General features: G+C 72.6%; 50 protein-coding genes, 2 pseudogenes and 2 riboswitches (1 of these 54 only partly in view). Of the genes and pseudogenes, 36 read left to right on the top strand and 16 right to left on the bottom strand.

The features are described 5' to 3' along the window. The 4 genes from ACIQ5Y_RS26895 to ACIQ5Y_RS26880 all read left to right on the top strand — a co-directional run. Positions 1 to 373, top strand: the 3' portion of a protein-coding gene (locus tag ACIQ5Y_RS26895; RefSeq protein ID WP_403885544.1) for a hypothetical protein. It extends 461 nt beyond the left edge of the window; 373 of the gene's 834 nt are visible here — the last part of the coding sequence; its start codon lies beyond the left edge, outside the window; the stop codon is at positions 371 to 373. Between the two features lie 88 nt (positions 374 to 461). After that, positions 462 to 1238: a class I SAM-dependent methyltransferase gene (locus ACIQ5Y_RS26890; RefSeq protein WP_403885541.1), complete on the top strand. Its 777-nt coding sequence runs from the start codon at positions 462 to 464 to the stop codon at positions 1236 to 1238. 70 nt (positions 1239 to 1308) lie between these two features. Further along, the gene (locus ACIQ5Y_RS26885; protein WP_403885538.1) at positions 1309 to 1692 is read left to right on the top strand and encodes a hypothetical protein; all 384 of its coding nucleotides are present in this window, start codon (positions 1309 to 1311) and stop codon (positions 1690 to 1692) included. After that, positions 1689 to 3818 carry a caspase family protein gene (locus ACIQ5Y_RS26880; protein WP_403885535.1) on the top strand — a complete coding sequence of 710 codons (2130 nt, stop codon included), beginning with the start codon at positions 1689 to 1691 and terminating at the stop codon, positions 3816 to 3818. Before ACIQ5Y_RS26885 ends, ACIQ5Y_RS26880 begins: the two co-directional genes overlap by 4 nt. Before the next feature lie 51 nt (positions 3819 to 3869). Here ACIQ5Y_RS26880 and ACIQ5Y_RS26875 read toward each other — a convergent pair whose 3' ends face one another. Further along, a complete protein-coding gene (locus ACIQ5Y_RS26875) occupies positions 3870 to 4775 on the bottom strand; it encodes a LysR family transcriptional regulator (RefSeq protein WP_403885532.1) in 906 nt (301 codons plus the stop codon). 158 nt (positions 4776 to 4933) lie between these two features. On the opposite strand from ACIQ5Y_RS26875, the gene ACIQ5Y_RS26870 reads away from it, so the two are divergent. From ACIQ5Y_RS26870 to ACIQ5Y_RS26860, 3 genes are all read left to right on the top strand, one after another. Further along, positions 4934 to 5755: an inositol monophosphatase family protein gene (locus ACIQ5Y_RS26870; protein ID WP_403885529.1), complete on the top strand. Its 822-nt coding sequence runs from the start codon at positions 4934 to 4936 to the stop codon at positions 5753 to 5755. A gap of 60 nt (positions 5756 to 5815) precedes the next feature. After that, complete coding sequence (locus ACIQ5Y_RS26865; RefSeq protein WP_403885686.1) at positions 5816 to 6412, top strand: NADPH-dependent F420 reductase; 597 nt, start codon at positions 5816 to 5818, stop codon at positions 6410 to 6412. A 318-nt stretch (positions 6413 to 6730) separates the two neighbouring features. Next, positions 6731 to 7189: an SRPBCC family protein gene (locus ACIQ5Y_RS26860; RefSeq protein WP_403885526.1), complete on the top strand. Its 459-nt coding sequence runs from the start codon at positions 6731 to 6733 to the stop codon at positions 7187 to 7189. A gap of 137 nt (positions 7190 to 7326) precedes the next feature. Here the strand turns inward: ACIQ5Y_RS26860 and ACIQ5Y_RS26855 are convergent, their stop codons facing one another. The 3 genes from ACIQ5Y_RS26855 to aceA form a co-directional block, all read right to left on the bottom strand. Beyond that, positions 7327 to 8196: a 3-hydroxybutyryl-CoA dehydrogenase gene (locus ACIQ5Y_RS26855; protein WP_403885523.1), complete on the bottom strand. Its 870-nt coding sequence runs from the start codon at positions 8194 to 8196 to the stop codon at positions 7327 to 7329. Then, positions 8193 to 9785 (bottom strand): malate synthase A, encoded by a 1593-nt coding sequence (aceB, locus tag ACIQ5Y_RS26850; protein ID WP_403885520.1) that lies wholly within the window; start codon positions 9783 to 9785, stop codon positions 8193 to 8195. Before aceB ends, ACIQ5Y_RS26855 begins: the two co-directional genes overlap by 4 nt. Before the next feature lie 90 nt (positions 9786 to 9875). Further along, entirely contained in the window at positions 9876 to 11162 is a 1287-nt protein-coding gene (gene aceA, locus ACIQ5Y_RS26845; protein WP_403885517.1) for an isocitrate lyase, read from the bottom strand. Positions 11163 to 11534: 372 nt separating this feature from the next. Here aceA and ACIQ5Y_RS26840 point away from each other — a divergent pair, with 372 nt between their 5' ends. From ACIQ5Y_RS26840 to ACIQ5Y_RS26815, 6 genes and pseudogenes are all read left to right on the top strand, one after another. Then, positions 11535 to 12938, top strand: coding sequence for a short-chain fatty acyl-CoA regulator family protein (locus ACIQ5Y_RS26840; RefSeq protein WP_403885683.1), 1404 nt, complete (start codon positions 11535 to 11537; stop codon positions 12936 to 12938). 127 nt (positions 12939 to 13065) lie between these two features. Beyond that, positions 13066 to 13215, top strand: a pseudogene (locus tag ACIQ5Y_RS26835) (NAD-binding protein); the annotation flags it as partial. 177 nt (positions 13216 to 13392) lie between these two features. Continuing rightward, entirely contained in the window at positions 13393 to 13998 is a 606-nt protein-coding gene (locus ACIQ5Y_RS26830) for a cadmium resistance transporter (protein ID WP_403885680.1), read from the top strand. 152 nt (positions 13999 to 14150) lie between these two features. Next, positions 14151 to 14236: riboswitch (cobalamin riboswitch) on the top strand. A 60-nt stretch (positions 14237 to 14296) separates the two neighbouring features. Next, a complete protein-coding gene (locus tag ACIQ5Y_RS26825; RefSeq protein ID WP_401197331.1) occupies positions 14297 to 14524 on the top strand; it encodes a CbtB-domain containing protein in 228 nt (75 codons plus the stop codon). A gap of 13 nt (positions 14525 to 14537) precedes the next feature. Further along, entirely contained in the window at positions 14538 to 15368 is an 831-nt protein-coding gene (locus tag ACIQ5Y_RS26820) for a CbtA family protein (RefSeq protein ID WP_403885513.1), read from the top strand. Positions 15369 to 15510: 142 nt separating this feature from the next. Then, positions 15511 to 15628, bottom strand: a riboswitch (cobalamin riboswitch). Between the two features lie 153 nt (positions 15629 to 15781). Next, positions 15782 to 16078, top strand: a complete 297-nt coding sequence (locus tag ACIQ5Y_RS26815) for a hypothetical protein (protein WP_403885510.1) — start codon at positions 15782 to 15784, stop codon at positions 16076 to 16078. A gap of 330 nt (positions 16079 to 16408) precedes the next feature. On the opposite strand, the gene ACIQ5Y_RS26810 is transcribed toward ACIQ5Y_RS26815, so the two are convergent. Continuing rightward, a complete protein-coding gene (locus ACIQ5Y_RS26810) occupies positions 16409 to 17374 on the bottom strand; it encodes a pirin family protein (protein ID WP_403885507.1) in 966 nt (321 codons plus the stop codon). A gap of 123 nt (positions 17375 to 17497) precedes the next feature. Between ACIQ5Y_RS26810 and ACIQ5Y_RS26805 the strand changes: the two genes are divergently transcribed. From ACIQ5Y_RS26805 to ACIQ5Y_RS26780, 6 genes are all read left to right on the top strand, one after another. Beyond that, positions 17498 to 17890 carry a tetratricopeptide repeat protein gene (locus ACIQ5Y_RS26805; protein ID WP_403885677.1) on the top strand — a complete coding sequence of 131 codons (393 nt, stop codon included), beginning with the start codon at positions 17498 to 17500 and terminating at the stop codon, positions 17888 to 17890. 94 nt (positions 17891 to 17984) lie between these two features. Next, positions 17985 to 19181, top strand: coding sequence for a methyltransferase (locus ACIQ5Y_RS26800; RefSeq protein WP_403885674.1), 1197 nt, complete (start codon positions 17985 to 17987; stop codon positions 19179 to 19181). A gap of 28 nt (positions 19182 to 19209) precedes the next feature. Then, a complete protein-coding gene (locus ACIQ5Y_RS26795; RefSeq protein WP_403885504.1) occupies positions 19210 to 19968 on the top strand; it encodes a MerR family transcriptional regulator in 759 nt (252 codons plus the stop codon). A 107-nt stretch (positions 19969 to 20075) separates the two neighbouring features. Further along, positions 20076 to 20738 carry a DUF6230 family protein gene (locus tag ACIQ5Y_RS26790; protein ID WP_403885501.1) on the top strand — a complete coding sequence of 221 codons (663 nt, stop codon included), beginning with the start codon at positions 20076 to 20078 and terminating at the stop codon, positions 20736 to 20738. Further along, positions 20729 to 21187, top strand: coding sequence for a DUF6114 domain-containing protein (locus ACIQ5Y_RS26785; RefSeq protein WP_403885498.1), 459 nt, complete (start codon positions 20729 to 20731; stop codon positions 21185 to 21187). Before ACIQ5Y_RS26790 ends, ACIQ5Y_RS26785 begins: the two co-directional genes overlap by 10 nt. Beyond that, entirely contained in the window at positions 21184 to 21855 is a 672-nt protein-coding gene (locus ACIQ5Y_RS26780) for a hypothetical protein (RefSeq protein ID WP_403885496.1), read from the top strand. The genes ACIQ5Y_RS26785 and ACIQ5Y_RS26780 overlap by 4 nt, the downstream gene beginning before the upstream one ends. Here ACIQ5Y_RS26780 and ACIQ5Y_RS26775 read toward each other — a convergent pair. Then, the gene (locus tag ACIQ5Y_RS26775; protein ID WP_403885493.1) at positions 21839 to 22603 is read right to left on the bottom strand and encodes a metallophosphoesterase; all 765 of its coding nucleotides are present in this window, start codon (positions 22601 to 22603) and stop codon (positions 21839 to 21841) included. The genes ACIQ5Y_RS26780 and ACIQ5Y_RS26775 overlap by 17 nt on opposite strands. A gap of 176 nt (positions 22604 to 22779) precedes the next feature. Here ACIQ5Y_RS26775 and ACIQ5Y_RS26770 point away from each other — a divergent pair, with 176 nt between their 5' ends. The 6 genes from ACIQ5Y_RS26770 to ACIQ5Y_RS26745 all read left to right on the top strand — a co-directional run bounded on the left by ACIQ5Y_RS26770 (position 22780) and on the right by ACIQ5Y_RS26745 (position 34053). After that, a complete protein-coding gene (locus ACIQ5Y_RS26770; RefSeq protein WP_403885490.1) occupies positions 22780 to 26379 on the top strand; it encodes a DUF4132 domain-containing protein in 3600 nt (1199 codons plus the stop codon). Continuing rightward, positions 26376 to 27479 (top strand): AAA family ATPase, encoded by a 1104-nt coding sequence (locus ACIQ5Y_RS26765; RefSeq protein ID WP_403885486.1) that lies wholly within the window; start codon positions 26376 to 26378, stop codon positions 27477 to 27479. The genes ACIQ5Y_RS26770 and ACIQ5Y_RS26765 overlap by 4 nt, the downstream gene beginning before the upstream one ends. Before the next feature lie 7 nt (positions 27480 to 27486). Continuing rightward, on the top strand, positions 27487 to 30021 hold the full coding sequence (locus ACIQ5Y_RS26760) for a DUF5682 family protein (RefSeq protein ID WP_403885483.1): 2535 nt from the start codon (positions 27487 to 27489) through the stop codon (positions 30019 to 30021). Beyond that, on the top strand, positions 30018 to 31154 hold the full coding sequence (locus ACIQ5Y_RS26755) for a VWA domain-containing protein (protein WP_403885480.1): 1137 nt from the start codon (positions 30018 to 30020) through the stop codon (positions 31152 to 31154). Before ACIQ5Y_RS26760 ends, ACIQ5Y_RS26755 begins: the two co-directional genes overlap by 4 nt. Then, the gene (locus tag ACIQ5Y_RS26750) at positions 31151 to 33229 is read left to right on the top strand and encodes a hypothetical protein (RefSeq protein ID WP_403885477.1); all 2079 of its coding nucleotides are present in this window, start codon (positions 31151 to 31153) and stop codon (positions 33227 to 33229) included. The genes ACIQ5Y_RS26755 and ACIQ5Y_RS26750 overlap by 4 nt, the downstream gene beginning before the upstream one ends. 71 nt (positions 33230 to 33300) lie before the next feature. After that, a complete protein-coding gene (locus ACIQ5Y_RS26745; protein ID WP_403885474.1) occupies positions 33301 to 34053 on the top strand; it encodes an SDR family NAD(P)-dependent oxidoreductase in 753 nt (250 codons plus the stop codon). Positions 34054 to 34065: 12 nt separating this feature from the next. Here ACIQ5Y_RS26745 and ACIQ5Y_RS26740 read toward each other — a convergent pair whose 3' ends face one another. The 5 genes from ACIQ5Y_RS26740 to ACIQ5Y_RS26720 form a co-directional block, all read right to left on the bottom strand. Next, positions 34066 to 35505, bottom strand: coding sequence for a dihydrolipoyl dehydrogenase family protein (locus ACIQ5Y_RS26740; RefSeq protein WP_403885471.1), 1440 nt, complete (start codon positions 35503 to 35505; stop codon positions 34066 to 34068). A gap of 41 nt (positions 35506 to 35546) precedes the next feature. Further along, positions 35547 to 35972 (bottom strand): thioredoxin family protein, encoded by a 426-nt coding sequence (locus ACIQ5Y_RS26735; protein WP_403885671.1) that lies wholly within the window; start codon positions 35970 to 35972, stop codon positions 35547 to 35549. 42 nt (positions 35973 to 36014) lie between these two features. Next, positions 36015 to 37454: an aldehyde dehydrogenase family protein gene (locus ACIQ5Y_RS26730; RefSeq protein ID WP_403885468.1), complete on the bottom strand. Its 1440-nt coding sequence runs from the start codon at positions 37452 to 37454 to the stop codon at positions 36015 to 36017. 167 nt (positions 37455 to 37621) lie between these two features. Beyond that, entirely contained in the window at positions 37622 to 38821 is a 1200-nt protein-coding gene (locus tag ACIQ5Y_RS26725; protein ID WP_403885465.1) for a thiolase family protein, read from the bottom strand. Positions 38822 to 39210: 389 nt separating this feature from the next. Continuing rightward, on the bottom strand, positions 39211 to 40266 hold the full coding sequence (locus tag ACIQ5Y_RS26720; protein ID WP_403885462.1) for a LacI family DNA-binding transcriptional regulator: 1056 nt from the start codon (positions 40264 to 40266) through the stop codon (positions 39211 to 39213). Between the two features lie 288 nt (positions 40267 to 40554). Here ACIQ5Y_RS26720 and ACIQ5Y_RS26715 point away from each other — a divergent pair, with 288 nt between their 5' ends. From ACIQ5Y_RS26715 to ACIQ5Y_RS26690, 6 genes are all read left to right on the top strand, one after another. Continuing rightward, positions 40555 to 41826 (top strand): MFS transporter, encoded by a 1272-nt coding sequence (locus tag ACIQ5Y_RS26715; RefSeq protein ID WP_403885459.1) that lies wholly within the window; start codon positions 40555 to 40557, stop codon positions 41824 to 41826. Between the two features lie 82 nt (positions 41827 to 41908). Continuing rightward, the gene (locus tag ACIQ5Y_RS26710; protein ID WP_403885456.1) at positions 41909 to 42604 is read left to right on the top strand and encodes an alpha/beta fold hydrolase; all 696 of its coding nucleotides are present in this window, start codon (positions 41909 to 41911) and stop codon (positions 42602 to 42604) included. A gap of 101 nt (positions 42605 to 42705) precedes the next feature. Further along, positions 42706 to 43929, top strand: a complete 1224-nt coding sequence (locus ACIQ5Y_RS26705; RefSeq protein WP_403885453.1) for a serine hydrolase domain-containing protein — start codon at positions 42706 to 42708, stop codon at positions 43927 to 43929. Between the two features lie 130 nt (positions 43930 to 44059). Beyond that, positions 44060 to 45037: a helix-turn-helix transcriptional regulator gene (locus ACIQ5Y_RS26700; protein ID WP_403885450.1), complete on the top strand. Its 978-nt coding sequence runs from the start codon at positions 44060 to 44062 to the stop codon at positions 45035 to 45037. Next, complete coding sequence (locus ACIQ5Y_RS26695) at positions 45034 to 45783, top strand: SDR family oxidoreductase (RefSeq protein ID WP_403885447.1); 750 nt, start codon at positions 45034 to 45036, stop codon at positions 45781 to 45783. The genes ACIQ5Y_RS26700 and ACIQ5Y_RS26695 overlap by 4 nt, the downstream gene beginning before the upstream one ends. 19 nt (positions 45784 to 45802) lie before the next feature. Next, entirely contained in the window at positions 45803 to 46267 is a 465-nt protein-coding gene (locus ACIQ5Y_RS26690; RefSeq protein ID WP_403885444.1) for a type II toxin-antitoxin system PemK/MazF family toxin, read from the top strand. 230 nt (positions 46268 to 46497) lie between these two features. Here the strand turns inward: ACIQ5Y_RS26690 and ACIQ5Y_RS26685 are convergent, their stop codons facing one another. Further along, positions 46498 to 47355 (bottom strand): TIGR02452 family protein, encoded by an 858-nt coding sequence (locus ACIQ5Y_RS26685; protein WP_403885441.1) that lies wholly within the window; start codon positions 47353 to 47355, stop codon positions 46498 to 46500. Between the two features lie 122 nt (positions 47356 to 47477). Here ACIQ5Y_RS26685 and egtA point away from each other — a divergent pair, with 122 nt between their 5' ends. From egtA to egtD, 4 genes are read left to right on the top strand one after another with little or no spacing between them, the layout of a single operon-like run. Further along, positions 47478 to 48770 (top strand): ergothioneine biosynthesis glutamate--cysteine ligase EgtA, encoded by a 1293-nt coding sequence (gene egtA, locus ACIQ5Y_RS26680; protein ID WP_403885438.1) that lies wholly within the window; start codon positions 47478 to 47480, stop codon positions 48768 to 48770. Beyond that, positions 48767 to 50164 carry an ergothioneine biosynthesis protein EgtB gene (gene egtB / locus ACIQ5Y_RS26675; RefSeq protein WP_403885435.1) on the top strand — a complete coding sequence of 466 codons (1398 nt, stop codon included), beginning with the start codon at positions 48767 to 48769 and terminating at the stop codon, positions 50162 to 50164. The genes egtA and egtB overlap by 4 nt, the downstream gene beginning before the upstream one ends. After that, positions 50164 to 50922 (top strand): ergothioneine biosynthesis protein EgtC, encoded by a 759-nt coding sequence (egtC, locus tag ACIQ5Y_RS26670; RefSeq protein WP_403885432.1) that lies wholly within the window; start codon positions 50164 to 50166, stop codon positions 50920 to 50922. Before egtB ends, egtC begins: the two co-directional genes overlap by 1 nt. After that, positions 50919 to 51908 carry an L-histidine N(alpha)-methyltransferase gene (egtD, locus tag ACIQ5Y_RS26665; RefSeq protein ID WP_403885429.1) on the top strand — a complete coding sequence of 330 codons (990 nt, stop codon included), beginning with the start codon at positions 50919 to 50921 and terminating at the stop codon, positions 51906 to 51908. The genes egtC and egtD overlap by 4 nt, the downstream gene beginning before the upstream one ends. Positions 51909 to 52198: 290 nt before the next feature. Here the strand turns inward: egtD and ACIQ5Y_RS26660 are convergent. From ACIQ5Y_RS26660 to ACIQ5Y_RS26650, 3 genes and pseudogenes are all read right to left on the bottom strand, one after another. After that, positions 52199 to 52729 (bottom strand): annotated as a pseudogene (locus ACIQ5Y_RS26660) (lysophospholipid acyltransferase family protein); the annotation flags it as partial. Next, positions 52726 to 53565: a GNAT family N-acetyltransferase gene (locus tag ACIQ5Y_RS26655; protein WP_403885426.1), complete on the bottom strand. Its 840-nt coding sequence runs from the start codon at positions 53563 to 53565 to the stop codon at positions 52726 to 52728. The pseudogene ACIQ5Y_RS26660 and the gene ACIQ5Y_RS26655, both read right to left, overlap by 4 nt. A gap of 167 nt (positions 53566 to 53732) precedes the next feature. Next, positions 53733 to 54995: an extracellular solute-binding protein gene (locus ACIQ5Y_RS26650; protein WP_403885423.1), complete on the bottom strand. Its 1263-nt coding sequence runs from the start codon at positions 54993 to 54995 to the stop codon at positions 53733 to 53735. A 167-nt stretch (positions 54996 to 55162) separates the two neighbouring features. On the opposite strand from ACIQ5Y_RS26650, the gene ACIQ5Y_RS26645 reads away from it, so the two are divergent. Continuing rightward, on the top strand, positions 55163 to 55378 hold the full coding sequence (locus ACIQ5Y_RS26645; RefSeq protein WP_365176828.1) for a dodecin: 216 nt from the start codon (positions 55163 to 55165) through the stop codon (positions 55376 to 55378). 53 nt (positions 55379 to 55431) lie between these two features. Here the strand turns inward: ACIQ5Y_RS26645 and ACIQ5Y_RS26640 are convergent, their stop codons facing one another. Next, complete coding sequence (locus ACIQ5Y_RS26640) at positions 55432 to 55923, bottom strand: hypothetical protein (RefSeq protein WP_403885418.1); 492 nt, start codon at positions 55921 to 55923, stop codon at positions 55432 to 55434. Positions 55924 to 56034 lie beyond the last annotated feature (111 nt).

Raw genomic sequence — 56034 nt, 5'->3', positions numbered from 1 at the left:
GGACCTCCTGTCCATCACCTCGGTGAACCGCTCCCGCCACCGGACCGGAGTGAACCACGAACCCGCCCACTGGCAGGCCTCGGGCCTGATCGCCGACTTCGGCCACGAGCCCGGCGTCACCACCCTGATCCACGAGGACGAGGCCGCGGCACGCCGCCGGCACCCCCATCACGAGCCGATGTCGACCACGGTGCTGTCCTTCCACCGCGCGACCGGACACGAGCGCTCGGCCCTGCCCGCCCTGACCCTCGAACGGCACGGCTCGCTCTCCGCGGACCACACCCGCGCCATCGCCGCCAATCACGGCTTCGCCCTCGCCATCGCCCCTCGGGCCGAGCGCAGACTCACCGCGCGCACGTACGCCGACCGATGAGCGGCGCAGGGCCCGCGCGACCCGCGCCGCCCTCCGTAACCCATCCGGCTCCCATACCCTGTCGGCACGACCGAGGTGAGGAGCTCCCATGACCGCACGCACCCAGGACGGCAGCGCCGGCGACGTCGACTACGGCACGATCGGCGCCGGATACTCTTCCCATCGACGCCCGGACCGGCGCATCGCCCAATTCATCGCCGAGGCTCTGGGCGACGCGGACTCCGTGCTCAACGTCGGCGCCGGGGCCGGTTCGTACGAGGACGCGGCGCGCGGCGTGACGGCGGTCGAGCCTTCGGAGTCGATGCGCGCCCAGCGTCCGGCGCACCTCGGCCCCGCGGTGGACGCCGTGGCCGAGGACCTGCCCTTCGCGGACGGGCAGTTCGACGCGGCGATGACGCTGTTCAGCGTGCACCAGTGGTCCGACGTACGGGCCGGACTGCGCGAGATGCGGCGGGTGACCCGCGGACCGGTGGTCATCCTGACCTGCGACCCCGCACTGGTCCGGGACTTCTGGCTGTACCGGTACGCCCCGGAGGTCCTCGACACCGAGGCCCGGCGCTACCCGGCCGTCGAGGAGCTGGGAGCCGCCCTGGGCGGCACCTGCACGGTGCGGAGCGTGCCGATTCCGCTGGACTGCACCGACGGGTTCAACGAGGCCTACTACGGCCGGCCGGAGGTACTGCTCGAACCGGCGGCCCGCCAGGCGTGCTCGGCGTGGAGCTTCGTCGACGACGGCGTTCGCGAGCGCTTCGACAAGTCCCTGCGCCACGACCTGCGATCCGGAGCCTGGGACGAGGAGTTCGGGCACCTGCGCAGCCGGCCCTCGTACGAAGGATCACTCGTCATCGTGCGCGCGACCCCCTGAGGAGGACACACCGCGCCGCGACATGCAAGTACCCTTGAATTCGGCATGGTTGGTGACGGGGGAGGCTGATGTGGAGCTCGAGCTGCGATTGTCGCCCGGGTGGGACGAAGCGGATCCGGATGCACTCGGGTCGCTCTACCTGTGGCTGCTGGAGGACCGCGAGGTGTCCCAGCATGCCTCGGTCTCCCTCGCCTCGGGGCCGCCCTCGCCCGGTGTCCAGGGCGGCGGCGCCTACGAATGGGTGCAGTTGGCCACCGAGACCGGCCTGCAACTCGGCGTGCTGGCGTTGTCCTACCTGAGCTGGCGGCGCACGCGGCCCGGCGGGTCCTCTCCGGCCGCGACCGCCACTCTCACCCGCGGCCGGACGACCGTCGAGCTGTCCTCCGACGACCCGGAGGTCCTCGCGCGCCTCGTCGCCTCCCTCGAGCCCGGCGATGCGGGGCCGGTCGAGTGACATCCCCGCCCGGGCTCCCCGACCCGGGCAGTTCCCGAGTCGTGCTCGTCGGGGTCAGCGACTACGAGCACCTGGAACCGCTCCCGGCCGTCGCCCACAGCCTGCTGGACCTCACCGAGGCCCTGCGCTCGCCGCGCCTGTGGGGAGTCCCGGCCCACCACAGCGCCATGCTGCACAACCCCGCCGGGCCGGAGGAGGTGCTCGACGCCGTGCGGGCGGCCGCCGCCGACGCGCGTGACACGTTGCTCCTCTACTACGCCGGCCACGGGCTGCCCGACCCGTTCTCCGGGGAACTGAACCTGACGCTCCCCGGCTCCGCGCCCGAGAAGCAGGAGACGCTCCTGGCCTACGAATGGCTCCGTCGGCCCCTGATGGCCAGCCGGGCCCGGCGTCGGATCGTCATCCTGGACTCCTGCTACAGCGGCCGCATCCTGCCGAGGACCCTCACGGACCAGCGGCTCGCCGACAAGGCCGGCATCGAGGGTGTGTTCCTGATGACGGCGAGCGCCTCCCACCGAGAGGCGCTGTCGCCCCCGGGCCTGCGGCACACCGCGTTCTCCGGGGAACTCCTGAGCATCCTGCGCTCGGGCATCCCGGATGCGGGGCCGACCCTGGACCTGCGGACCATCTTCGCCGAACTGGACCACCGGCTCACCCGGAGTTCGCTGCCCCGTCCGCAGAGCAACAACCGCAACACCGCTTCCTCGTTGGGGCTCGTGTGGAACCTCCACGGTTTCACCGCAGCGCAGGACGCCGCCGCCGGCCACGACGGGGTGGTCGGCCCGTCGGCTGCGGGAGGACGGCACGGGGGCCTGTTCATCGACGGCTACGAGATCGTTGAACGCGCCGGCGAGGGGGAGGACACCGAGACCTGGCTCGCCCTGGACCGCCACACCGGGGCACGGGTCGCCGTCACCGCGCTCCGCGAGGAGCTCGTGGGCGACCCGGTGGCCGTGGCCCGGTTCCACGCCTGGCAGGAGTCACTGCACTCGGGGGATCCGCATCCCGCGATCGCCCGCGTCCATGCCCAGGACGTGACACGGCACTGGAGGGGGCCACGCCCCTACGTCGTCCTGGAGTACCTGCCCGGGACCGTGAGGGAGTTGCTCGCCACCGGACCGCTCCCCCTCGCGCGCGCCCTGTCCGTGACCCGCGGCGTCCTGGAGGGGCTCCGGCACGACCGGGCCGCGGGCGACGGACACGCCGTCCTCTCCCCTGACGCCCTGCGCACCGATCCCGAAGGCCGCGTCATGATCGTGCGGTTCCGCCGACCGGTTCACGGCGACCCCACTCCCGATGCCTGGGGACCGGCCTTCCCCACGGCCCCAGGACCGGTGCACCACGTCTCCCCGGAGGAGTTGATGCGCCGGCCTACGGACGGGCGCTCCGACGTGTACGCGGTCGGCTGCCTCCTGCACGAACTGCTCTGCGGATCGCCACCCTTCGATGCCGAGCACGCGGTCACCATCGCCCACGGCCACATGACCGGGGAGCCGCCCCGGCTCTCGGCGAAGCTGGGAGCAGCGGCACCCGCGCCGCGCTGGGACACGTTCCTGAGCAAGGCGCTGGCCAAGGACCCGCAGGCCCGGTACCGCGACGCCGATGACATGCTCCGGTCGATCACCGCATGCGAAGAGGCGCCGCTGTCCCTCGCCGAAGCGCTCTCCGAAGCCTTCCGGCAGCCCGAGCTCGATTTCGACGCCTCGGTCGTCGGCGCGCGGTGGGTCCTGCGGGCCCTTCACAGTGCCGCCGCTGAGGCAGCCGCCGGAGCACCCCTGCCCCGACGGCTGCACTTGCGGCTGCTGCTCCCGGCGTACGACTCCGGGCCCCTGCTCGCCTCACAACGCACCCTCCTGCGCCGGGAGAACGAGACAGCGGTGCGGTCGCTGCTCGCCCTGCTGGACTCACTCGCCGCGCCCGGAAGGGACTCCTCCGTACGGGCCGAGGTCCGACGGACGTCCGCGGTGGCCCCCTTGTTCCTACTGAACGACGCGGCATTCACCACCCTGACCGAGTCACAGCCGCTGCGGCGGTGGGACCCACGTGCCGACCCGGCCGCGGCGGACACCGCGCGAACGCTCCGACGGCAATTCGACGCCGCCTGGCGCACTGCGCTCCCGAGCTGACCACTTGGATCCGCGACGGCGGCCGGCCACCTGGTGGACCCGGAGGAGGTGTCATGCCGGTCCAAGCGAGGCCAACGCGTTTCGAGCCAGCCCGCGCAGCCAGGCGTGAGCACTGTCGGTGTCGTAGCGCTGATGCCATGACAGGTATACCGGCGCCGACGGCAGTTCCAGCGGCAGCGGGAGTACGACCAGGCCGAGGTCGGCGACCGCGGAGCGCGTGGTGGCTTCGGGGACGCTGAGCACCAGGTCGGAGTCACGCGCGAACGCGACCGCGGCCGCTTCCGTGGGCACGGTCGCCACCACGCGTCGTCTCAGGTCCAGCCGGGCGAGGGCTTCGTCCAAGGCATTGTCGAGGTTCCCACGTCGCGAGACGGTGACGTGCTCGGCCGCGGCGTACCGCTGCACGGTGAGGGTCCTGGCGCGGGTGAGGGGGTGCCCCCGCCTTACGACGGTGACCAGAGGGGTCTCGCCCACGTTCTCGGTACGGATGTCCGGCGCGCTCGAGCGGTTGGCGTTCGCCTCCAAGTCGACCTCCCCACGCCTCAACTCGTGCGTGTCGATGCTCGGTTCCCCGATGAACCGCAAGCGCACGCCGGGAGCCTGACCCCGCACGGCCGCGAGCAGCGCAGGTCCGCTCAGGGCGACCAGGGACTCGTGCCAGCGCAGTGTGAACGTGCGCTCCAACGTCGCCAGATCGAGTTCACGGCTCGGCGCCAATACCCCCTGGACCTGGTGCACCAACTCGTGCACCTGCGCCCGGACGGCGATCGCGTACGGCGTCGGGGTCATCGTGCGGCCGGTGCGCACCAGAATCTGGTCCCCGGTCGTGCGCCGGATCCGGCCCAGGCTCCGGCTCATCGCGGGCGCGGTGACATGCAGGCGCGCGGCCGCCCCGGCCACACTCCCTTCCTCCAGCAGCGCGTCGAGCGCCGTGAGCAGGTTCAAATCCAATTGCATGGGAGTCATCCTAGGCATGCCTGACATGCAGTTGAAGTTAACTCCGGGGGTCCATACCGTTGAGGCACAAGCGCACGACGCAACGCCCTGCCCGGCCCGGCCCGGCCGATACGGCGTCACCCGTCGCACCCCTCCCCTCCTCCGTCAGGAGCTCCGCCATGTCCGAAACGCTTCAGACCACCTCCGCCGACACCGTCTCCGACGCCGACCTGCTCGCCCAGACCGTGATCGTCGTGCGTACGGCCGGTTCGGCGCTGCGCGAGCGCTTCGGCGAGGTGGTCCGCCACGAGACCCGCGAAGACCTGGTGCACGCGCTCGCCGACAACGACGACACGGCCCTCGCCATCCTGCGCCCCCGCCTCACAGAACTGCGTCCGGACGCCGGATGGGTGGAGGACGAACTCGACGGCGGGGCACTGCCGCCCGGCGAATGGTGGGTCGTCGATCCGGCCGAAGGCAACGTCAACCACCTGCACGCCCTGCCGGAATGGGCGGTCACCGCCACCCTGGTGCGCGAGAACCAGCCCGTCCTCGCCGTGGTCCACCTGCCCTTGACCGGCGAGACCTACACCGCGCTCGCCGGAGCAGGCGCCCACCTCGATGGCCGGCCCCTGCACGTTGCGCAGACCGCGAACCTCGACCTGAGCATCGTCGCCACCAGCCAGGCCCGGCCGGACGAAGACGAGGAAGTCGTACGCCGCGTCGGCGCTTCGATCACCGCCATGCTCTTCGACGCCCTCGTCGTACGCACCTCTGTGCCCGCCACCCTGCACCTGGCAAACGTGGCCGCCGGCAGGACCGACGTCTTCTGGCAGTTCGCCGGAGCCCGAGCCGACCTGCTCCCCGGGGCGCTGCTCGTCCGGGAAGCAGGTGGACGGATCTCCGACGCCGAAGGCCGCCCCTGGACCCCGCAGAGCGACAGCTTCCTGGCCGCCGCACCCGGCGTCCACGCCCAAGCCGCATCGACACTCTCCCGCTGACCCCGACGAAGAGCACAGCGGAAAACACAAGAGGGACGAATCGACATGAACGAGACCGCAATGCACGAGATCGCCATTCTCGGGAACGGCCGCGTCGGCGGCAGCCTCGCCGCCGCCCTCACCCGAGCAGGGCATCAGGTCACCGTCGCGGACCGCACACCAGGCTCCGCCGCCGACGCCGCCCGCACCGCCCGGATCGTCATCAACGCCACACCCGGCGCCGGCTCACTGGAACGCCTCGCCGCCCTGCGCGAGGAACTACGGGGCAAGATCCTCGTCGACGTCTCCAACGCCACCTCCGACGGCCCGGACGGCCTGCCCGCCGACCTGCTCTACCCCGGCTCCAGCCTCGCCGAGCGGCTCCAGGAAGCGCTCCCCGAAACCCGCGTCGTCAAGACCCTCAACACCATGCTCTTCTCGGTGATGACCGCACCGGCCAGCCTCACCCAGCCGCCCACCGCGTTCCTCTCCGGCGAGGACCCCCAAGCCAAGCAGACCGTCCACGACCTGCTCACCGACCTCGGCTGGCGGAAGGAGTGGATCACCGACCTGGGCGGGATCCAGACCGCCCGCGCCGCGGAGGCCGCGATCCTGTTCGTACCGCACGTGATCCGCTCCAGCGGATTCACGCCCTTCGCGCTCTCCATCGCCCGCTGACCCCGCAACGGGGTGCTGCATCGACGTGGCGAGGATGGCCGCGCAACCGCCCAATCGGCGCATGGCCCTCTCATGGGGCCGCGTAACGGCCTTTCTCACCCACCCGCCTTACCACTCGGCGGTAGACCATCCGGGGGATCGGCAGGCTCACCGCCTCGGCGGCTTGACGAGGACGCCTCCCCTCCAGGCTCCCCGGACCGCGAGCTCCCCACGGTCCGGCCGGCAGCGTCCGGCGCGCGTGTCGGCGCGCGCTCACATAGGTTCGCCCTGCCGGTACGACACACGGGGAGACCCGACGCGCACCTACCTGGAGCGGCGATGTCAGGACAGTTCGAAGCAACGGTCGTGGTCGACCGTCCCATCGACGAGGTGTTCGTCTTTCTCGCCGACGGACGCAACGACCCGGAGTTCAGCCCACGGGTCCTCAGGATCGAACGGGATCCCGACACCGCGACCGCGGTGGGCACCATCTTCCGGAGCACCGTCAAGGACGCCGGGATGAAGACCTCCAGGGAGTTCCGCATCACCGACCTCGAAGCCCCGGTCAAGCTCCGGTGGGCAGAGATTTCGAAGAACAGCGTGACGGCGCGGGAAGGCGGCTACGACCTGGAGGCGCTGCCCGGTGGCGGGACCCGTGTCCGCATCTTCAATGTGCTCGAAGGCCACGGGCTGGGCAAGCTCCTGGTCGGCCTGGCACTTGCGGCCGCGCGCAAGGACGCAGACGACTTCGGCGCCAGGATCAAGGCCGCCGCGGAGGCCGGGATCGCGCCGCCCTGACAACGGCGACAAGCCTGACACGGTGGCAGACGTCGTCGGCTGGACAGCGCAGCGGGGTGCGGCGGACACCACTCCGCCGCACCCCCTACCACCACGCTGCCGGGCCCCTCAGCCCGGCGGCAGCACCGGGTCCCTCATCAGCCCCGGTCGTAGGTGTGGAACCCCCGGCCGGTCTTCCGGCCCAGCAGCCCTGCCTGCACCATCCGCATCAGGAGCGGAGGCGGGGCGTAGAGGGGTTCCTTGAACTCGTCGTACAGCGACTCCGCGATGGCCGCGACGGTGTCGAGGCCGATGAGGTCGGCGAGTTTCAGCGGGCCCATGGGGTGGGCGCAGCCGAGCTCCATGCCGGCGTCGACGTCGGCCGCGGTGGCGAAGCCGGACTCGGCCATCCGGATCGCCGACAGCAGGTAGGGCACGAGGAGGGCGTTGACGACGAAGCCGGCCCGGTCCCGGGACCGGATCGCCGTCTTGCCCAGGGTCTCCCGGGCGAAGGCCTCCACCGTCTCCACGGTCTCCCTCGAGGTGTGCAGCGAGGAGACGACCTCCACCAGTGGCAGGACGGGCACGGGGTTGAAGAAGTGCAGTCCCACGACCCGGTCGGCCCGCCCCGTGGCCATGCCCAGACGCATGACGGGCAAGGACGAGGTGTTCGTCGCGAGGATCGCCTCGCTGTCGACGACGACCTTGTCCAAGGCAGCGAAGGTCTCGATCTTGACGTCCGCGTTCTCGGTCACCGCTTCGATGACGAGCTGCCGGTCGGCCAGGTCGTCGACACTGCCGGTGAAGACGAGGCGGGCGAGTGCGTCCTCCGCGGAGATCCGGTCGAGCCTGCCCCGCTGGACGGCGCGCTCGAGGGACACGGCGACCCGTTCGCGGGCAGCACGCGCGGCGGTGGCGTCGGCCTCGCAGACGACGGTGTCGAGTCCGGCGCGGGCGCAGACCTCGGCGATGCCGGCGCCCATCTGCCCGCCACCGACGACCCCGATCCGGCGGATGGCAGTGCTCATGACCGTGCGTCCGCGATGCGCACGAGGTGGCGGGTGTAGGCCTCGGGGGTGAAGAAGAGCGGAAGTTCGCCGGCCAGGGCAGTGCGTTCGAACAGCTCCCGCACCTCGTCGACGGCGGCCCAGGGGTGTTCGGCGCCGAGCGCGGCGAGCTCCTCGTCCAGTACCCGGAGCACCGCTTCGCGGTCGAGGACCCGGAGCCGGAGCCACTGCCAGATCTGGACCCGGGCGATCTCCGCGGTGGCAGCGTCCTCCATCAGCCCGTACAGGGCCACGGCGCCCTGGCCGCGCAGCCAGGCGTCGAAGTACCGCAGGGCGACGGCGATGTTGGTGCGCACGCCCTGCTCGGTGGGCGGGCCGCTGATCCGCCGTACGGAAAGCAGGTCCGAAGCCGCGACCTGGACGTCTTCCCGGGTGCGGTCGAGCTGGTGCGGGCGCGGGCCCAGGACGCCGTCGAACACCTGCCGGCAGACGGGGACCAGGCCTGGGTGGGCGACCCAGGAGCCGTCGAAGCCGTCTTCGGCCTCGCGCTCCTTGTCCAGACGCACCTTCGCGAGGGCCGCGTCGTTCGCCTCGGGGTCCTTGCTGGGGACGTGGGCGGACATGCCGCCGATGGCGTGGGCGCCGCGCTTGTGGCAGGTGCGGACGAGGAGTTCGGTGTAGGCGCGCATGAAGGGGGCGGTCATGGTCACCTTGGCGCGGTCGGGGAGCTGGAAGTCGGGGCGGTGGCCGAAGGTCTTGATCAGGCTGAAGAGGTAGTCCCAGCGGCCCGCGTTGAGGCCGGAGGAGTGCTCGCGCAGCTCGTAGAGGATCTCCTCCATCTCGAAAGCGGCCGTGATCGTCTCGATCAGGACGGTGGCGCGGACGGTGCCGCGCGGGATGCCGAGGAGGTCCTGAGCGAGGACGAAGACGTCGTTCCAGAGCCGGGCCTCGTATCGGTTCTCCAGCTTGGGAAGGTAGAAGTAGGGGCCGTACCCGGCGTCGATCTGCCGCTGCGCGCAATGGAAGAAGTACAGCCCGAAGTCCACCAGGGAAGCGGGGAGGGGCCGGCCGTCGAACTCCAGGTGCTCCTCGAGGAGGTGCCAGCCGCGGGGGCGGACGACGACGGTGGGAAGCTGCGCGCCGAGGCGGTACTCCTTCCCCTCGGGCGTGCTGAAGTCGATCCGGCGTTCGATCGCGTCGAGGAGGCTCAGCTGGCCGCCGATGACGTTGTCCCAGGTGGGTGCGGTGGCGTCCTCGAAGTCCGCCATCCAGACTTTGGCACCGGAGTTGAGGGCGTTGACTGCCATCCGCCGCTCGGGCGGACCGGTGATCTCCACCCGGCGGTCCTCCAGCCCCGGGGCAGGTGGAGCCACCCGCCAGTCGGGGTCGGCGCGGACGGCGGAGCCGGCGATCGGGAAGTCCAGCGCGGATCCGGATGCGATCCGGATCGCCTGACGGCGGCGCTCCTTGAGGAGGCGCTCGCGGCGCTCGCCGAACGCCCCGGTCAGGCGGCCGATGAAGTCGAGTGCTTCCGGGGTGAGGATCTCGTCGTGGCGGTCGCCTGGTGCAGCGAGGACCCTGACCCGGTGTGTGGTGGCGGTGGTGGTCATTTCGGTCTCCTGACGGGGTGGGCCGGGCCGGACGGAGACGGCCGTCCGGCCCGGCCTGTTGCGGGCGGCCGAGAAGCCGGGCGGACTTGTTCAGTGGAACTGCTCTTCTTCGGTGGAGCCGGTGAGGGCGGTGGTGGAGGAGGCGGGGTTGACGGCGGTGGAGACGAGGTCGAAGTAGCCGGTGCCGACCTCGCGCTGGTGCCTGACCGCGGTGAAGCCCTGGGCCTGGGCGGCGAACTCGCGTTCCTGGAGGTCGACGTAGGCGGTCATGCCGTGCTCGGCGTAGCCGCGGGCGAGGTCGAACATGCCGTGGTTGAGGGAGTGGAAGCCGGCCAGGGTGATGAACTGGAACTTGTAGCCCATCGCGCCGAGTTCGCGCTGGAACTTGGCGATCTGGTCGTCGTCGAGGGCGGCCTTCCAGTTGAAGGAGGGCGAGCAGTTGTAGGCCAGCATCTGGTCCGGGTGCTGCGCGTGGATGGCCTCGGCGAACTCGCGGGCCTGGGCGAGGTCGGGAGTGCCGGTCTCGACCCAGATGAGGTCGGCGTACGGAGCGTAGGCCAGGCCGCGGGCGATGACCGGGGCCATGCCGTTCCGCACCCGGTAGAAGCCCTCCGCCGTGCGCTCCCCCGTCGCGAACTGCGCGTCGCGCTCGTCGACGTCGCTCGTCAGCAGGTTCGCGGCGAGGGCATCGGTGCGGGCGATGATCAGCGTCGGGGTATCCGCGATGTCGGCGGCGAGGCGGGCCGCGTTGAGGGTGCGGATGTGCTGGGAGGTCGGGACCAGGACCTTGCCGCCGAGGTGGCCGCACTTCTTCTCCGAGGCGAGCTGGTCCTCGTAGTGGATGCCCGCCGCGCCCGCCGCGATCATGGCCTTGGTCAGCTCGAAGGCATTGAGCGGGCCGCCGAAACCGGCCTCGGCATCGGCGACGATCGGGGCCAGCCAGTCCGTGGTGTCGGATCCGCCCTCGGCGGTGGCGATCTGATCGGCGCGCAGCAGTGCGTTGTTGATCCGGCGGACCACCTGGGGAACGGAGTTGACCGGGTAGAGGGACTGGTCCGGGTAGGTGTGGCCGGCCTGGTTGGCGTCGGCCGCGACCTGCCAGCCCGACAGGTAGATCGCCTGGAGGCCCGCTCGCACCTGCTGCACCGCCTGACCGCCCGTCAGCGCGCCGAGCGCGTGGACGTAGTCCAGGTCGTGCAGCAGGCGCCACAGGCGCTCGGCGCCGCGGCGGGCCAGGGTGTGCTCCTCGCGGACGCTGCCGGAGAGCCGGACGACGTCCTCGGCGCAATAGGTCCGCTCGATGCCCGCCCATCGCGGGTCCGTGGCCCACTTCTGCTTGAGCTGCTCGGCGGCCGCCGTCGTGTTCGTGTCTGCCATGCCCGTCACCGTCTCCATGGTTCGCTTCGTCTGCCAACGCGCCCGTTCATCGCGACGGGCATATGGCACGCTGTGCCGTGTATTGGGGTCGCAGCCACCGGACCCTGGGATGAAACTGAGCAATGTGCAGGTCAGCCGAGCATGGACTGCCGGGATCTCCGACGTCCGGGCACGAGTTGTGCCTGGAGTGTCCATCTCGACTGCCGGGTCCGGCGGCCGCAGGACAGACTCTGACAGCGGCACGCAGTGCCATCAATGAGGTACGTATGCCAACTTCTGCGAATCTTCCGCGGCTGTTTTGCCAAGGTTGCGAAGGTTGGAAATGACAGGATCATGCGTAGCCTGGAGCCGATCGAGGCCGGAGGAGTCCAGGTGAGCAAGACGTACGCGGGTGCGCGGCTGCGGCGGTTGCGCGAGGAGCGCCGGCTGAGCCAGGCCGAGCTGGCCCGCGTCCTCGGCATCTCGCCGAGCTATCTGAACCAGATGGAGCACGACTCCCGGCCCCTGACCGTACCCGTCCTGCTGAGGCTGACCGAGGCCTTCGGCGTGGACCCGGGGTTCTTCTCCGAGCGCGACACAACCCGTCTCGTGGCCGACCTGCGCGAGGCCCTGGCGAGCGAGGTCGCCGAGGCCCGCGTCTCCCCCTCCGACCTGGCCGAACTCGCCACCCGGATGCCGGCCGTGGCCGCCGTCCTACTGGACCTGGGACGGCGCAGCCAACTCCTGGCGGAGCGGCTGGCGGACACCGCCGACGGACGGGACGCCGGCCCGGCCGCACCACGCTCTCCCCACGAGGAGATCCGCGAGTTCTTCTACCGCCGCCAGAACTACCTCCACGACACCGACCTCGCCGCCGAGGACCTCGCCCGGGAGATCGGCATCCGTCCCGGGGAGGTCGTCCGGGTGCTTTCGAACCGTCTGAGCGAACACCACGGGATCCGCCTCGCGTCCGACTCCGACCGCCTCCATCACTTCGACGCCCGGACTCGCGTCCTGCACCTGTCCGGCCGGCTCCGCCCGGGCCAGCAGGCGTTCCGGATGGCCACCCAGCTGGCCCTCCTGGAACACGGAGCCGAGCTGGACCGGTTGGCCGCCGAGGACTTCCCGTCCGGCTCCCCGGCCCACGGACTGGCGCGGATCGGCATCGCCAACTACTTCGCCGCCGCGCTGATCCTCCCGTACCGGACCTTCCACACCGCCGCCGAGGAGCACCGCTACGACATCGAGCGGCTCACGGACCACTTCGGCATCGGGTACGAGACCGTCTGCCACCGCCTGAGCACCCTCCAGCGGCCCAGGCTGCGCGGCGTCCCGTTCTCGTTCGTCCGCGTGGACCGGGCCGGGAACATGTCCAAGCGGCAGTCCGCGACCGGGTTCCACTTCTCCCGGGCCGGCGGGACCTGCCCGCTGTGGAACGTGTACGAGGCCTTCGCCGCGCCCGGCCGGATCCACGTCCAGGTGGCCGCGATGCCGGACGGGCAGCGGTACCTGTGGACCGCCCGGGCCGTGACCCGCCACCGCGGCGGCTGGGGCGAGCCCGGCAAGACCTTCGCCATCGGCCTAGGCTGCGAGATCCGCCACGCGCCCCGGCTCGTCTACTCCGACGGCCTCGACCTCGACAACGCCTCCGCCGCCACCCCCATCGGCATGGGGTGCAGGCTCTGCGAACGGCTGGACTGCCCCCAGCGCGCCGTCCCGCCGCTCGGCCGCCCGCTCGCGGTCGACGAGAACAGCAGCACCTTCATCCCCTACCCGGTCGCCCGCGACCGGGGGTGACGGCCGGACTCACGCCGGCCTGCGCCCCTCCGCCTCGGTCACCGGGTCGCCCGCCCGTACTCCGTGGAGCACGTGCGCGCGGCAGACCGGCGGATGACACCCGGATGGGGTGCGCCGCTGCGGAAAGCCACTGATGGCCAAGGACCTCGGACTCGCCGCGAACGCGCTGAAGGCCGGCGGCGTGGACGCACCGCTGGGCCTCAAGGCCGCCCGGATGTACGCCGCGTTCGCCCGGGGCGAGGGCGCCGACCTGGACTTCTCGGGGATGAGCACGGCACACCCGGTGACCGGGGGACGGAACGGACACCGGCCGTCCCCCAGTCTCGTGTACGGCCCGCGCGCCGCCGGTCGCACGACGGCCCGGTGCCTTCCCGAGGCAGGGGGGCGGACGACGCGGCCTGAGTGCCGGGTAGCGTCACGGAGTCACCCGTACGAAAGAGGAGGGCACCTACTCGTGGACCTGGGCATCATCGGGCAGGCCGCCGGGCTGTTCGCCGTCACCAACATCGACGACATCCTGGTCCTGGCGCTGTTCTTCGCCCAGGGCGCCGGGCACCCCGGCTCCACCCGCCGCATCGTCCTCGGCCAGTACCTGGGATTCGCCGCGATCCTGGCCGTGGCCGTGGCCGCCGCGTTCGGAGCCACTTTCCTGCCCGAGTCGGCCATCCCCTACCTGGGCCTGCTGCCGCTCGCCCTCGGTCTCAAAGCCGCCTGGCAGGCGTGGAAGGACCACCGCGGTGGCGGTACGGACGAGGAGGAAGCACAGCCCGAGGAGGGCGGCCCCAACTCGCTGGAGGTCGCCGCGGTCACCATCGCCAACGGGGGCGACAACATCGGCGTCTACGTACCCGTGTTCGCCACCGCCGGAAGCGGCGGGATGGCCGTCTATGCCGTGGTCTTCCTCGCCCTGGTGGCCGTGTGGTGCTTCGCCGGCCGGTACTTCGCCACCCGCCCCGTCATCGCCAGGGCCCTCGCCCGCTGGGGCCACGTCCTGCTGCCCCTGGTCCTCATCACCATCGGCCTGCTCATCCTTGTGGAAGGCGGCGCCTTCGGCCTGTGACACGTCAAACGTCCCACTGAGGGATCAAGACGTGTACCAGCGTGGTCTCGCGGCTCGGACGTCCCATGTGATCAGGGACTCATCCGCTTGGTCGGACGGCCTGCGGGCGGTAGCGTCGCGCCGACATCTACACATAGCGACGACGGCGAGACGGAAGTCCGGTGTGAATCCGGCATGGTCGCGCCACTGTGTGCTGCGACGGCACCCCTCCGGGGGTGGCGGCCGCGGCGAGTCAGACCCTCGGACCGTCGTTCCGCACCACCACATGGGACGCGCTGTTCCCCGAGGAGGTTCCACCATGGCCGAGGCCGTCGCTTCCGCTGCCATACCCACCCCCGCCCTGTCGCCGTCGGCTCCGCTGCCCGTCAAGGCCGTGCTGCCCTGGGCCCTGTTCGTTGGCCTGCTGATGCTCGTGGCCCTGTACTTCGTCGGGGCGGAGCAGGGCGCCACCGCCGTGTTCTCCGGCGAGGGCGTGCACGAGTGGGTGCACGACGGCCGTCACCTGCTCGGCTTCCCCTGCCACTGAGAGGCTCGCGCACATGTACGCCTCCACTGTCAGAGGTCTGCTGGTCCGCGGCATGCTCGCGGGCCTGATCGCCGGACTGTTCGCCTTCGCCGTCGCCTACGTGGTCGGTGAGCCGTCCGTGCGCGGCTCCATCGCCGTCGAGGAGGCCGCGGCTGCTCACGACGCCGCCGGCGCCTCGTCCGCTCACGCCGGGCACGGCGGTGGCGAGGCCCCCGCCGCCGAGGAAGAGGAAGAACTCGTCAGCCGGCCGGTGCAGTCCACCGTCGGCCTCGCCACCGGCGTCCTGGTCTACGGGGTCGCGCTGGGCGGCATCGCCTCCCTCGCGTTCTCCTTCGCCCTGGGCCGCGTCGGCCGCTTCAGCCCCCGGGCGACGGCGGCTCTCACGGCCGCGGGCGCGTTCGCACTGGTCTACCTGGTGCCGTTCCTCAAGTACCCGGCCACCCCTCCGGCGGTCGGCAACCCAGACACCATCGGCCAGCGGACCACGCTGTTCTTCCTGATGATCCTGCTCAGCGTCCTCCTCGGCATCGGCGCGATCATCCTGGGCCGGCGCCTGGCACCCCGCCTGGGCAACTGGAACGCCACCCTGACCGCGGGCGCCGGCTTCGTCGTCGCCACCGCGCTGGCCTTCCTGGTCCTCCCGGACAACACCGACGCGGTCAAGCCCGAGTTCCCCGCCGCCCTGCTGTGGGAGTTCCGGGTCGCGTCCATCGCCGTCCAGGTCGTGCTGTGGACCGTGTTCGCCGTCGTCTTCGGCGTCCTCGCCCAGCGGCTGCTGGCCACCCGCACCGACACCGTCAGTGCGGAAGCGCCCGCGCCCCGCACGGCGTCGGCTCTCGGCTAGGCCACATCCACGCCGGCGCTCAACGGCCCGGGGCCGGACACGAAATCGTGTCCGGCCCCGGGCCGTATCCGTCAGGCGTTGTCGCCCACGAGACCCCGGATGCGGGCAACGGGCGGGTCTTCGAACTCCACGGGCACGCCCGCCGGTCTCCCGGCGCGCACCTACAGGCCGTCGCTTCCCAGGACCCTTTGTCCGGTCCCAGTGCGGATGACGGCGGTCGTTCCCACTCACCGCTGCGGGACAGTCGGGCAGAGCGCCCGCTACGCGACGACCGTCGTCCATCATTCGGACGCCCAAACGACCTCGATCGCGTGGATGCAGGACACCTACGAGCGCGCCCGGCTGATCCACCCGCCGATCCACGCCTAGCATCACTCGCTCCACCGTCGCTCCCGCAACCGAAAGGAATCCCGATGATCGGCGTGCTCGTGACTTTCACACGGACCGACAAGTTCGATCGTTCGGCTCTCGCAAAGATTGCCGGCGAACTCCGAGGACCGTTCGAAGGGATGGCCGGCCTTCGCTTCAAGAGCTTCATGCTCGACGAAGACGGCGTTCAGGCACGGAACTTCTACGTGTGGGATGACGAGGAGAAGGCCCGCGCCTTCTTCACGGAGGAGATCGTCGAAAAGGTGACGGGGGTTTACGGCGCCCCGCCCAAAGTCGAATATCTCGATGTCGTGGGATTCGTCGACAACTCTGGCACCTGATCCTGGAGGGCGGCGGATGCCCTTCTCGCCGCGCGTGCGGGCACGCCCGCGGCGTGAGCGGCCGGCACGACCGCCCACCCTGGACACGGCCACCCTTCGCGGGCAGAGGGACTCGACGCAACCAGCCGGTCGGACATGGCCAGTCGTCAGTAAAGGCAGCAAAGGGTCGGGATTCGTCCGACCGAACTCGGCTACAGCCTGCAACACATGAGACCGGTCCGTCGACAACGAAGGCTCTCGCACTTCGTCCGGCGGCCTCCCCTGCGAAACCAGGATCGGAGGGCCGGGCCCGACCATGACACCCAGCCCTCGCTGCCGCGAACCAGCAGGTCAGCGAACCCTTCCCCTGGGCTTCAGGTGAGTCGGAGGGAGCTCGGGGGCCGGAAGCGGAGGGCCGTCGTAGCCCTTCACCTCGCCGAAGCGCGACCCGTTCATCCAGTCTTCGCGGGCCTGCGCGATGTCGTCGTGCGACCGTCCGATCCAGTTCCAGAACATGACGATCTCCTCTTCGAACGGCTCGCCGCCCAGCAGCATCAGCCCCGCGTCCGAACTCGCCCGCAGGGGCAGTTCCGTGCGGCCGCAGCCGAGGTAGAGCATCGAGCCGGGGAGGACCGGGACGCCGTCGACGTGGGCCTCGCCGGACATGGAGAGGACGGCGTATTCGAAGTCCGGGTCGAGCGGGAGGCGGGTTTCGGTGCCCGCCGCGAGGGCCAGGTCCGCGCCGACGATCGGGGTGTACGCCGTGCCCGGCGAGGTCGCGGTGTCCAGGGTGCCCAGGATGACCGTCGCCGTCAGGCCGGGGGCCGTCACCTGCGGGAGGTCCGCGTGGTGCTGGAAGTGGGGTTCCACGTCGCGGTGGGCGTCCGGGAGGGCCACCCACAGCTGGGCGCCGTGCAGGAAGCGGGCGTGCGGGCGGGGGCTCTCCTCCGAGTGGCTGATGCCACGTCCGGAGGTCATCAGGCCCAGTTCGCGCGGGCGGACCGTGGTGAGGCTGCCGACGCTGTCGCGGTGCAGCACTTCGCCCTCGTGGAGCCAGCTGACCGTCTGCAGCCCGCAGTGCGGGTGCGGCGGGACCTGCATGCCGGGCTCGTCCGCGATGTCGTCCGGGCCGTAGTGGTCCACGAAGCACCACGCGCCGACCATGCGACGGCCCAGGTTCGGCAGGAGCCGGCGGACCTCGCTGGACTCACCGAGCTTCACGGTGCGCGGGCTGAGGAGCTCTCGCACCGGTTCGGCCACGACGAATCCGCGGCCGCCGCAGGCGGAGAGAGCGGGCTGGCGATCGAGATTGCTCATGCGGACAACCTAGCCGCGCGGCGGCACCGGTGTGAGGTGGAATGTTCCACGGCCCGGGCGTGTTGGAGGCTGCGTACACACCACCCGAGCGCCGGAAGGGACGCTGTGGAGCGAATGGAGCGAATGGAGCCGATCGAGACGGTTGAGACGGTCGACGCGATCTTTGCCGTCAAGGATGCGGCCTACCTGGAGCACGGGACGGCGGCCGACCGCTGGACGCGCGCCGGGCTGTTCTTCGACGCCAAGGAGTACGCCACGGCCGCCCGCCTCCTGGAGGGTCTGGCGGGCGAGGCCCCCGAGCAGCTGGCGCCCCGGCTGCTGCTGGCCCGCGCCTACTACCACTCCGCGCAGCTCTCGCGCGCCGAGCGGGAGCTGCGCTCCATCCTGGAGCGCTGGCCCGTGGAGGACTACGCGCAGCTGATGCTCGGTCGCACCCTGGAGCGTCAGGGCCGGGCAGCCGAGGCCCGCCCGTACCTGCGGATCGCCGCCGCGATGGCCGGCGAGTTCCCGGAGTAGTTCCCGGTCGTCCCGAGCGGGTGTTCAGGGTTCCGGCCGCGCTGGTGCGGGGGTGGGGGCGCGGCTCGGTTAGCCTGGGGCGGATATGAACCGTCTGACCACGCCTTTCGGCTCCTACGAGCTCACCCGCTTCCCCGAGGACCCGCGCGACCGGCTCCGTGCATGGGACGCCGCCGACGAGTACCTGCTGCGCCACCTCGACTCCGGTACCGGGGAGCGCGGCCCGGTGGACCTGGCCTCCGCCGGCCGGATCGTCGTGCTCGGGGACCGCTGGGGGGCGCTGACCACGGCGCTCGCCGCGTACCACCCCACCCAGATCACCGATTCCGCGCTGAGCCGGTCCGCGACCGCCGCGAACCTGGACCGGGCCGGGATCGGCACCGCCAAGAGCACGGTCACGCTGCTGACCACGCAGGACCCGCCGCCGGAGCGGATCGACGTACTGCTGGTGCGCGTGCCCAAGAGCCTGGCGCTGCTGGAGGACCAGCTGTACCGGCTGGCCCCGCACGTGCACGCGGGCACCGTCGTGGTCGGTACCGGCATGGTCAAGGAGATCCACACCTCGACGCTGCGGCTCTTCGAGAAGATCCTCGGCCCGACGAAGACCTCGCTCGCCGAGAAGAAGGCCCGGCTGATCTTCTGCACGCCGGACGCCCCCGGGGCCGTGCGCCCCGTCGCCGCCGATCCGTGGCCGCTGACGTACACGGTGGACCAGGAGGCTGGCTCGGGTTCCGGGCTGACCGTCGTCAACCACGCCGGGATCTTCTGCGCCGACCGGATGGACATCGGCACCCGCTTCTTCCTTCAGAGCCTGCCGACGAACACCGACGGCGCCCGGGTCGTGGACCTGGGTTGCGGCAACGGTGTGGTGGGCACGGCGATCCAGGTGCACGACCCGGACGCGGAGGTCGTGTTCACCGACGAGTCCTACCAGGCGATCGCCTCGGCGCGGGCCACGTACGAGGCCAATGTCCGCGCGGGCCGGCGGACCGCCGAGTTCCACGTCGGCGACGGGGTGGCGATGCTGTCGCCCGGCTCCGTCGACCTGGTGCTCTGCAACCCGCCCTTCCACTCCCACCAGGCCACGACGGACGCGACGGCGTTGCGGATGTTCGCGCAGTCGCGCAAGGTGCTGCGGCCGGGCGGCGAGCTGTGGGTGGTCGCGAACCGGCACATGGGCTACCACACCCATCTGCGGCGGCTCTTCGGCAACAGTGAAGTCGTCGCGAGCGAGCCGAAGTTCGTGGTGCTGCGGGCGGTCAAGCGGCGCGAGTCGTCACGCCCCATGTGACCTGCCGGTACGTCCTATGCTTCGCCGCGTGAGCAGCGAGGCGGAGAGCGATGACACGGGCGGCGGCGGGCGGTACCGCCGGGAGGACGTGGCCCGGGCGGCCGGCGTCAAGGTACGCAACCTGCGCTACTACCAGGAGCGCGGGTTGCTGCCGCCGCCGCGCCGGGAGGGCCGGATCGCCTGGTACTCCGAGGACCATCTGACGCGGCTGCGGCTGATCAGCGATCTGCTGGGGCGCGGGTACACGGTCAACGGCATCGCGGAGCTGCTGCACGCCTGGGAGGGCGGCGGCGGGCTGTCCGGGCTGCTGGGCCTGGAACGGGAGATGACCCGGGACTGGGTCCGGGAGGAGCCGGTCACGATGACCCGGGCCGAGCTGCGGGAGCTGTTCGGGCCGACGGCGACCGCCGAGGACACGCGGCGGGCCGCGGAGCTGGGGTACGTCACCGTCGACGGGGACCTGGTCACGCACCCGAGCCGGCGACTGCTGGACGCGACGCTGACGCTGGTGCGGCAGGGGGTTCCGCTGGCCGAGATCCTGGACGCGGGTGACTTCGTACAGGCGCAGGCGGCGGCCCTCGCGGACCGCTTCGTGGCGCTGTTCCGGCAGCACGTGATCGGGCCGGAGGGGCTGGAGCGGCTTTCGGCCACGCAGCTGCGGCACGTCACCGAGGCGGTCGCGGCGCTCCGGCCGGTGGCCGGGGAGGTCGTGGCCACGGAGTTCGCGCGGGCGATGGCCCGGCGGGTGGATGCGGAGGTCGCCGAACTGCTGCGTACGGAACAGTAGGAGTCGGCTCAAAGGGTGCGCTCGCACAACCTTGCCAACCCCCATTGGCACTCTTACATTCAACTCGTCGGTAACAACGGTGCACAGCCGAAAAAAGGGACGATCTCATGGTGGATTCCCCGCACTTATCCGGCACCTCCGATGACTCTGACCCTCCCGGTCCCGACGAGGACGACGGCTCCGGACGGGTCCGCTGGCGGCGGTTCGCCGTCCTGACCGTACCCGCCGTGGCCGTGACCGCCGGCCTCGGCATCGCCCTCGCGCAGGGTGCGCTCGCCGCCTCCTTCGCCGTGTCGGGGCAGCAGTTCAAGGTGTCGGCGCAGAGCCTGGAGGGCGAGGGATTCGCCCAGTACGGCAGTGTCGACGTCAACGCCCGCGAGGAACTCATCCCGGTGGCCGTGACCGCCATCCGGGAGGCGAAGCTGAACGGTCTGTGCCAGTCGGTGGTCACCTCGCTCCCGGTGATCGGCGACATCTCGCTCAGCCTGACGGCCGGCCGGGACAAGCCCGTGGAAGCGAGCAATCTGTTCGTGGACGCGACGCAGTTGTCCGGTGACGCGGTCTTCGGCAACATCGAGATCGGGCGCGACGCCTCCACCCTCGACAAGGGCCCGGCCGATGCCCAGGGCATGCAGGACCTCTTCGCCCAGCAGGCGGACACGGTCCGCATCAGCGATCTGAAGCAGACGGCGTGGGCGACCAACGCCGGCACCTTCAAGCTCTCCGGGCTGCGCATGGACGTTTCCAAGGGCAAGAAGGAATGTTTCTGAGCCGCCGTCGGCGGTGGCGGCAGTGGAGGCGGTGGCGGCGCGCGAGGCCCTTCTGGGGCGGGCTGTTCGCCGTCCTCGCCGGGGCCTGGATCTGCGTCCTGCCGCTGGCACCGCTGAAGATCATGCTCCAGCAGGGGGTGGCGGGGATTCCGTCCGTCCTGATGGGCGTCGTGATGATCGTGCTCGGCCTCACCGCCTGGTTCTCCCCCGCTCAGCGCGGCCTCGCGGGGGTCCTCACCACGGTGATCGCCACGGCCGCGCTGGTCCTGTCGAACCTCGGCGGGTTCCTGATCGGCACCCTGCTCGGCATCCTCGGCGGCGGCCTGATGTTCGCCTGGCAGCCGTCCCGGCCACCCCGCACAGCCGCACCTGCTCCCGCGCCCGCGCCCGCGCCCGCGCCGCAACCATCCCCCACCGTGCACCAGGATCCCCAAGGAGCACAGCCATGAGTCGCACGCGTACCGCCCTCGCGCTCGCCCTCGGCACGGCCGCAGCCGCCGCCCTGTCGCCGGCCTCGTTCACCGCCTCCGCCGCCCCGCTCGCCGCGGCGCCGTCAGCCGCGGCCGGGTCCACCACCGTGACCCCGGCCGGGCACGCCTTCAAGGCCACCCTCAGCGGGAAGGCCACCCTCAAGGCCGGTTCGGTGACGGTGACCTGCTCGGTCTCCGTCTCCACCGGTACGGTGCCGGCCGCGCCCGGCAACCAGAACGCGGCCGGCCCGGTTTCGTCGCCGATCTCCCCGCCGACGTACAGCTCATGCACCTCCAGCATGCCGGGCGTGACCCCGACGGTCACCACCAGCGGCGCGTGGACGGTGTCGATGCAGAACGGCTCCCCGATCACCGCCACCATGACCGTGCCGGTCGGCGGACTGGTGCTCAAGACGACCGGGCTCGCCAGTTGTACGGTCACCGCGGCGCCCACCGCCGCGGCGAACGTGGGCGGCACGTGGGCGAACGGCGCGCCGTCGAGCCTGACCTTCGCCAACGCGTCGGTACCCGTCAAGGTCACCGGCGGGTTCGGCTGCCCGACGAGCGCGACCTCGTCCACCTTCAACGCGGTCTACCTGGTCACCGACTCGACCGATACCGCCCAGCAGATCACCGTGGGCCCATGACCACCCGGTAGTGGGTCGTCAGCCGGCCGTCGTCACCGATCACGTGGAAGGCGACGGCCGGCGGCTCGTCGAGGTGGACCCACTCGGCGGCGCCCCGCTGCGCCTCCCACGGCAGCCGGACGGTGGAGACCACGCCCGGCGCCACCAGCACCGGCCGGCCCGCGAAGGTGGTGGCCGCCGCGGTGTGCGCGTGCCCGCACAGGAAGGCCTTCACGTGCGGGTGCCGCTCGACGAGTGCGGCGAGGCGCTCCTCGCCGAACTGCCGGATCCCGTCCACGTACGGGGCGTTCAGCTCGACCGGCGGGTGGTGGAAGGCCACCAGGACCGGGGTCTCGGTCGGGGTGCCGGCCACCACCTCCTCCAGCCAGGCCATCGTGGACTCCTCCAGGTAGCCGTGGTGCTCACCGGGTACGGAGGAGTCGCACACGGCGAGTACGAAGCCCTCGCCGCGCAGCACTTGGTCGACGGGAGCGGCCGAGGGCGGCTCCTCGGCCATCAGGCCGCGCCGGAACGCGGCCCGTTCGTCGTGGTTGCCGGGGCAGACGACCAGGGGGTGCCGCGAGCGCAGCAGCTTGGCGGCTTCCTCGTACTCGGTGTCCTGGGCCTCGTCGGCTATGTCCCCGCTCACCAACACGGCGTCGAGGTCGTACGGCAGTGCGTCGAGGTACTCCATGACGGCGCGGGTGCGGTCTGCCGCGCGCTCGCCGCCGTCGAGATGGACGTCGCTGAGGTGGGCGATCACGATCACGGGCGGTTCCTCCTTTGGCTCTCCTGCATCTCTGGTCGAGAGATGTCGCTGCAGGATATGGCGTCGCACCTCCCGGGAGCCCGGCCGCGAGCCCTGTCCACAGCCCGTGGAACCCTTTGTCAGTGGGGCCGTTTACTGTTTCGGTCAACTGATCACGCGCGACAAGGGGAGGCAGCGTGCGGCGCTGGGAGTACGTCGACGGAGGCTCGGCCAAGTTCTGGGAGGCCGGGGCGGAGGGCACCTCGGTGACCGTCCGCTTCGGGCGCTCCGGGACGGCCGGGCAGACCCGGGTCAAGGAGTTCGGATCCGCCGCTGACGCCCAGTCGTACCTGGTCAAGTCGATAGCGGAGAAGGAGCGGAAGGGGTACGCGGAGAGCGGCGCGGGCGGGAGCACAGGTGCTCCGGCGGCCGCGGCGCCGGTCGTCGCGGAGGTGCCGGACGCCCCGGTCGTACCCGTGGACGAGGACGCGCTCACGCTTCCCCCGGCGTGGAAGCGGAATCTGCATCCGCGGCTCGGTGGGGTGGCCGCGACCGTGCGCGCTGTCGACTCGGCTGCGCCGCGGAAACTGCGCGAGTGGATCGACCAGAGTGCGGGGACGATCGACCGCGCGCTCGCCGCCCCGGAGAGCGACCCCGAGCTCGTCGAGGCCGCGCGGGCCCACCGGTCCGGCAGCGCGAACCCGCTCGGCGCCGCGGTCCTGGCGACGCTGCTGACGGCGAAGGGCCGGTCCTTCAGTGTGGTCGCTGATTCCTGGGCGGTCGAGTTCGGGCTGCCGTTCGCGGCGTCGGCGGCGGCCGAGCTGGCCGACGTCCGGCCGCTGTTGAGCGGCGGCAGCCTCGGCGGCGGGGTCACCACGCGTCCCGACGACGACTGGCACGGCACCTGGGGCACCAAGGTCGTCCGGCCGGCCCTGGACCGGGTCAGGGCCCTGCTGTCCGTGGCGGACGAGGAGACGTACCGGGCCGCCGTCGCCGCCCTCCCGAAGGCCCGGCGCAGCGCCCGACAGCACGTCATGACGTGTTACCTCGCGCCCTCCGAGCAGGAGTGGGTCGACGAGTGCTGCGCCCGTCCGACCGCCCGCGACCACCGCGAGCCGGTGGTAAGGGAGATGCTGCTGTGCTCCCTCGGATCGGCCGAGCAGGTCGCCCTGTTCGGTGGCCGGATGCAGCTGGGCTGGCGCGGCTGGAACACCTCCCTGATCGCCACCCTCGCGGACGGAGTGGGCACGGCGATGGTGCCGTTCCTGGCCGGCGAGCTGAACGGCCGCCACATCGACTCGGCCCACGTCAAGCTGATGGCGGGAGCACTGGCCGAGCTGCCCTCCGACGAGGCGTTCGGATCCCTGGTCGACCACCTCGGCAACAAGCACGTACGCACGGCCCTGACCGCCGCGGCGCGCCGCTACCCGGCGCGGGCGCTGCGCATGCTGGCGCACGCCTCCCTCGGCAGGAGTGCCGAGGCCGCCCTGGCCGGACAGCTGCTGGTCGGGCACACGGCCGCCCACCGGGACCTCGCGTCCGATGTGCTGCCGACCCTCCCCGAGGAACTCGCCGCGGTCGTCGCTCCTCTCGTGGACGGGGCGGAGCGGGTGGCGGAGGTCCCGGCGCAGGCGCTGCCTCCGCTGCTGACCAGCCCTCCGTGGACGCGCAAGCGGACGGTGGTCAAGCCGCGCGTGGTCACCGGGCTGGTGGCGCCGGACGAGCCGCGCATCGCCTGGCGGACGGGTGAGCGGGAGGCGTGGGCCACCACGGAGTCCTGGGTGACCGCCTGGCACGGGTACCACCCGATGGAGACGTACATCGAAGAACTGCGCAACGGTCGGCGGCAGCGTGTGTGGGACACGCTGGGGGTGCTGGTCAAGGGCCCCGTCGAGGTGATGCGGCCGCTGCTCGCCGAATGGCAGGGGACCAATTCCGCCTACCCGGGGCTGAGCGCCTTCAAGCCGCTGGTCGCCCGCTACGAACTGGCCTCGCTCCATGTGGCCCTGAACATGGCGACCCGCAATCCGACCGCCATGGCGTCGCTGCTCCTCCCGTTCCTCGACGTACGCGTGGCGCGCCTGATGGCCGAGTGGCTGGTCCGGCTCAAGGTCGCCGGTGACACGGCGCGTTCCTGGTGCGTCCGGCACGGTGGCGACGCCGCCCGGCTGCTCGTCCCCGACGCGCTGGGTGCGCCGGGGGCGGAGCGCACCGCGGCCGAGCGGGCTCTGCTGGTGATCGTGACGGCGCACGGCGCCGATCCCGTAAGGGAGGTGGTGGCGGAGTTCGGCCCGGAAGCCACCGAGGCCCTGGAGCCCCTGCTGGGTTCCGATCCGCTGGCGACGGCGCTGCCCGCCCGGATGCCGGCGCCGGCCGACTGGACCGATCCGCAGGCGCTGCCGCAGATCCTGCTGAAGTCCGGCGGCGCCCTGCCCGACTCGGCGGCCGGGCACGTGCTGACCATGCTGGCGGTGTCCTCTCCGCGCGCGGAGTTCCCCGGGCTGGAGCAGGTACGGGAGCTGTGCACGCCGGAGTCCCTGGCCGCTTTCGTATGGGCGCTGTTCGGGCAGTGGCGGCTGGCCGGGATGCCGCCCAAGGAGGCGTGGGCGCTGCACTCCCTCGGCTGGTTCGGTGACGACGAGACGGTACGCGCTCTCACCCCGGTGATCCGCGCGTGGCCCGGGGAGGGCGCGCACCAGCGGGCCGTCGACGGTCTCGAGGTCCTGGCGTCGATCGGCAGCGACGTGGCACTGCTGCACCTGCACGGGATCGGGCAGCGGGTGAAGTTCAAGGCGCTGAAGGTCCGGGCGCAGGAGAAGATCTCCGAGGTGGCGGCCGAGCTGGGGCTGACCGGTGAGCAGCTGTCCGATCGTCTGGTGCCCGATCTCGGGCTCGACGCGGACGGCAGCACGCTCGTCGACTACGGCACGCGCCGCTTCACGGTCGGTTTCGACGAGCAGCTGAAGCCGTACGTGCTGGACGCGGAGGGCGGGCGCCTGAAGGACCTGCCGAGGCCCGGCGCCCGGGACGAGGCGGAGCTCGCCACCGCCGAGCGCAAGCGGTTCATGGCGCTGAAGAAGGACGTGCGGACGATCGCCTCGGACCAGATCCGGCGGCTGGAGGCCGCGATGGTGGACGGGCGTTCGTGGACGGGAGCCGAGTTCCGTCAACTGTTCGTGGAGCACCCGCTGGTGTGGCACCTGGTGCGGCGGCTGGTCTGGCGGGCCGAGGCGGAGGGCGAGGTGACCGCGTTCCGGGTGGCCGAGGACCGTACGTACGCCGATGTCGAGGACGAGGCGGTGAAGTTCGCGGACGACGCGCGCATCACCCTGGCACACCCCCTGCACCTGGAGGGTTGGCTGGCGGAGTGGTCCGAGCTGTTCGCCGACTACGAGATCGTGCAGCCCTTCGCTCAGCTCGGCCGGCCCGTGATGGCCGTGACCGAGGAGGAGGCCGGCGGTGCGCGGCTCACCCGCTTCGAGGGCGTCACCGTGCCGGTCGGCAAGCTGCTCGGGCTGCAGAAGCGCGGCTGGGAGCGCGGCGAGCCCCAGGACGCGGGAGTGGAGCGGTGGTTCTCCCGGCGGCTGGGCCCCGAGTGCTACCTGGTGATCGCGCTGGACATGGGCATCGCGGTCGGGATGATCGACGAGTTCCCGGACCAGAAGCTGGAGACCATCTGGCTCGACCGGCAGCCCGGTGACCACTGGAGGTCCCGTTCGTATCCCCTGAGGTTCGCCGACCTGTCGCCGGTCATCGTCTCCGAGGTGCTGGCCGACCTGACGGAGCTGACGTCATGACGATCACGACCACAGCCGCCGAGGAGCTGCAGCGGCCGCCCGCCGAGGTGCGCTACGCGGAGGAGCTCGCCGCCCTGCGGGCCTCGGACACCGATCACCGGCCGCCGGGCTGGCAGTTGAGCCTGCGGGCGGCCCGCCGCTTCATCGTCGGGGACGAGGAGGCGGGCATCGGCCGCAAGTTCGTCGGCGACACGGCACTGGTCGAGCGGGCCCTGGTGGCACTGGCGACCAACCGCGGCCTGATGCTGGTGGGTGAGCCGGGCACGGCCAAGTCGCTGCTGTCGGAGTTGATCTCGGCTGCTGTCAGCGGCGATTCCACGCTGATCGTGCAGGGCGGCGCGGCGACGACCGAGGACCAGATCAAGTACTCCTGGAACTACGCCCTGCTCGTCTCCGAGGGCCCCTCGCAGCGCTCGCTGGTGCCCGCGCCGATGCTCAGCGGGATGCGGGAGGGCCGGCTCGTGCGGTTCGAGGAGATCACCCGTTGCCCGCTGGAGGTGCAGGACTCGCTGCTCTCGCTGCTGTCGGAACGGGTCGTGGCCATCCCGGAACTGGAGGGTCCGGAGGGGATGGTCTTCGCCCGCCAGGGCTTCAACGTGATCGCGACGGCGAACACCCGGGACCGCGGGGTCAACGAGATGAGCGCGGCGCTCAAGCGACGCTTCAACTACGAGACGGTGTTCCCCATCGCCGATCCGGACACCGAGATCGCCCTGGTCGAGGCCGAGGCGAAGGCCCTGCTGAGCCGTTCGGGCGTGGCCGTGTCGCCGGACCCGGACATCCTGGAGGTGCTCGTCACCACCTTCCGCGAGCTGCGCTCGGGCATCGGCGGCGACGGCACGGCCACCGACCGGCTCTCGTCGGTGATGAGCACCGCCGAGGCCGTCTCGGTCGCCCATGCCGTGGGCGTACGGGGCTGGTTCCTGCGCGGTGAGCCGGGCAACGCGGCCGACCTGGTCACCTGCCTGGCGGGAACGGCGGCGAAGGACAGCCCGGAGGACCTGGCCCGGCTGCGCCGCTACCTCGAACAGCGGGTGGCGGGGCGCGGCGGGGCGCAGTGGAAGGCCCTGCACGCCGCCCGCCACCTGCTGGCGGGCTGACGGTCCGATGAACGTCACCTTCCTCGGCGTGCGCCACCACTCCCCCGCGTGCGCCCGGCTGGTCTCCCGCACGATCGAGGAGCTGCGGCCCGCGCACGTGCTGATCGAGGGGCCGGCCGACCTCAACGGGCGGTTGGACGAGCTGCTGTTGGGCCACGAGCTGCCGATCGCCGTGTTCAGCCACTACCGGGACGAGGAGCGCACCGCGACCTCGTGGACGCCGCTGTGCGACTACTCGCCGGAGTGGGTCGCGCTCACGGCGGGCCGGGCCGCCGGGGCGGAGGTCCGCTTCATCGACCTGCCGGCGTGGCATCCCGCGTTCGCGGGGCGCACCAACCGGTACGCCGACGCCGAGGTCCGATACGCCGAGGTGACGGCCCGGCTGTGCCGGCGGTTCCAGGTCGATTCGGTGGACGCGCTGTGGGACCGGATGTTCGAGTCCGGGCCCGACTCGGGCTCCGGCTCCGGCTCCGGCTCCGGCTCCGGCTCCGGCTCCGGCTCCGGCTCCGGCTCCGGCTCCGGCTCCGGCTCCGAGGAGGGTGGGCTCGCGGCCCGGTTGGAGGCGTACTTCGACCTCGTGCGCGGCGACGCGATCGCGGACGAGGGCGACCGGGCGCGGGAGGAGTACATGGCCGCCTGGGTGCGGGCCGCCGTGGCCGCGGGCGGGGACCGTCCGGTCCTGGTCGTCACGGGTGGCTTCCACCGGCCCGCGCTGGTGGCCCTGGCAGGGGCAGCGGTGCCGCGCGGGCAGGGCGTACCCGGCCCGGGCGCTTCCGGACCGGGTACCGGCGAGCCCCGTTCCGGCGGGTCCGGGGTCGACGAGCCCGGGGCGGACAAGCCCGAAGCCGACGGGCCCGGGGCGGACAAGCCCGTCGAAGACCCGCACTCCGGCAACCCGCCCGGGGACGGGTGGCCGGGGGTGCCCGCGCTGCCGGAGGGGGCCTTGGGCGGGAGCTTCCTCGTGCCGTACTCCTTCCGGCAGCTCGACGCCTTCGCCGGGTACCAGTCCGGAATGCCCTCGCCCGCGTATTACCAGCGGCTCTGGGAGGCAGGCCCGCAGGCCGCGGGGGAAGGCCTGGTACGGACCGTGGCCGGGCGGCTGCGTGAGCGCGGCCATCCGGTCTCCACGGCCGGGCTGATCGCCGCGCACGGCACCGCGCTGGGCCTGGCGGCGCTGCGCGGACACCGGGAACCGACCCGGCTCGACCTCTTGGACGGCCTGGCCGGGGCGCTGATCACCGACGCCCTCGACGAGCCGCTGCCGTGGACCCGGCGCGGTCCGCTGCGCCCCGGATCCCACCCGGTGGTCGTGGAGATGGTCGCGGCGTGCGCCGGCGACCGGGTCGGGCGGCTGCATCCCGGGACGCCGCTGCCTCCCCTCGTGCACGACGTCGAGGCACGGCTGGCCGCGCTGGGTCTGACGCCGGGCGAGGGCCGCCCCGTCACCCTGCGCCTCACCGACGAGGCGGAGTTGGCGCGCAGCCAGGTGCTGCACCGGCTGCGGGTGCTGGCGGTGCCCGGCTTCGCCCGGGTCTCCGGCCCGGCGCACGGCACCGACCCGGTCTTCACCGAGCGTTGGGAGCCCCGTACGACGGCGGGCCGCGAAGCCGCGCTGATCGAGGCGGGTGGCTTCGGCGCGACCCTCGAAGAGGCGGCGGCCGTGGCCCTCGAGGACCGGATGCGCGCGGCGGGCCCGGAACCCGCGGCGCTGGCCGGGGTCCTGTTCGACGCCGTGGTCTGCGGCGCCACCCGGCTGTCGGCCCGCCTGGTGGCCGAGCTCGGCACCGGACTCGGGCGGGCGACGCGGCTCGGCCCCCTGGGCGAGGCCCTGCACACGGCACTCGGGCTGTGGCGGCACGACCGGGTGTACGGCGTGGCCCGTGACCCGCTGCTCGCCGGCGCCGTCGACACCGCGGTCGGCCGCGTCCTGTGGCTGGCCGAGGGGGTTCACGGCCCGGCCGGCGGCGCCGATCCGGGCCGGCTGCGCGCGCTCGGCGCGGTACGGGATGCGGTGCTGCACGCCGGGGAACTGCTGTCGGTGTCGCGGGAGACCGTGGCCGGGGTGTGCCGCAGGATCAGCGCGGATCCCGCGGCCCCCGCCGACCTGCGCGGAGCGGCCTTCGGGCTGCGCAGCGCTCTGGGGGAAACCGACGGCCGGGGCGCGGCCGCCGCGGTGCGGGCGGCGGCCGGCCCCGGGACCCTCGGCGACTGGCTGGCGGGCCTGTTCGCCCTCGCCCGTACGGAGCTGACGGCGGGCGGCGGGCCCGAGCCGCTGATCGGCGTACTCGACGAGCTGGTGGGCGCCATGTCCGAGGCGGATTTCCTGGCGGGGCTGCCCGCCCTGCGGCAGGCGTTCGCGTACTTCCCGCCCCGGGAGCGCGAGCGGATCGCCGCCCGACTGATCGAACGGCGTGGCGTGCGCGGCTCGGCACGCTCGCTGCTGCGCGTCACCGCCGATCCGCTGCTGATCGCGCGGGCCCGGAACCTGGAGGAGCAAGTGGAGCGCACCCTCGACCGCTACGGCCTGCGGGCGGCGCCGTGACCGCCCCCGATCCCGGCCTGGAGCGGTGGCGGCTGATCCTGGGCGCCCCCGCCGAACGGTGCACCGGCCCGCTCGGCGGCGAGGCCGCGGCCCGCGACGCCGCCCTGGACTGGCTCTACGGCCGCGACCCCGAGCAGGCCCGGCGCGGGGTCCGCCCCGGGATGAACGCACGCGAGGGCGGTGACGGACCTTCGGCGGTCACCGCGGTCGACTGGCTCGACGACATCCACCGACTCTTCCCGAAGGAGACGATCGAACGGCTGGAACGGGACGCGGTCGAGCTGTACGAGATCGACGAGATCGTCACGGACCCGGCCGTGCTGGAACGCGTCGAACCCAACCCGACCCTGCTGCGCGCCGTGCTGCGGACGAAGCACCTGATGAATCCGCAGGTGCTGGCGCTGGCCCGGAGGATCGTGGAGGCGGTGGTGCGCCGGCTCCTGGAGCGGCTGAAACCGGAGATCCGGCGCTCGTTCTCGGGGACGCGCTCGCGCCGCCCGAGTCTGCTGCCCTCGGCCCGGGACTTCGACTTCCGGGGTACCGTGCGCGCGAACCTGGCCCACTACCAGCCCTCCGAGCGGCGCATCCTGATCGAGCGGCCGCGCTTCCACTCGCGCACCCGCCCGCACCTGGAGCAGTGGCAGCTGATCCTGCTGGTGGACCAGTCCGGTTCCATGGTCGATTCGGTCATCCACTCGGCGGTCACGGCCGCGAGCCTGTGGGGGCTGCCGGGGCTGAAGACCCATCTGGTCGCCTTCGACACCAGCGTGGTGGACCTGACGGCCGATGTCACCGACCCGGTCGAGCTGCTCATGCGCGTCCAGCTCGGCGGGGGCACCGACATCGCCCGGGCCGTCGACTACGGCACGCGCCTGATCGACAACCCCAGGCGCGCCATCGTCGCGCTGATCAGCGACTTCTACGAGGGCGGCGATCCGTACCGGCTGGTGCGCGGCGTCCGCGCGCTGGCCGAGCAGGGCACGACCGTCCTGGGGCTGGCCGCGCTCGACGAGGACGCGAACCCGGCGTACGACCGCGAGCTCGCGCAGCGGCTCGCCGACGTGGGCGCGCACGTCGGCGCGATGACGCCGGGCGAGCTCGCCGCGTTCGTCGCCGAAAGGCTGGGCCGATGACCCGTACGGATCTCCTCGCGCTGGACCTCCACACCCTCGCGGCGCTCTCCAACCGCGGACTGGTCAAACGCGCGGCGAAGGAACTCGACGCGGGCGCCGGGGCGGTGCCTTCCGCCGGGGCCGACGGCACGCTGACCGGGGTGTTCCCGGACGACACGCGGGTGTCGCTGCCGCCGGGCGCGGGCCTCGATCAGGGCACCTGCACCTGCGGGGCGCCCGGGATCTGCCGGCACCTCCTCGGCCTGGTCCTCGCCTGGCAACGCACGGCATCCGAAGGCCCGGGCACCGGTGACCCGGTCGCTGGTGACCCGGCCCCCGGCGCCGCCGGTCCCGACGGCCCGGCTCCCCGCAACCCCGGTCCCGGCGGCTCCGGGCACACGGGTGCCGCCTGGGAACCCTGGTCTCCGGGCGACCTCGACGACGAGGCGTTGAGCGCGGCCGTCGGGACCCGCGCCGTGGCCACCGCCCGGCGTACTCTCGCCCGGGGTTACACGGCCCGGCTGCACCACCCCACCGCCGAGGAGCCCGCCGCGTGGGCGGAACTGCCCACCTGCACGGTACGGTTCCCGGTCCCGGCCGCGGAGGGCATCGGGCACGCGGTCACGGATGCCGCCACCGCCCACCGCGGGGAGGTGATCGCTCTCGCCGTGTGGGCGTTCCGGGCCGCCGGCGAGGCCGATCCGGCCGCTCCGCCCGACCGGGTGGACGTGGGCGGGAGCGGCGGCTGGGCGCGGCCCGGCGCCTCGGAGCTCGGCGCGGCGGCCGCGCTCCTCGACGACCTGCTCCTGGACGGCGCGGCCCACGCGGGCCCGGTACTGGCCACCGCGCTGCGCCGGGTGCGGGACGACCTGTCCGCCCGAGCCCTGCACTGGCCCGCCGGAATCCTGACCGAGCTGACCGGGCAGCTCGACGACCATGCCGCCCGGGGTGCCCGCTACCGGGCCGAGGAGTACGCCGCGCTCATCGCCGAGTTCCATGCCCGGCTCCGCGCGGCCGGCCGGGAGGGCGCGCTCGCCGCCTCCCAGATACTCGGCTCCGGGGAGCGGGGCGACACAGCGCTGCGCCGGGTCCGCCTCACGGCGCTCGGCTGCCGGATCGGTGGGGGCCCCGGCGAGCGGACCGCGGAGGTCTTCCTCGGTCACCCCGGCGCCGGTACGGGGCTGGTGCTGCGCCGCCGGTGGGAATTGGCACCGGGACAGGAACCCACCGGGCCCGAGCTGGCGCTGCGGCGGCTGGCGGGGTCCACCCTGGGAGCGGTGGCCCGCGCCAATCTGGTGAGCGAGAGCGCCTCCCGTACGCCCGGCCTGTCCGTCACCATCGGCGGCGGCCGGCCGGCCTCGACGAGCGTGACACCGGTCGGATCGGCCTGGTCCGAGCTGCCCGAGCCGCTGCTGCTGCGGGACTTCGCCGCTCACGCCCGGACGCTGGAGGGGCTCGCGCCGTATCTGGTCCGGCCTCGGACGGAGGCCGGCTCCGTCCATGTGGTCGAGGTCCACGAGGTCGGCGAGGTGGGCTACGACCCGGCCGAGCAGCGCTTGGAGGTGACGGTGCGCGATGCGCGGGGGGCCGTCGGGACGGTGTCGGCGACGCACAACCCGTACAGTCCCGGCGCGCTGGACGTGCTCGCCGAGTGCCTGCGCGGCGGCCGGGGCGAGGTCGGTCATCTGAGCGCCCTGGTCCGGGTGACGGGCGGCGGCCTCGTCTTCGACCCGGTGGCCGTCCTGACGACCGAGGGCGTGACCGTGCCCGATCTGGCCCCCGCCGCCGGCGCCCGCTTGGCGGCGGGCCCGGTGGCGCGCCCGCGGGACCCGATCACGGAGGCGATGGAGGGTGCCCTGTCCGCGTTGGCCTCGGCGGCGGTCCTGGGGCTGCGCGGCCTGGGCGAGCCCGCCCGCGCAGCGATCGAGGACTCCGCGGCCGGCCTGGCCCGTACGGGCCTGTCGACCGCGGCCGGCCTCGTACGGAGGTTCCTCGGCGCGCTGCGGGAGGAGGGCCCGGGCGCGGCCGCGCGGCCGTGGGTGGACGCGCAGATCCACCTGCTGTGCGCTCTGGAACTCCATGCCCGGTACACGTGATCGCCCGTATATTGGCGTACGGTTCACGATCTTGAAGGCGCGGACGCGTCGACGGACGGGAGGAACGGCGGATGAGCCGAGGAGTACTGGTCACCGGGGCCTCGCGGGGTATCGGGCGGGCCGTCGCCGCCGCGTTCGCCCGGCAGGGCGACCGGGTCGCGGTGCACTGCTCCGCCCGGCAGTCCGACGCGGAGGAGACCCTCGCCGCCCTGCCGGGCGACGGACACGTGCTCGTCAGCGGCGACCTCGCCGATCCGGCGCGGGTGGAGGCCCTGGTGGGCGAGGCCGACGAGGCGTTGGGCGGGGTGGACGTCCTGGTGAACAACGCGGCGGTGATGGTCGCGCACCCGCTGCCCACCACCTCGTACGCGGACTGGCAGGAGGCGTGGCAGCGCACGGCGGCGGTGAACCTGTTCGGCGCGGCGAACCTCAGCTACTGCGCGGCGCGCCGCATGATCGACGCGGGCCGGGCGGGCCGCATCGTGAACGTCGGCTCGCGCGGAGCCTTCCGGGGCGAGCCCGACCACCCGGCCTACGGCGCGACGAAGGCGGCGCTGCACGCACTCGGGCAGTCCCTGGCCGTCTCCCTCGCGCCCCATGGCATCGCGGTCGCCTCGGTGGCACCGGGTTTCGTCGCCACGGAACGGGTCTCGGGCCGGCTCGGCGGTCCGGAGGGCGAACGGATCCGTGCCCAGAGCCCGTTCGGGCGGGTGGCGGCCCCGGAGGAGATCGCCTCGGCGGTGCTCTACCTGGCCTCCCCCGAGGCCGTCTGGAGTTCGGGCACGGTGCTCGACGTCAACGGGGCCTCGTACCTGCGCACCTGAGCCCCCGTCGCACTAGCCCTGGCCCTGGCCCCGGTACTCCTCCAGCAGGCGCAGCCAGATCTCGCTGATGGTCGGGAACGCAGGGACCGCGTGCCAGAGCCGGGCGATCGGGACCTCGCCGGCCACCGCGATCGTGGCCGCGTGGATCAGTTCCGCGGCGCCCGGGCCGACGAAGGTCGCCCCGAGCAGCACCTCCCGCTCGAGGTCGACGATCATCCGGGCCCGGCCGCGGTAGCCGTCGGCGTACAGGCCGGCGCCGGAGACCTTGGACAGGTCGTAGTCGACGGCCCGCACCCGGTGTCCGGCCCGCTCGGCTTCCGCGAGGGTCAGGCCGACGGCCGCGGCCTCCGGGTCGGTGAAGACCGCCTGCGGCAGGGCCCGGGTGTCGGCGGTGGCCGTGTGCGCACCCCACGGTTCGGTGTCCAGCGGGGTGCCGGCCGCCCGGGCGGCGATGGCGGCGCCCGTGATCCGGGCCTGGTACTTGCCCTGGTGGGTGAGGAGTGCGCGGTGGTTGACGTCGCCGACGGCGTACAGCCAGTCGTGGCCGGGCACCCGGCAGCTGTCGTCGACCCCGATCCACTCCCCGGCGGGCAGGCCGATGGTGTCGAGCCCGATGTCCTCGGTCCGGGGCGCCCGGCCGGTCGCCATCAGCAGCTCGTCGCCCCACAGGGTCTCGCCGCCCTCCAGCACCACCGTGACGGGCCCGGTGGAACCGTCCCGTACGACCGCCTCGACGGTCACTCCGGTACGGACCTCGGCGCCGGCCTCGCGAAGCGCGTCGGCCACCAACTCGCCCGCGAAGGGCTCCATGCGCGGCAGCAGCCGTGGGCCCCTGACGAGCACGGTGACCTGCGATCCGAGGCCCTGCCAGGCGGTGGCCATCTCGGAGGCCACCACGGAGCCGCCCACGATGAGCAGGCGCCCGGGCACCTGCCGCGCCGAGGTCGCCTCGCGGCTGGTCCAGGGGCCGGCCCCGTGGATGCCGGGCAGATCGGGGATGACGGCGCGGGTGCCGGTGGCGACGACCACCGCGTGCCGGGCCGAGAGGACGTGGTGCACGCCTTCGGGGCTGGTCACGGCCACCTTGCGGACCCCGTAGAGCCTGCCGTGGCCCCGGTAGACGTGGGCCCCGATGGAGTCGAGCCAGTCGATCTGGCCCTCGTCCTTCCAGTTGCCCGTCCAGTAGTCGCGGTGCTCGAAGACCGCCTCCGTGTCCAGCGGCCACGCGACGGCGCCCGCCAGACCCGGCACCCGGCGCGCGTCGGCCCGGGAAAGCACCGGACGCAGCAGGGCCTTGCTCGGCACGCAGGCCCAGTACGAGCACTCCCCGCCGATCAGCTCGCTCTCCACCAGGGCCGTGCTCAGCCCGGCGGCCTGGGTCCGGTCGACGATGTTCTCGCCGGCCGGTCCCCCGCCGAGCACCACGACGTCGTACTCCACCGCTTCGGTCATACGGACCAGTGTCACCGCCGAACGGCGGCCACGGCGGGCAATCAGGCCTCCGGCGTGCCGCCCTGCTGCGAGGCGGCGATCTTCGCGCGCACCTCGTCCATGTCGAGCGCACGGGCCTGCCCGATCAGGTCCGTCAGCGCCGCCTCCGGCAGCGCGCCCGGCTGGGCGAAGATGGCGACCTGGTCCCGGACGATCATCAGCGTCGGGATCGAGGTGATCTCGAAGGCGGCGGCCAGTTCCTGCTGCGCCTCGGTGTCCACCTTGGCGAAGACCAGGTCGGGGTTGGTCTCCGAGACCTTGTCGTAGACCGGGGCGAACTGCAGGCACGGCCGGCACCAGCCCGCCCAGAAGTCGATCAGCACGAACGGGTTCTCGCTGATCGTCTGGTCGAAGTTTTCCTTGGTGAGCTCGACTGTAGCCACGGTGTCGGGACCTTCCTGATCGATTCGTCTGCCCCATGGAACCATCAAGCGGCCCCCGGCATTCCGGCCGGAGACTGGAACCGGAGACTAGAAGGGGTGGCCGGCCGGGGTGGTGCGGGCCGTGGTCCACCGCAGTTCGGTGAAGGCGTCGAGATTGGCCTCGCCGCCGAAGCGCGCGCCGGTTCCGGAAACGCCCACGCCGCCGAAGGGCGCGACCGCCTCGTCATTGACCGTCTGGTCGTTGACGTGAGCGATCCCGGTCGGGATCCGCTCGGCCAGGTCCAGCCCCCGCGCCGCGTCCGCGGTCACGATGCCGAGCGACAGGCCGTAGGGGCCCGCCGAGGCCAGGGCCACCGCCTCCTCCTCCGTCGCGAAGGACCGTACGGGCGCGACCGGGCCGAAGACCTCCTCCGCGTAGGCGGGGGTGTCGTCGCCGACGCCCGCCAGCACGGTCGGCCGGTAGAAGAGGTCGGTGTGCGTACCGCCCGCGACGAGCTTGGCACCGTACTCGGTGCTGGACTCCACGAGTGCGTGTACGCGCTCCACCTGCGCGCGGTCGATCAGCGGGCCCAGGTGCACCTGATCGCGGTACGGGTCCCCCACGGCCAGCGCCTCGGCGCGCGCGGCGAGGCGCTCCACGTACTCGTCGTACAGGGAGGCGTGCACGAGGTGGCGCCCTGCCGTCATGCAGATCTGGCCCTGGTGGAAGAAGGAGCCCCAGGAGGCCTGGGCGACGGCGGCCTCGACATCGGCGTCGCGGAGTACGACGAGGGCGGAGTTGCCGCCCAACTCCAGGTGTACGCGCTTGAGGTGACGGCCCGCCAGCTCGCCGACGGCGCGCCCGGCGGCGGTGGATCCGGTGAAGGAGACCACCCTGACGCGCGGGTCGGCGACCACCGCGGCCCCCGTCTCGGCGCCACCGGGCAGGACGTGCAGCAGCCCGGCCGGGAGTCCGGCGGCGGCGAACACGGCGGCGAGGGCGAGGCCTCCGCACACCGCGGTACGCCGGTCCGGCTTGAGCAGCACCGCGTTGCCGAGCGCCAGCGCCGGTGCGACCGAGCGGATCGCCAGGATCAGCGGGGCGTTGAACGGGGAAACGACCCCGACCACCCCGGCCGGGATCCGGCGGGTGAAGGAGAGCCGGGGCGCCTCGCTGGGCAGCACCTGCCCGGTCGGGCGGGAGGCCAGCGCGGCGGCCTCGTAGCACTCCTGCGCGGCGACGTGCAGCTCGAAGGCGGCCTTCCCGGGTATGGAGCCGGACTCCCGGACCAGCCATTCGCCGAGCTCGTCGGCGTGGTCCGCGAACAGGTCCCCGGCGCGCCGGAGCACCGCCGCCCGCTCCGGGTGGGTGGCCCGCGCCCAGTCCCGCTGGGCTGCCTGCGCCCGTACGGCGGCCTCCGCCACGTCGGCGGGCGCGGCGAGGTCGAGGGTGGCGAGGGTGCGCCCGGTGGCGGGTTCGACGACCGGGGCGGCGCCGCCGGTGAGGGTGGGTCCGTCCTGCCAGAGCGTCGGGTCGAGGAGCGGCATGGCGCGGGGCCTCCGGTGAGGATAGGCGGGCGTGCGACGGGTACGCGGGGGGGGGCGGCAGCACGCGCCATCGTGCCAGACCGGAGGCTCCACATCTGTTCACTTATTGGGCAGTTGACATTCCCCAGTGACCGGAATTGATCGCCCAACCGTTCCGGTGGAGGGACTCAGCGCTCCAGCACGAGCGCGATGCCCTGTCCGACACCGATGCACAGCGCCGCCATGCCGGTCCCGGAGCCGGCCGCCGCCAGCTGGTGCGCGACCGAGCCGGCCAGCCGGGCCCCCGAGGCGCCGAGGGGATGACCGATGGCGATGGCGCCGCCACGCGGGTTGACCACGGCCGGGTCGAGCTCGGGCCAGGCCGCCAGACAGCCCAACGCCTGTGCGGCGAAAGCCTCGTTCAGTTCGAGGGTGGTGAGGTCGGCGAAGCCGCGTCCGGCCTTGGCGAGGGCCCGCTGGACGGCCTCCACGGGGCCCAGACCGAAGAGTTGGGGTTCGATGCCGGTGACGGCGGAGGCGCTGATCCGGGCGAGCGGCTCGCGGCCCGTGGCGGCGAGTCCCTCCTCGTCGGTCAACAGCAGCGCGGCGGCGCCGTCGTTGAGGGGGGAGGAGTTGGCGGCGGTGACCGTACCGGTCCCGTCGGTACGGAAGGCGGGCTTCAGCCGGGCCAGCGCCTCGGGGGTGGATCCCTCGCGGATGCACTCGTCGCGCAGCAGGTCCACGCCCGCGTAGGGGACGACCTCGGCGTCGTACTGCCCGGCGGACCACGCGGCCGCGGCCTTGCGGTGGCTCTCCAGGGCGAAGGCGTCCTGCGCCTCGCGGGTGATGCCGTGCTTCTCGGCGATGAGTTCGGCGCCCTCGCCGAGCGAGCCGGTCCACTCCTCGGGCATGCGCGGGTTGGTCATCCGCCAGCCGAGGGTGGTCGACCACATCTGCTGGTGCCCGGCGGGGAAGGCCCGCTCGGGCTTCTGCACCACCCAGGGGGCGCGGCTCATCGACTCCACGCCGCCCGCGATGGCCACGGACGCGTCGCCGACGGCGATGGCGCGGGCGGCCTGGACCACGGCCTCCAGGCCCGATCCGCAGAGCCGGTTGACGGTGACCCCGGGGACGCTCACGGGGAGCCCGGCCAGCAGCACCGCCATGCGGGCCACGTCGCGGTTGTCCTCACCGGCGCCGTTCGCGTCGCCGAAGACGACGTCGTCGATCCGGGCCGGGTCGAGTTCCGGCGTACGGTCCACCAGTGCGCGGACCACGTGGGCCGCCAGGTCGTCCGGCCGGACTCCGGCGAGCGCCCCGCCGAACTTGCCGATCGGGGTGCGGACGGCGTCGACGACGTACACGTCGCGGACGGTGCGGATGCTCATGGGGTCTCTCCTGGGCGGATCCGTACGGCCGACAGGGCCCCGGCGCCGGTGTGGGCACCGGAACACAACGCCGGCTGCACCCGGTGGGGCGCGCCCGAAGTCTCCGTCCGCACATCACCGCCTGTCAACGGCCACCCGTTCCAGGCCACGGCGGCGTTCGCGACACGCGGTCCGGGGCGGAGCGCCGTCGCTCCGGTCCGCACGGGCAGGCACGGCGGCACCATCTCGGCCCCCGCGGGCGTTCTGGGCACGCGGTCCGGGGCGGAGCCCCGCGCATCCGGCCCGCACCGGACCGTCGGCCCGCACCTCACCGTCGGCCCGCACCGCACCGTCGGCCCGCACCGCGCGGGCCACCCCGGCGCCCCGGCGCCCCGCACGGGAACCGGCCGTCAGGTCGACTCGCGCGGGATCGCCACCGCCGCCATCAGATCCTCCCGCTCGGGCGGACCCGACGGCTCCGACGGCTCCCGCACGGCCCGGTCCACCAGCGACGCCAGGTGGTCACCGGTCGGCATCTCGATCCGCACCGTGCTCAGCCGGGGTCTCAGCAGCCGCCCGAGGAGCAGGTCGTCGGCCCCGATGACGGCCACGTCCCCGGGCACGCTCAGCCCCTCGTCCTGGAAGGCCCGCATCAGCAGCATCGCGTACTCGTCGTTGTACGCGAACACCCCGTCCAGCCCGAGCTGCCGCCACCGCGCCGCGAGTGCGCCGGCCGATTCCTCGGAGTACGCCATCGGGAGCGCCTCGACCTCCGCGCCGGCCACCGAACGGGCGCCCGCCAGCCGGGGCCCGGAGAAGAGCTCCAGCCCCTCCTCCTGCGGAACGATCACACCGATCCGCCGCAGGCCCCGCTCCACGAGATGGGCCGCGGCCCGTACCCCGACGTCCTCCTGGTTCAGGACCAGCGCGTGCGCCCCCGGCACCCGGTCCGGCCCCATGGTGATGACCGCGCGCGCCCCGGCCCTCTTGAGGGTGGCGACCCCGCGGGCGGTGAGCGTGGTCTCGCCGAGCGAGATCACCGCGACCGGCCGCAGCTCAGCCCACGCGCGGGCGGCCTCGTCTCCGTCGAGGCCGAGGCTCCCGTACTGGACCACGGTGTAGTCGAGGCGGCGCAGGGCCCGCTGGAGTTCGTTGAGGAACGCGCTGTACAGCGGCCCGATCGGAGCGTTCGGGGTGGGCAGCAGCACGATCCGGGTGCGCCCGGCCCGCAGGCTGCGGGCGGCGGCGTGCGGGACGTAGCCCAGTTCCTCGGCGGCCTCCCGGACCCTGCGCCGGGTCGGCTCGCTGATGCGCACGGCCTCGGCGTTGTTCAGGACGTACGAGACCGTCGCCCGCGACACTCCGGCGAGCCGGGCCACGTCGGCGCTGGTCGGGACGGGAGGCGGCGACTGCGGCGACGGCTTCGGCGAACTCGACGGCTTCGATGACTTCGATGACTCAGACATTGCCGTGGCATCTTTCCAGACCTGTTGCGCCCAGGGGCTAGCGGATGGCCGGAAACGGATGGTACACAGTGGTTACACGAGTCATTGACACGTGTAACCACGGCGCGACATCTCACCTGACAGTGGTGTTCCGCCGTGTCCCCGCGCCGCCGTCCTGTCGCGTTCCTTTCGCACCCCGCCATCGCGGCAGGACGGCGCGCACACCCCTCACCGCACCACCTCTCCCCTCACCCCCCTCACCCTCCTCCACCCGCACCCTTCCGCACCCTCACCGCCCAGGAGGGCACCGTGGCCCTTTCCTCCCCCGGCTCCGGCACCACCAGCGCCGCCACCTCCGACGCCACCTCCGACGCGTCCTCGCCGTCCGGCCGCCCCGGACGCGGCCTGCTCCCCCTGCTGCTCGTCGGCAACACCGCCATGTACGCCCTCTACATCGGTGTCGCGAGCGTCCTGCTCGCGCTCCAGGTGGAGAACGTCGACCCGGCGAACAAGGTCTCGAACTTCGGCCTGATCGCAGGGGTCTCGGCGATCTTCGCCACGGTCTTCAACCCGGTCGCCGGCGCGCTCTCCGACCGCAGCGGACGGCGCAACCCCTGGATCCTCGGAGGCGGGCTGGCCGCGATACCGGCGATGTTCCTGCTCGGCCTCGCGAACACGATCCTGCTGATCACGATCGTCTGGTGCCTCGGCCAGGCGGTCATGAACGTCTACCAGGCCGCCATCACCTCCGTGGTTCCCGACCGCGTGCCCGTGTCGGCCCGGGGCAAGGCATCCGCCGCCGTCGGCCTCGGCCTGCCCTTCGGTTCCACGATCGGGGCGCTGGTCGGCGCGACCTTCTCCGAGGACTACCGCACCGGGTACCTCGTCTTCGGCGCGCTCGTCGCGGGCGCCGCCGTCCTCTTCACCGCCTGCACCCGGGAAGAGCGGCTGCCGGCCCGCGCCCCCATGCCCGTCAAGGACCAACTGGCGGCCTTCGTCGGCGCGTTGAAGGACCACGACTTCCGGTGGGCCTTCATCGGGCGGGCCCTGCTCGTCCTCGGGTACTTCGCGGTCACCGGCTACCAGCTGTACATCCTCCAGGACCACACCGTGCTGCCGGACGGCATGGAGCCCGAGTCCGCGGTGGCCGTGCTGATGCCGCTGACCAGCGTGGCGATGGTGGTCTCCACGGTCCTCGGCGGCTACCTGTCGGACAGGTTCGACCGCCGCAAGCTCTTCGTCGGGGCCTCCGCCCTGCTGTCGGCCGTCGCGCTGGTCATCCCGGCGGTGTCGACCAGCTGGACCGCGATGCTGGCCTTCGCCGCGGTCAACGGGCTCGCGTTCGGCTGCTACATGGCCGTGGACACCGCGCTCGTGACGATGGTGCTCCCCAGCGCCGAGGACGCGGCCCGCGACATGGGTGTGCTCAACATCGCCAACGCCGGTCCCCAGATCATCGCGCCGTTCGTCGCCTCGGTGGTCGTCTCGCTCAGCGGCGGTTACACCGCCCTGTTCATCGTCGCGGCCGTGCTGGCGGTGGCCGGCGCCCTCGCGGTGAAGCCGATCCGCAGCGTGCGCTGACGCACGAAACGTACGGGCCGTACGGCCGTACGGCCCGTACGGCCAAGACCGACATCGCACATCAGCAGAGAAAGGCACCACCGTGCAGCTGCACACCCACACCTGGGGCGAGGGAGACCGCATCGCCCTCCTGATCCACGGCATCATGGCCGACCACCGGACCTGGCGCCGGGTGGGACCCGCGCTGGCCGACCGGGGCTACCGCGTCATCGCCGTGGACCAGCGGGGTCACGGGGCGAGCGGCCGCGGCGAGTACACCCCGGAGCGCTACGCGGACGACCTGGTCGAGAGCCTGCCGGAAGGCGCGGAGCTCGCCATCGGTCACTCCCTGGGCGGACTGACCCTGTCGCTCGCCGTGGAACGGCTGAAGCCGCGCCGCGCCGTGTTCTCGGACCCCGCCTGGCACCTCGCCTCCCCGCAGGAGGGCTTCGGTCCGGAACTGTTCGCGCAGTTCAAGTCGGCCACCAAGGAGCAGATCCAGGGGATGAACCCGCGCTGGGAAGAGGCCGACGTGGACATCGAGCTGGCGACGCTGGCGGTGTGGGACGAAGCCACCGCACTGGGCCTCGCCCCGCTGCTCGGCACCGACTTGATGCCGGCCGCGCCGGTGGTGCCCTCTCTCGTACAGCTCGCCGATCCGAGCTTCATCATCTCGCCGGAGCGGGCGGCCCTGCTGGAGGGCCGCGGGTTCGAGGTGCGTTCGGTCGCCGGGGCCGGACACACCATCCACCGCGACGACTTCGACGGCTTCATGGCCTCTCTGGAGGGCTGGATCTGACCCGCCCCGCCCGTCGTTCCCGTCCGGGCCCGCGGGCGGGGCGGCGGTGGCGCGGACGGGTCCGGCGTGCGCCGTGCGGCGGACCCCTCCACACTGGCAGGGTGAAACGCACGCGTACGGTGTTGCTGTGCATCGCCGGCCTGCTGGGCGCAGCCCTTCCGGCCGCGACCGTCGCGGGCCCGGTCTCGGGTCCGGCATCGGCCGCGGCGGCGCCGGAAGCCTGCGTCACCTCGCCCGGCCCCGCGCAGGGGGACGCCGCCAAGGTCCTCGCCATCGCGCAGAAGGCCCAGCGGGAGTTCGGGCTGAACTCGGTGGTCCTGCGGGTCTCCTCCGGCGGCAAGGACGTGCTCACCACGGCTCTCGGGGAATCGATGACCGGCGTCCCGGCCGAGCCGTCGATGCACTTCCGTACGGGATCGGTGGGCATCGTCTACATGGGCATCGCCCTGCTCCGCCTCGTCGAGCAGGGCAAGGCCTCGCTCGACGACCCGGTGTCCCGCTGGCTGCCGGACCTGCCGCACGGCTCGGAGATCACCCTGCGGATGCTCGGCAGCTCCACCTCCGGCCTGCACGACTACGTCACGGACCCGGCCTTCCTCGCCGAACTCGAGTCCCACCCGTTCCGGCACTGGACGACGGACCAGATCACCCACTACGCGACGAGCAAGCCGCTCCTGTACGAGCCGGGGACCAACTGGAGCTACTCGCACGCCAATTTCGCACTGCTCGGCACCGCGCTGGAGAAGATCAGCGGGGTCGGGCTGGAGCGGTTGCTCACCGAGCAGATCATGAACCCGCTCGGGCTGAACCAGACCAGCAACCAATACACCCCGCAGATCCCGGAGCCCGCCCTGCACGCCTTCACCTCGGAGCGGGGCAAGTACGAGGAGTCCACGTTCTGGAACCCTTCGTGGACCACCGCCCCCGGCGCGGTCCTCGTCCAGAACATCTGCGACCTCGACCGGTCCGCGCGTGGCGTCGGCACCGGGGAGCTGCTGTCCGCGCAGTCCTTCAAGACACAGCTCGATCCGGGCACGATCGGCCTGGGCCACCCCACGGCCACGTGCCCGGCCAGTGTTTGCCTGCTGACGAACACGCAAGCCCACCACTTCGGCCTCGGTGTGATCGTCCTCAACGGCTGGACCCTGACGAACCCTTCGTTCTCGGGCTATGCGGCGGTATCCGCCTACCTGCCGGCGGAGAAGCTCGCGATCTCCGTGACCGTCACGCAGGGCCCGAAGAGTCCTGCGGGCAACTCGGCCCAGCCGATCGCCGAGCGGATCTCGGACGCCCTGGCTCCAGGACACTCGCTCAAGATGCGCTGACGCACCCGCACGGTCGGCGACCGCCTCGGTTCTCCCCGTACGACCCCGCGTAGTGCGAGCCGTCGTACGCCGGCATCGGGTGGCGTGATCGTTCAAGACGTCCCGAACGCACCGGGCATAGCGTGCTCCCATGGACGACTTCGCAAGCTCGACGCTCGTGGCGGCGGTGCGGCGGGCGCTGGCCGACGACGGCATCGGTGCCGCTTCATCGGCGCCCGTCTCGGAAGGGGCACTGCTCCCCTTCGACGCCAAACGGCGTTTCCTCGGGGGCATCGCGCAGGCGCACGGACTCCTGCCGCTGCTGCGCGTCGGACTGGTGCTGCCGAAGATCGCGTCCGACCCGGTCGTGGCGGCTCTGCTGGGGGCCGAAAGCCCGCTGGACCTCCTGGAGCGGTGGCGCCGGCTGGAACGGTTCACCCGTTCGCGGCACCACGTGGTGTTCCGGGAGACGGACCGGCGGGATCTGCTCGCCGAGCATGCGGGACCGCCCGGCGCGCCGCCCGAGCCCGCCGAGGACGTGCTCGTACTGGGCGTGTTGACGGTCCTCCTGGCGATGACCGGCACGCGGGAGCTCACCGTCACGGCCGGTCGTGACCGGCGTACGGTCGTGTTCGCCGACGGTGTCTTCAGGGCCCCGCCGCCCGGCTGCGACACCTCGCTGTGGCGCTTCACCTGGCAGCCCCGGCCCACCCCCTCCGATCCGGCCCCACCGGCGCCCGAGGATGCGGTGGCAGCACGGAGCCCGGATGCGGTCTCGCGTGCGCGCACCCTCCTCGCGGACGACCTCGCCCGGCGCTGGACGCTCGACGTCGTGGCCACCGAGCTGGGTACGTCGACTCGCAGCCTCCAGCGGCGGCTGCGCGGAGCCGGCGGTTTCCAGGGGCTGCTCGGGGCAGTCCGCGCGGAGGCGGCCGCCGGCCTGTTGCTGGACGGCGAACACGCACCGTGCCTGGTCGGGTTCGCCTGCGGGTACGCCGACCAGCCGCACTTCACCCGCGAGTTCAAACGACGGACCGCCGTCACACCCGCCGCCTACAGAGCGGCCTTCGCGCGCCGCCCCGGCGCGGTGCGCACGGACCACCACTCGACGAAGGAAAGTCACAGATGAACCTCACCGGCAGAACTGTTCTCGTCACGGGCGGCGCTCGCGGCGTCGGCGCGGAGCTGACCCGGCAGCTCGTGGGGAAGGGAGCTCACGTGGTGGCTGTCGGACGCGGCCGCGAGCAGCTCGACGCCCTGACGGCCGACCACGGCGACCGGGTGTCGACGCACGTGCTGGACCTCGCCGACCTCGACGCGGTCGAGGAGTTCACCGACGGGCTGCCCGACCGCTTTCCCGACCTGTCCGTCGTCGTCAACAACGCGGGCGTGCAGACGATCACCGACTTCGTCCACGAGGATCCTCGGGCGCTGCGCCCGGCGTTGCGCCGCGAGACGGCGGTCAACCTGGACGCCGTGATCACCCTCTCGACCGGGCTGCTGCCGCATCTGCGCGGTCTGCCGTCCGCCGCGATCGTCAACATCACCAGCGGCCTGGCCATCGCCCCCAAGCCCTCGGCCCCGGTCTACTGCGCCACGAAGGCCGCACTGCGCACGTTCAGCCGCTCCCTGCGCTACCAGTGCCAGGACTCGGCCCCGGGCATCCAGGTCATCGACGCCGTCCTGCCCCTGGTCGACACCGACATGACACGCGGCCGGGGCCGCGGCAAGATCAGCGCGGCGCAGGCGGCCGGGGCCGTGATCAGCGCCATCCAGCGCGACAAGGCCGAGACGTACATCGGCATGACGAGGCCTCTGCGGGCGATCATGCGACTGTCCCCGACACTCGGCTACCGCGTGCTGCGGCACGGGTGAAAGCAGTAATCTCGCGCGAATGACGGCACTTTCGCATCACAGCAACGGTTACACCGACCAGCCCGGCCGTGACGGGGCCGACGCCACCGTCGAGGCCGATCCGCGCGCCATCGGCCCGGTGCGGACCGAGTACGCGCCCGACCACGACGGGGACCCCGACCCGGGCGAGATCGTGTGGACCTGGGTCCCGTACGAGGAGAACGACGGCCGCGGCAAGGACCGGCCGGTGCTGGTCGTGGCCCGTGAGGCGGGCGGGCGGACGCTGCTCGCCGTACAGCTGTCCAGCAAGCGGCACGACAGCGACCGCGAGTGGGTCCCGATCGGCACGGGGCCCTGGGACAGCGCGGGCCGGGAGTCCTGGGTGGACGTCGACCGGGTGCTGCGGGTGCACGAGACGGGGATGCGGCGCGAGGCCTGCGCGCTGGACCTGCGGCGCTTCCGGCTGGTCGTGGACCGGCTGCGCGAGCGTTACGGCTGGCAGTAGCCCGCCGACGGGCCCGGCCAGGGGCTGAGGAGGCGGGTGCGACGAGCGCCCGCGTCGGCCCCTGGCAGGACCCTCCGCCGGCTCGGACCCTCCGCAGGCTCGACCTCCTCGGCCGGCTCGGACCCCGCGGCCTGCCCGAACCTCTCCGCCCCCGCGGACCCTCGTGTCCACCCGGACCCCCGGGGATGCTCTGATCCCTCGGGCCCCCGAGCCCCCGATCCCCCGATCCCCTAGGGCCGCTCGAACCCCGAATGACCCTCGAACACCCGCTCGAACGCCCTCCGCGGTCCCGGATCCCGGTCCAGTACCGCGAACACCACCCGCTCGAACACCCCCGTGAACGTCCCCGTCAGCTGCCCGGCGAAGGCCCGCGCCACCTCGTGCGGGTCGTTCCGGAAGACCCCGCAGCCCCAAGCCCCCAGCACCAGCCGCTCGTACCCGTGCAGCGCCGCCACCTCCAGCACGAGCCGCGCGCGCCTGGCCAGCGCCTGTGGGATCTCCCCCGCTCGCTCGGGCTCCTGACGACGGATCGTGCCCGCGTTGGGCGCCGGGGAGGTGAGGAAGCCGGCCCGGAAGGGGGGTTCCATGAGCTCCCCGCGGTCGTCGCGGAAGACGGGCACCGCGGGCGAGTGAATCACCCGGTCGGTGTAGAAGGTGCTGCGTTCCGCGCGGTGGACCTCGTAGTACTCCGGAGCCTCCAGGAGGGTCTCGTACAGGGCCGAGGCGCGGCACAGCGCCTCCTCCTGCGCCTTGGCCCCGCGGACGTAGCCGCCCCCGGGATTACGGGCCGAAGCGAAGTTCAGGACCGCCACCCGGGGTGCCCCCGCGACCGTCTCCAGACCCCCCGCCGCGAGCCTGCGGGCCGCGACCGTGCTGCTCTCCCCCGTGACCTCGATGGCCGTCGCGGCGGGTCCACGGAGGATTTTCTCGTCTGGAATGACTTGGTTTGGTCCATATATTCTGGTTTCTGCCTTGGCTTCCGCCAGGGCGGCGGCGAGCGCCACGTGCCGCCCCGACCGCGTCCGGTAGCCGCCGGCCGCCAGGATTTCCGCGTTCTCCCGCGCGATCTCGCGCAATCTGCTGCTCACGCCGCCATCCTCCGCATCCCGCTGAACCGGCGGCAACGCATTTTCCCCGCAAGCATGGGCGCCCATGGGACGGGTAGGCACGGGTGATGTCACGGCCGACGACAGGAGACGAGGACCTCGTCATGCCACAGAACTCGCCCGCTCCCCCGGAGCACTCCCCGATCACCGAGACCCAGGCCGAGGAGCTGATCCACGGGATCTGCTTCAAGACCGGCCCGCCCCGGCTGGTCGGCGCCGAACTCGAATGGCTGCTCGTGGACGCGGAGCGGCCCGGGCAGCCCGTGGCCCCGGAGCGGCTACGGGCCGCGCACGCAACCGCCCGCGCCCTCCCCCTCGGCTCCCGGATCACCGTGGAACCCGGCGGCCAGCTGGAGTTCAGCTCGGCCCCCGCCGATTCCCTGACGCGATGCGTGGACGCCCTCCAGTCCGACCTCTCCGCCGTCAGGTCCGCCCTGCTCGACCTGGGACTGGTCCTGCGCGGTCTCGGCCGCGACACCCGCCACCCCTACCGCCGACTGCTGTCGAGCCCCCGCTATGACGCCATGGAGGCCTACTTCGACCGCACCGGTCCGGCCGGCCGCGCCATGATGTGCGCCTCCGCCTCCGTGCAGGTCTGCGTGGACGCGGGCCAGGAGGAACCGGGCGCCTTCGGGCACGGACGACGCTGGCGGCTGGCGCACCTGCTGGGCGCGGTCCTGGTCGCCGCCTTCGCCAACTCCCCCGCGCGCGAGGGTCCGTACGCCGGCTGGCGCTGTTCCCGCCAGGGCGTCTGGAGCGACCTGGACGGCCGCCGGACGCTCGCCCCGCCGCTCGAGGCCGAGCCGCGGGCGGCGTGGACCCGGCAGGCACTGGACACGGAGGTGATGTGCGTACGGTCCTACGAAGGCGAGTCGTGGACGGCGCCGTACGGCATGACCTTCCGCGACTGGCTGCGCACGGACGGCCACGCGGGGCTGCGAGGGCCCACCGCCGAGGACCTCGACTACCACCTGACCACGCTCTTCCCGCCGGTCAGGCCGCGCGGCCACCTGGAGCTGCGGATGATCGACGCGCAGCCGGGTGACGACGGCTGGCTGGTGCCGGTGGCCGTGGTGCACGCGCTGTTCGACGATCCGGAGGCCGCCGAGACCGCCTACCGGGCGGCGAAGGGACTCGCGGACGCGTACGGGCCCGGGCCCGCGCCCCGCAATCCGCTCTGGCGGTCCGCCGCCCAGCACGCCCTGGCCGATCCCGAACTGCGGACGGCCGCGACGGTCTGTTTCCGGGCTGCCGTGGAGGCGCTGCCCCGGCTCGGGGCGAGTGCGCACGTCCAGGACACCGTCGGCGCCTTCGCCGAGCGGTACGTCCTGCGCGGCCGATGTCCGGCCGACGACCAGCCCCAGCTCCAGCCGACCGGGAAGAAGGCCCGACAGTGACGGCAGGATCCACATCATCCCCGCGAACCACGGAGTCCGCGGGATCCACGCAGTCCGCGGGATCCACGCGGTCCTCGGAGTCCCCGAAGTTCCCGGAGTCCGCGGAGTCCCTGCGGGAGCGGGCCGCGGCCGCCCTGACCGCCGCGCGGCTGCGCACGGCCGCGCTCACCGATTCGGTGAGCGACGCGGAGCTCACCGCCCAGCACTCCCCGCTCATGTCCCCGCTCGTCTGGGACCTCGCGCACATCGGGAACATGGAGGAGCTCTGGCTGCTGCGCAACGTCGCCGGGCGCGAGGCCATGCGTCCCGAGATCGACCCGCTCTACGACGCGTTCGAGCATCCCCGCTCGGAGCGGCCGAAGCTGCCGCTGCTCGGGCCCGCCGAGGCCCGCACGTACGCCTCCGAGGTGCGCGGCAGGGTCTTCGACCTGTTGGAGAGCACCCCGATGGAGGGGACAGCGCTGCTGGACTCCGGCTACGTCTTCGGGATGATCGCCCAGCACGAACAGCAGCACGACGAAACGATGTTGATCACCCATCAGCTCAGGCGGGGCGCACCGGCCCTGGCCGCACCCGACCCCTCGCCGCCGCGCGGTCCGGCGCCGACGGCCACCGAAGTCCTGGTGCCGGGCGGCCCGTTCACCATGGGCACTTCGGTGGAGCCGTGGTCGCTCGACAACGAACGCCCCGCCCACGAGCGGGACCTGGCACCCTTCTGGATCGACACGGTCCCGGTGACCTGCGCCGATTTCCAGGAGTTCATCGCCGACGGCGGCTACCGCGAACGCCGCTGGTGGGCCCCGCGGGGCTGGGAGCAGATACGCGCGCACTCCATCGAGGCCCCGCTGTTCTGGCGCAAGGAGGCCGGCCAGTGGCTGCGCCGCCGCTTCGGGGTCGACGAGCCGGTGCCGGACGAGGAGCCGGTGTTGCACGTCAGCTGGTACGAGGCCGACGCGTACGCCCGCTGGGCGGACCGGCGGCTGCCCACGGAGGCGGAGTGGGAGAAGGCCGCCCGCTTCGACCCGGCGACGGGCCGCTCGACCCGCTACCCCTGGGGCGACGCCGATCCGACGCCCGAGCACGCCAATCTGGGCCAGCGCCATCTGCGCCCCGCCCGTGCTGGCAGTTACCCGGCCGGGGCCTCCGCCCTGGGCGTGCGCCAGCTGATCGGCGACGTGTGGGAGTGGACGTCCTCGGACTTCCTGCCGTACCCCGGGTTCCGCGCGTTCCCCTACCGGGAGTACTCGGAGGTCTTCTTCGGCCCGGAGCACAAGGTGCTGCGGGGCGGCTCCTTCGCCGTGGACCCGGTGGCGTGCCGGGGGACGTTCCGCAACTGGGACCTGCCGGTGCGCCGGCAGATCTTCTCCGGTTTCCGGACCGCGAGGGACGCCTGATGTGCCGCCACCTCGCCTACCTGGGCCCGGACGTGGCGCTGGGGAGGGTGCTGAGCGAGCCGGAGCATTCGCTGGTCCGCCAGTCCTGGGAGCCGCGCCGGCAGCGGTACGGCACGGTCAACGCGGACGGGTTCGGCGTCGGCTGGTACGCGGAGGGCGACCCGGTCCCGGCCCGCTACCGGCGGGCCGGCCCGATCTGGGGCGACCTGGGCTTCGCCGATCTGGCCCGCGTGGTGCGCAGCGGGGCCCTGCTGGCCGCCGTACGGGACGCCACGCGCGCAGGGGCCGACGGTGAGGCCGCCGCGGCGCCGTTCGCGGAGGGGCCGTGGCTGTTCAGCCACAACGGCGCCCTGCGGGACTGGCCGGCCTCGGCGGGCCCGCTCGCGGTGGGGCTGCCGCCGCAGGACCTGCTGCGACTGGCCGCGCGCACGGATTCGGCGCTGGTCTGGGCGCTGGTCCTGCACCGGCTGCGCGCCGGGGACGAGCCCGGTGCGGCGCTGGCCGAGACGGTCCGGGAGCTGGCCACGGCCGCGCCCGGGTCCCGGCTGAACCTGCTGCTCACGGACGGCGTGACGATCGCCGCGACGGCCTGGGGCGATTCGCTCTGGTACCTGGCCGACGCGTCGCTCGGACGCACCGTGGTGGCCTCCGAACCGTACGACGACGACACCCGGTGGTGCGAAGTACCCGACCGGACCTTGCTGACCGCCACTCGTACGCGGGTCGAGTTGACCCCGCTCAAGGAGAACTCCGCGTGAACGACTTCCAGTTGACCAGGACCCTCGACGAGCACGCCGCCGAGAGGGCATTGCGCACGGACGTGCTGAACGGCCTGACGGGCACGCCCAAGGTGCTGCCGCCCAAGTGGTTCTACGACGCGCGGGGCAGTGAGCTCTTCGAGGAGATCACCCGGCTCCCGGAGTACTACCCGACGCGCGCTGAGCGGGAGATCCTGCTGGAGCGGGCCCGGGAGATCGCCGCGGAGACCGGCGCCCGGACCCTGGTGGAGCTGGGCTCCGGGTCCTCGGAGAAAACCCTGCACCTGATCGAGGCCCTGCCCGCGCTGGACACGTACGTGCCGGTGGACGTGAGCGAGAGCGCCCTGCGGGGGGCCGCGCAGACGCTGCTCGCGGAGCATCCGGGGCTGCGGGTGCACGCGCTGCTCGCGGACTTCACGCGTGCGCTCCGGCTGCCGCAGTCCCCCGGGCCCCGCCTCGTGGTGTTCCTCGGCGGCACGATCGGGAACCTGCTGCCGCCGGAGCGGGCGGTGTTCCTGGCGTCCGTACGGGCGATGCTGTCGCCCGGGGACGCGCTGCTGATGGGTACGGACCTGGTGAAGGACGAGGCCGTGCTGGTGGCGGCGTACGACGACGCGCAGGGCGTGACGGCCGAGTTCAACAAGAACGTGCTCGCCGTCATCGACCGGGAACTGGGCGCGGACTTCCACACGGCCGACTTCGCGCACGTGGCGGTGTGGAACCGGGAGCAGGAGTGGATCGAGATGCGGTTGCGGGCCCGGTCGGAGGTGTTGGTGAAGATCCGGGGGCTGGATCTGGTGGTGCCGTTCGCGGCGGGTGAGGAGATCCTGACGGAGGTCTCCGCCAAGTTCCGTCAGGAAGGGGTGCGGAAGGAACTGGCCGCCGCGGGGCTGGAGTTGACGCACTGGTGGACGGATGCGGCGGGGCGCTTCGCGCTCTCCCTGTCGGTGGCCGACGGGGTCGTCGCCGAGGCCCGGGCCGCCTGAGCGGGGATACCGGGGAGCGGGGTCCGGCCCGAGGCGGCCGTGACGGCCCGCTGGGCCGCTGCCGCGAGGTCCCGCCGGTGCGCGTAGCGGCCCGGCGGGATCCGCGGCAGCAGCCTGACCTCGGCGCGTACGCCGCGGGCGCGGGCGATCCGCCACAGCGAGGCGGTGAGCGGGTCGTCCCCGACGAAGGCGGGCGCCGCGGCGAGCGAGCCGTCGTCGTGGAGGTACGAAAGGCGCACGGGCTGTACGGGCACTCGGGCGTCCAGGGCCGACTGGAAGGCCGCCCTGCGGAAGGGACCCTGGGCGCGCCCGCACCAGGTGGAGCCCTCGGGGAAGACGGTGACCCGGTCGCCCGCCAGCAGGGCGCGGGTGAGGACCCGGACGGTGTCGGGCAGGGCCCGGATCCGGTCGCGTTCGATGAACAGGGTCCCGGCCCGCCCCGCGAGGGGGCCGAGGACCGGCCAGGCGCGGATGTCGCTCTTGGCCAGCATCCGGCAGGGCACGGCGGCGGCGACGAGCGGGATGTCCAGCCAGGAGATGTGGTTGGGGACGAGGAGCCGGCCCCCGGCGGGGCCGGGGCTCCCGTGCACGGTGATCCGTATGCCGAGGGCCCTTACCAGCGCCCTCGACCAGGCCCGTACCAGCGCGTGGCGGGGGCCGGCCGGCAGCAGCCGGACCGGTGGGGCCCCCAGGATCCCGGCGAGGAACAGGCCGAACGCCAGGGCGAGCCGGAGCACGGCGTGCGGGACGCTCGCGGTGGCACCTCCGTGGCCTGCGCAGGCCTCGGGGGTGCAGGGCGAGGTGGGCAGCCAGACGCTCATTCGCCCGGGACGAGCGAGAGGAAGTGCTTGAGGTAGCGCGGATTGGTGCGGCGCAGGGAGAGCAGCACGTACAGGTCCGTGCAGCCGAATTCGAGGTCGAGGGCGGGCTCGCCGCAGACCCAGGCGCCGAGGCGCAGGTAGCCGCGCAGCAGCGGGGGCAGTTCCATGCGGGCGGGGAACTCGATGCCCTCGGGGCTCCACGGGTTGTGGGGGGTGACCCGGTACTCGCGGGGGGCCAGGGCGCGGGCCAGGGCTGCTTCGCGGGTGGCGGCGGCCAGCACCCCGCCGTCGGCGAGCGGGATGGAGCAGCATCCGGCGAGCCAGTTGTGGCCGGAGCGGTCCATGTAGCGGGCCAGTCCGGCCCAGATCAGGGCGATGACGGCGCCGTTGCGGTGGTCGGGGTGGACGCAGGAGCGGCCGACCTCGACGAGGTCCGGGCGGATGGGGGCGAGGGCGGAGAGGTCGAACTCCCCTTCGGAGTAGAGGCGGCCCGCGACGGCGGCGCGCTCCGGGGGCAGCAGCCGGTAGGTGCCGACGACCTGCTCGGTCTCCTCCTCGACGACGAGGAGGTGGTCGCAGTAGGAGTCGAAGGCATCGATGTCGAGGCCCGGCTCGGGGCTGTTCAGGCGGGCTCCGAGCTCGCCGGCGAAGACCTGGTGGCGCAGTCGCTGGGCGGCGCGCACCTCGGCCTCGTCGCGGGCGAGGCGTACGGCGTAGCGGGGGCCGGTGGCGGCGGGGGCGCCGGTGGCGGGGACGGGGAGGGTCGACGGGGGGAGCGTCGACGGGGCGAGGGGGGAGGTGGGGAGGGTGGACGGAGACAGGGGTGCGATCGTCATGGCGGCTCCTGATCCGGGCGCGGAGGGCCAGGCCGGCAGGTGTGCGGCCTGGCTCCTTTACTTCTTCCGTGACCGGCTGGATTCGACATGACAGCGCAGCGGCAGTTGGATGTGCTCCCGCTGAACTCGACGGGAGGCGCCCGGGGCGGTGCTCGCACCGCGCCTGCTCAGTGGTCCGAGCCGAGCACCTTGCTGATCTCCTCGGAGGCCGTACGGGCCGCCTGCTTGGGGTCCTGCCCGGTGAGCACGGCCGTCATGAAGGGCTTGATCGGGTTCTTCGCCTCGACCTCGGCCCAGCGGGCCGACTTGGGGGTGGCCCGGCCCTGTGCGGCTCCGGGGGCCATCGTGGCGGCGCCCTCGTTGCCCTGGACGACATGGGCGAGGGTGGTCTTGTTCGGTACGTAGCTCATCGTCCGGGCGAGCTCGGTCTGCCATTTCTCACTGACCAGGGCCGTGATCACGTCCACGGCGCCGCGGCGGTCCCTCGTGCGTTCCGGGATGATCAGGTCGGAGCCGCCGGTGAACACGGAGCCGACCTTGTCGGAGGTCTTCCCGGGGATCGGGAAGAAGCCGATCTTCCCCTTGAGCGCCGGGTTGGCCGCCTCGATCGCGGCGGCCTGGCTGGGCGGGGCGATGATCTGGGCGACCTGGCCGCGGGCGAAGACCTCCGACTGCGGGGGCGTCTCCTCGTCGGCGCCCTTGGGCCCGTCGCCCAGGGCTTGCAGCTGCTTGTAGAACTCCATCCCGGCGAGGGCCTTCTCGTCGTCGAGGGTGCCGACCCACTGGCCGCTGGTCTCGACGGCGAGTTCGCCGCCCTCGTCCCAGACGAATCCGGCGAGGACGTACCAGTTCTGCCCGGGGAGGTAGATCCCCTGCTGGTCGCCCTTGTCGAGTTTCTGGGTTGCCTGGATCCACTCCTGGCGGTTCTTGGGCAGGGCCTTGACGCCGGCGTTCGCGAAGAGGTCCTTGTTGTAGATGACCACGCGGTTGGCGGCGTACCAGGGGACTCCGTACTGGGCGCCGTCGATGGTGCCCGGGTCGGAGAGGCCCCTGAGCCAGTCCTTGCTCCCCCATTCGCGCAGGCCTTCGAGGGTGAGTTCCTCGATGCCGCCGTTCTCGACGTACTGGGCCACCTGGGTGTTGCCGACCTCGATGACGTCGGCGCTCTCGGTGCTCTTGCCGTCGAGGACGGCGTCGACCTTCTTGCCGATGCCGTTCCACTCCTGGATCTTCACTTCCAGGTCGATCCCGGGGTGTTCCTTCTCGAACGAGTCGGTGAACCGGGTGATGAACTCGTCGGAGGCGCTGCCCTTCATCAGCCAGAGCGTCACCTTCCGAGGCCCTCCCTCCGAACCTGCCAACCGGCTGCAGCCCGTGAGGGCGGTTGCAGCCACGAGGGCGGCGGACACAGTGAGGAAGCGTCTCTTCACGAAGGTCACCTTCTGGGGCTCGGCGTCTCGGTTGGCTCGAAATTGGCATAGACCAATGAGCCGGTCAAGGGGCTTTCGTCGGTGACTGTTCGCCCAAAGTTCGCGGAGCCGGACTTACTGGGGCACCGTAGAAACAGGCAAAAGCCACCACCTGTCGGGAGACGTCCATGTCCAACCACACGTACCGGGTGACCGAAATCGTCGGCACCTCTCACGAGGGCATCGATCAGGCCATCCGCAACGGAGTGGCCCGCGCGGGCCAGACCCTCAGAAATCTGGACTGGTTCGAGGTCGTCCAGGTACGCGGGCACATCGAGAACGGGGAGATCGCCCACTACCAGGTGGGGCTCAAGGTCGGCTTCCGCCTCGACGGCGAGGACTGACTCGACGGCGAGATCCGACGAGGCACCCCGTCCGCCGGCAGGCACCCCCGGGCTCAGGTCCGGCCCTCGTCCTCCTGGGCCGACTTGAGCTCGGGCGCGTCCGCCGCCCAGTCCGCCAGGACCACCCGGAAGCCCGCCGCACGGGCGGCCTGGCACACCAGCTCGTCGTCGTCCACGAGCATCCGCACCTCGCGGCTCCGGGCGAGCCGCCCCAGCACCTCCAGCTTGGTCGTCCGGGCCGGCCTGCGGTCCTGGTTCCCGCGCATCCACAACCGCCCCTCGGGCAGCCCGTGCCGGGTGAGCCAGTCCACGGTGTCCGCCCGGCAGCGTTCGGGGCGCCCCGTCAGGTACACGACCTCGCAGTCGGCCGCGCTCTCCACGGCCAGGGCCACCCCTCGCGACAGCGGCGGATCGGCCGGGGCCGCGCCGAAGAAGCCGTTCCAGTCCCGGGGCCGGCTCTCCAGGAAGTGCTGGCGGTGGCCGGTGTCGGCAAGGGTGTTGTCGATGTCGAAGACGGCGAGTTGCCGAGACGTTTTCTCAGTCATCCCGCCAGCCTAGGGTCTGTCGGGGGGCAACCCCCGGAGGCCCCCCGGCGGGGGGGGCGGGGGGTGGGACGCACCCCCCCACCGGGGGGAAAAACCACCCCCCCCCCCCCG

This window comes from Streptomyces sp. NPDC096339 (assembly GCF_044762985.1).
Classification (GTDB): Bacteria; Actinomycetota; Actinomycetes; order Streptomycetales; family Streptomycetaceae; genus Streptomyces.
Note: the sequence above shows the minus strand (reverse complement) of the source record. Positions and strands in the feature narration are given on the sequence as shown.

Coding starts and splice junctions, on each gene's coding strand:
- ACIQ5Y_RS26870 (WP_403885529.1), top strand. CDS start 4,934: ATGTCCGAAACGCTTCAGACCACCTCCGCCGACACCGTCTCCGACGCC.
- ACIQ5Y_RS26810 (WP_403885507.1), bottom strand. CDS start 17,374: ATGAGCAATCTCGATCGCCAGCCCGCTCTCTCCGCCTGCGGCGGCCGC.
- ACIQ5Y_RS26860 (WP_403885526.1), top strand. CDS start 6,731: ATGTCAGGACAGTTCGAAGCAACGGTCGTGGTCGACCGTCCCATCGAC.
- ACIQ5Y_RS26750 (WP_403885477.1), top strand. CDS start 31,151: ATGACCCGTACGGATCTCCTCGCGCTGGACCTCCACACCCTCGCGGCG.
- ACIQ5Y_RS26730 (WP_403885468.1), bottom strand. CDS start 37,454: ATGCCGCTCCTCGACCCGACGCTCTGGCAGGACGGACCCACCCTCACC.
- ACIQ5Y_RS26725 (WP_403885465.1), bottom strand. CDS start 38,821: ATGAGCATCCGCACCGTCCGCGACGTGTACGTCGTCGACGCCGTCCGC.
- egtA (WP_403885438.1), top strand. CDS start 47,478: ATGCCACAGAACTCGCCCGCTCCCCCGGAGCACTCCCCGATCACCGAG.
- ACIQ5Y_RS26815 (WP_403885510.1), top strand. CDS start 15,782: ATGATCGGCGTGCTCGTGACTTTCACACGGACCGACAAGTTCGATCGT.
- ACIQ5Y_RS26790 (WP_403885501.1), top strand. CDS start 20,076: ATGGTGGATTCCCCGCACTTATCCGGCACCTCCGATGACTCTGACCCT.
- ACIQ5Y_RS26735 (WP_403885671.1), bottom strand. CDS start 35,972: ATGGTTCCATGGGGCAGACGAATCGATCAGGAAGGTCCCGACACCGTG.
- ACIQ5Y_RS26645 (WP_365176828.1), top strand. CDS start 55,163: ATGTCCAACCACACGTACCGGGTGACCGAAATCGTCGGCACCTCTCAC.
- ACIQ5Y_RS26780 (WP_403885496.1), top strand. CDS start 21,184: ATGAGTCGCACGCGTACCGCCCTCGCGCTCGCCCTCGGCACGGCCGCA.
- ACIQ5Y_RS26805 (WP_403885677.1), top strand. CDS start 17,498: ATGGAGCCGATCGAGACGGTTGAGACGGTCGACGCGATCTTTGCCGTC.
- ACIQ5Y_RS26785 (WP_403885498.1), top strand. CDS start 20,729: ATGTTTCTGAGCCGCCGTCGGCGGTGGCGGCAGTGGAGGCGGTGGCGG.
- ACIQ5Y_RS26825 (WP_401197331.1), top strand. CDS start 14,297: ATGGCCGAGGCCGTCGCTTCCGCTGCCATACCCACCCCCGCCCTGTCG.
- ACIQ5Y_RS26890 (WP_403885541.1), top strand. CDS start 462: ATGACCGCACGCACCCAGGACGGCAGCGCCGGCGACGTCGACTACGGC.
- ACIQ5Y_RS26690 (WP_403885444.1), top strand. CDS start 45,803: ATGACGGCACTTTCGCATCACAGCAACGGTTACACCGACCAGCCCGGC.
- ACIQ5Y_RS26745 (WP_403885474.1), top strand. CDS start 33,301: ATGAGCCGAGGAGTACTGGTCACCGGGGCCTCGCGGGGTATCGGGCGG.
- egtC (WP_403885432.1), top strand. CDS start 50,164: ATGTGCCGCCACCTCGCCTACCTGGGCCCGGACGTGGCGCTGGGGAGG.
- ACIQ5Y_RS26740 (WP_403885471.1), bottom strand. CDS start 35,505: ATGACCGAAGCGGTGGAGTACGACGTCGTGGTGCTCGGCGGGGGACCG.
- aceA (WP_403885517.1), bottom strand. CDS start 11,162: ATGGCAGACACGAACACGACGGCGGCCGCCGAGCAGCTCAAGCAGAAG.
- ACIQ5Y_RS26700 (WP_403885450.1), top strand. CDS start 44,060: ATGGACGACTTCGCAAGCTCGACGCTCGTGGCGGCGGTGCGGCGGGCG.
- ACIQ5Y_RS26865 (WP_403885686.1), top strand. CDS start 5,816: ATGCACGAGATCGCCATTCTCGGGAACGGCCGCGTCGGCGGCAGCCTC.
- aceB (WP_403885520.1), bottom strand. CDS start 9,785: ATGACCACCACCGCCACCACACACCGGGTCAGGGTCCTCGCTGCACCA.
- ACIQ5Y_RS26855 (WP_403885523.1), bottom strand. CDS start 8,196: ATGAGCACTGCCATCCGCCGGATCGGGGTCGTCGGTGGCGGGCAGATG.
- ACIQ5Y_RS26655 (WP_403885426.1), bottom strand. CDS start 53,565: ATGACGATCGCACCCCTGTCTCCGTCCACCCTCCCCACCTCCCCCCTC.
- ACIQ5Y_RS26720 (WP_403885462.1), bottom strand. CDS start 40,266: ATGTCTGAGTCATCGAAGTCATCGAAGCCGTCGAGTTCGCCGAAGCCG.
- ACIQ5Y_RS26760 (WP_403885483.1), top strand. CDS start 27,487: ATGAACGTCACCTTCCTCGGCGTGCGCCACCACTCCCCCGCGTGCGCC.
- ACIQ5Y_RS26765 (WP_403885486.1), top strand. CDS start 26,376: ATGACGATCACGACCACAGCCGCCGAGGAGCTGCAGCGGCCGCCCGCC.
- ACIQ5Y_RS26820 (WP_403885513.1), top strand. CDS start 14,538: ATGTACGCCTCCACTGTCAGAGGTCTGCTGGTCCGCGGCATGCTCGCG.
- ACIQ5Y_RS26640 (WP_403885418.1), bottom strand. CDS start 55,923: ATGACTGAGAAAACGTCTCGGCAACTCGCCGTCTTCGACATCGACAAC.
- ACIQ5Y_RS26695 (WP_403885447.1), top strand. CDS start 45,034: ATGAACCTCACCGGCAGAACTGTTCTCGTCACGGGCGGCGCTCGCGGC.
- ACIQ5Y_RS26875 (WP_403885532.1), bottom strand. CDS start 4,775: ATGCAATTGGATTTGAACCTGCTCACGGCGCTCGACGCGCTGCTGGAG.